This window comes from Agromyces atrinae (assembly GCF_013407835.1).
Taxonomy (GTDB): Bacteria; Actinomycetota; Actinomycetes; order Actinomycetales; family Microbacteriaceae; genus Agromyces; species Agromyces atrinae.
Genome location: NZ_JACCBI010000001.1, coordinates 2288569 through 2346239, shown reverse-complemented (window position 1 = coordinate 2346239; position 57671 = coordinate 2288569). Strand labels below are relative to the sequence as shown.

Below are 57671 nucleotides of genomic sequence, written 5' to 3'. Positions count from 1 at the left end.
CGACGAAGTCGAGTGCGAGGCGAAGCTTCGTCGAGTGACGGGGTGAGACCAATCGGCTGAGTACGGCACGGAGCGATTCGCCAGCCGCGTCGCCGGCTCGGCGAGTCACTTCATCGCCGACGGCGACGAGTTCGTGAAACGTCAGCCGAGTGGCGAGATCGCACCACGTGCGGGCGGGAGTCGTCAGCACGAGCGAACCGTGAGTCATGACGTCGATGTCGGCGATGGCGAGCCGCCGCCCGGTGACTCCGGGCCGGCGTACAGCGCGCGCCGGAGGGCGCACGGCGACCTCGAACCCGACGTCGTCACACCGGCGGGGCAGTGGGAGACCGTGCAGCCTCGCCGCACTGACTCCACTGAGAATCGCCGGTCGATCGAGTGCCGCAATGAGGTCGCTGCATCGAGCGGCGTAATCGAGATCGGGCGCCGCCTCACGCCGTACGCCCCAGAACGGGCTCGCGAGGTCACTGGCCTGGAGTCTCTTGCGAGAGAGACCGAGCGCGCGGGCTTCTTCGACGCGGAACGGTCGGGCGGTGAGCTCTTCAGGCAGGTCGTTGCGTCGAGTCATCCGCTCATGCTCGCGGGCGCCCCGCGAAAGCTCACCGCATCGGCCGGCGCTGGGGAAAGCTGCCGCGCCGCTCCACCCTGTGGAGGCCGCGCGAGTTGCCGCGAATGCCCCCTTGAGCGCCTCTCGGACGGGGCATTTGTGGCAACTCGCAGAATTGCGCGGGGGCGGCGCCGAGTAGGCTGATCGGACGCCACGAGCATCGAAGGGGAACGCATGAGCGAGCAGGAGATCTACAAGGGGCTCGCGGGCGTGCCCGTCGACTACACCGCGATTTCGAAGGTCAATCCCGAGACGAACTCGCTGCTCTACCGGGGTTACCCCGTGCAGCAGCTCGCTGCGAACTCGACGTTCGAAGAGGTCGCGTTCCTGCTGTGGAACGGCGAACTGCCGACGGATGCCGAGCTCGCCGCCTTCGAGGAGAAGGAGCGCTCCTACCGGGGCCTCGAGCACCACATCAAGCGCATCATCGACGAGCTGCCGCTCACGGCGCACCCCATGGACGTCGTGCGCACGGCGGTGAGCGTCATCGGCGCCTCCGACCCGACGACGGCGGATGACTCGCGCGAGGCCGATCTCGACAAGTCCCTGCGCCTCCTCGCGCAGCTGCCCTCGATCGTCTCGTACGATCAGCGTCGCCGCCGCGGCCTGCACTTCGTCGAGCCGCGCGACGACCTCGGCTACTCGGCGAACTTCCTCTTCCAGACCTTCGACGAGGTGCCCGAGCTTCCCGTCGTCTCGGCCTTCGACGTGTCGATGATCCTCTACGCGGAGCACTCGTTCAACGCGTCGACGTTCACCGCCCGCGTCATCACCTCGACGCTCGCCGACCTCTACTCGGCGGTCACGGGAGCGATCGGCGCACTGAAGGGCGCGCTGCACGGCGGTGCCAACGAGGCCGTCATGCACGTCTTCGACGAGATCGGCACGGCCGACCGCGTCGGCCCCTGGCTCGACGAGGCGTTGTCGACGAAGCGCAAGATCATGGGCTTCGGTCACCGCGTCTACAAGAACGGCGACTCGCGCGTGCCGACGATGAAGGCCGCGCTCGACACGCTCGTCGACTACTACGAGCGTCCCGATCTCGCCGAACTCTACGACGCGCTCGAGGCCGACTTCGTGGGTCGCAAGGGCATCTACCCGAACCTCGACTACCCGTCGGGCCCCGCGTACCACCTCATGGGTTTCGACACCGAGATGTTCACGCCGCTCTTCGTGGCGAGCCGCGTCACGGGCTGGACGGCGCACATCCTCGAGCAGCGCGCGGCGAACGCCCTCATCCGCCCGCTCTCGGTCTACAACGGCGTCGATGAGCGCGACGTACCCGTCAAGGACTGAGCCGCGAGAAACAGAAGAACGGCCGCCGGCAGGATGACTGCCCGGCGGCCGTTCTGTGTGTCAGAGGCTCTGCGCGTCAGCGGCTCACAGTTCGGACGAGATCGCCCACAGGTTGACGCCCGCGTCGCCGGCGAACTCGTCGATCGCGGCGAGCTCCTCGTCGGTGAAGGGGGCGGCGTCGAGCGCGCCGAGGTTCTCGTCGAGCTGGGCGACCGACGAGACGCCGATGAGGGCGGATGTCACGCCGCCGGGTCGCAGCACCCACGACAGGGCGAGCTGCGCGAGCGACTGGCCGCGGCCCTTCGCGATCGCGTCGAGTCCGCGGAGGCGTCGCAGGTTGTCCTCGGAGAGTGTTCCGTCGCGGAACGACGGGCGCGGCGTCGCGTGCTCGGCGTTCGGGTCGACGAGGAACTTGTCGGTGAGGAGCCCCTGCGCGAGCGGCGTGAACGCGATCGAGCCGAGGCCGTTCGCGTCGAGGGTCTCGAGCAGCTCCTCTTCGACCCAGCGGTTCACGAGCGAGTACGCGGGCTGGTGGATGACGAGCGGAGTGCCGAGCGCCTTCGCGATCTCGACAGCCTTCGCGGTGCGCTCCGCCGAGTACGACGAGATGCCGGCGTAGAGGGCCTTGCCCTGGCGGACGGCCGTGTCGAGGGCGCCGATCGTCTCCTCGAGGGGCGTCGACGCGTCGACGCGGTGCGAGTAGAAGATGTCGACGTAATCGGTCGACAGGCGTTCGAGCGATTCGTCGAGGCTGTTGAGCAGGTACTTCCGCGAACCGAAGTCGCCGTAGGGGCCCGGCCAGTGCGGCCAGCCGGCCTTCGTCGAGACGATGAGTTCGGAGCGGTACGGCTTGAAGTCGGTGCGCAGGATGCGCCCGAAGTTCTCCTCCGCGCTGCCGTGGGGCGGGCCGTAGTTGTTCGCGAGGTCGAAGTGGGTGATGCCGCGGTCGAACGCGTGGCGCAGGATGTCGCGCTGGCCCTGGAACGGCTTGTTGTCGCCGAAGTTGTACCAGAGGCCGAGCGAGATCGGGGGCAGCAGGAGGCCCGACGTGCCGACCCGGCGGTAGCCGAAGTGCGTGTATCGGTCGGCTGCGGCGACGTACGGCGCGTGGATGTCGGGTACGCCGGCGGCGACGTGGACGGTCTCGGTCATGACTTCTCCTCGGTATCAGCGGTGATGCCTGTCGACTCGGCGGTACCGATGCTCCAGATGAAGGGAGGCGGTGTGCCGTTGATCGACCAATCGCCGACGATACGCGACTTGTAGATGACGGGGTTGTGCGACGCGACGGTCCGGGCATTCCGCCAGTGTCGGTCGAGGGCCTTCGTCGTGGATGTCGCGGAGGCCCCGAGCGTGTTGAAGAGCAGCGTCGCGGCGCGCGGGACGAACTCGCTCAGCACGACCTGAGCCTGCGCGGCGCGGATCTCGGCCTCGACATTGGCCGCGACATCCGCCGCCGAATCGCGCTCGAGAGCGGTCGCCGCCGCAGCGTCGAGGGCGGACGCGACGCCGCGCACGAGCTGCTTCGCGGTGTACGCGATCGACGAGATCTCGCCCACGACGGACTGGATCTGCGCGTCGTCCTGCACGCGAGCCGCGAGACCGTGGCTGTACACGCGGGTTCGGGATCGGATCTCGTGACCCGCGTCGCGCTCGACCGCGGTCGCGATGCCCGCGAGGACCGCGAGCAGGACGAGCTGGTAGTGGGCCGTCTGGTAGCGGAAGCGTTCGCCGAACAGGGCGACGTGCTCGCTCGGCGCACCGTCGAAGACGATGGTGCCGGTGCCCGTGAGCGGCTGGCCGAAGCCGTCCCAGTCGTCGTGGATCGTCACGCCGGGTGCGTCGGTGCGCACGAGCGCCGTGACGTCGCCGTCGTCGCTCGCCGCGGTGACGTCGGTCCAGTCGGCGAAGATCGAGCCCGTCGTGTAGAACTTCCGTCCGTCGACGCGCCAGGCGTCGCCGTCACGCGTCGCGCGCGTCGTGGGCGAGCCGAGACCGCCCGCACCGACCTCGCTCCACGCGTTGCCGACGATCTCGCCCGAGCCGAGCCGCGTGAGCCACGCGTCGCGCTCGGCGCTCGGCTCGGCCACGAGTCGGTCTTCGAGGTAGGCGAGGTGCCCGCGGAAGATCTGCGGCAGGTTCGAGTCGGCCGTCGCGAGCTCGACGAGCAGTTCGGCGACCTCGGCGATGCTGAGGCCGTCTCCACCGAACTCGACGGGCACGCGGAGTGCGCCGAAACCGGCATCCTTCAGGGCTCGCACCTCGTCGAACGGCAGCCGGTGCTCGCGCTCACGCTCGACGGTGCCGGTCGCGATCTGGGCGAAGACGGGTCGCAGGCGTGCCGCGGCCGTGTCGAAACGCGCGCTCATGTGTAGAGCGACAGGGGCTGAAGCTCCCCGTTGAGCTCCCAGGCGCCGACCTCGAGCTTCTTGTAGTCGACGGGGTCGTGCAGGGTGTGCGTGCGCACGTTCCGCCAGAACAGGTCGAGGCCGACCGAGGCCTTCGCCGAGCTCGATCCGGTGATCTCGAAGATGCGGTTGGCGACCTCGACGCCGAGATCGGTCGAGACGACCTTGAGCTTCGCGATCTCGATCTCGATGTGCCCGCGCTGCTCGGCCGTGACGGCGTCGCCGAGCGAGACGGTCTCGTCGAAACGCCGTGCGGCGCGGTCGGCGAGGGCCTCGACGGCGGCGATGCCCGACGAGAACTCGCCGACGACGCGCTGCACGAACGGGTCGTTGCGGTACAGGTCGGCGCCGCTCAGGAACCACGAGTTCTTCCGAGCCCGAGCGATCTCGAGTCCCTGCTCGAGCGCACCCTCGGCGATGCCGAGGTAGATGTTGCCGAACGCGAGCTGGATGCCGGGGGTGATGAGGTTCTGGAAGGGCCCGTCCCCGAGCGACCCGAGGATGTCGGCGGGGTCGACCGCGACGTCGACGAAGTCGACCGATCCGCTCGCCGAGAGGCGCTGACCGAGGGCATCCCAATCGCCGAGGTAGTGGATGCCGGCGCGGTCGTGATCGAGGACGACGAAGACGGTCTCGCCGTCGCGGTCACCGCCCTCGATGCGCGCTGCGGCGAGCACGACGTCGCCCGAGGAGGCTCCGGTCGAGAAGCGCTTGCGACCGTTCAGGCGGAATCCGCCGTCGGCCGGCGTGAGGAGGAGGTCGGGGTCGACGGGGTTGACCGAGTCGCCCCACAGCCAGTGGTCCGCGGTCGTGCGCCGGTACCAGTCGGCGCGATCGGCCTCGGGGGCGGCGAAGCCGATGTTCGACGAGTTGATGTAGTGGTACGCGAGCACCTGCGCGACCGAGGCGTCGGTGCGCGAGAGGATGCGCACGGCGAGGAGCGCCGACTGCCAGTGTCCGCCGCCTCCGCCGAACTCGGCCGGGTGCAGCAGGTCGACGAGGCCCGACTCGCGCAGCAGGTCGAGTTCGACCGTGGGGTCGTCGCCGCGGCGGTCGCGCTCGAGGGCGTCTTCGCCGAGGGTCGCGGCGACGCGCTCGGCGACGGTGCGCCAGTGATCGAGTTCGGCGTCGCTCGCGACGGCGGGGCGGGTCGTGGTCATCGTGTTCCTTCTGAGGTGTCGGCGGGGCGTTCGGCGAGTCGGGGAGCGGTGCCGTCGGCGGCACTCGGCCCGCCGACGAAGGCGCCGCGATAGGCGTGGGCGGGGTGCCAGTCGGGGATGACGGGGGAGCCGGTGCCGTTCAGGCGACCACGCAGCGTGCCCTCGGGGTAGTCGTCCCACACGCGGCCGCGGCGGCGCAGCTCGGGCACGGCGAGGTCGACGAAGTCCTCGAAGGTGCCGGGCGTCACGACGTAGGCGAGGTTGAAGCCGTCGATGCCGCCGACCTCGACCCAGCGTTCTATCTCGTCGGCGACGGTCGACGGGCTGCCGACGATGACCGGCCCGATGCCGCCGATGCCGACGTATTCGGCGATGTCGCGCGGGGTCCACGCCCGCTCGGGGTCGGCGATCGTGAAGATCGAGAGCGCCGAGCGCGCGGCATCCGTATCGACGTACTTGAGGGGGGTGTCGGGGTCGAAGGTCGACAGGTCGAGGCCCGACCAGCCGCCGTAGAGCGCGAGGGCTCCCTCGAGGTCGACGTACTCGCGGTACTCGGCGAGCTTCGCCTGGGCGGCCTCGTCGGTCTCGGCGACGATGACGGTCGCGAGCGAGAGGATCTTGACGCTGTCGCGCGAGCGGCCGAGGCGCTCGGCACGGTCGCGGATGTCGTCGGTGATGGGGCGCGTGAGCTCGGGCACGAGGCCGTTGATGAAGACCGCTTCACCGTGCTTCGCCGCGAACTCACGGCCGCGCGGCGACGCCCCGGCCTGGAAGATCGCGGGGGTGCGCTGAGGGCTCGGCTCGGAGAGGTGGATGCCGGGAACGCGGAAGTGCGTGCCCTCGTGGGCGATCGAGTGCACGCGCGACGGGTCGGTGAAGACGCCGCGCTCGCGATCCTTCACGACCGCGCCGTCCTCCCACGAGCCCTCCCAGAGCTTGTACGTGACGTCGAGGAACTCGTCGGCGATGTCGTAGCGCACGTCGTGGGGGATCTGCGTGTCGAGGCCGAGGTTCTGCGCGGCGCTGTTGAGGTACGACGTGACGACGTTCCAGCCGACCCGGCCCTGCGTGAAGTGGTCGAGGGTGCTGAAGCGGCGTGCCAACTGGTACGGCAGTTCGTAGGTGAGCGCGACGGTCACGCCGAAACCGAGGTGCTCGGTCGCGTGCGCCATCGCCGAGACCTGGGCGATCGGGTCTCCGACCGGGATCTGCGCGGCACCCTCGAGGGCCGCGGCAGCCGAGCCGCGGTAGACGTCGTAGACGCCGACGACATCGGCGATGAAGAGGGCGTCGAAGGTACCGCGTTCGAGCAGTTCGGCGAGACCCACCCAGTAGTCGAGGGTGTTGTAGTCGGCGGCCCGATTGTCGGGATGACGCCAGAGGCCGGGTGCCTGGTGGGTGACGCAGGACATGTCGAAGGCGTTGAGAATGATGCGCGAGGTCACGGCTCTCCGGGGCGGCAGGGGCGGGGGGTCTGCCGAAATTACCAGCGCCCGAGGCGCGACTCGAACCCGGATGACACGGGGAGTCATGCAGCCGACGGGGGCGAAATCGCTTCATTGCGGAAACTTACGTTCCGCGTGGACGGCCACCCCGCGACTGCCTAACGTTAGGCCCACTCGACGCCTTCTGCACCGGTTGTCGTGCCTGCTTCCTCCCCCCACCACAGGAGTTCTTCCATGCCTCAGAACAGTCGATCCCTCGCGAGACGCGTCGGAATCCTCGCCGGTGGCCTCGTCGCCGCCCTCGCCCTCGCGTCGTGCGCCTCGACCGCGACCGGGTCCGACACGGCGGCCGCCGATGGCGACTTCTCCGGTCAGGAGCTCAACGCCCTGCTCATCACGTCTCACGAGGGCGCGGCGAACTGGCTCAAGGAGCGCTTCGAGAAGGAGACCGGCGCGACCGTCAACCTCCAGATCGTTCCCTACGACGAGATCGGCTCGACGCTCGCCCTCGACCAGCAGTCGGGCGCGAACGCCGTCGACGTGGCGGCGCCCTGGTACGTCTCGATCGGCGACCTCGCCGCGAGCGGTTCCATCCAGGACCTCACCGACTGGGTCGCCGAGACCCCGTCGCTCGACACCGACGACTTCATCCCCGCGATCAACGAGCCGTACACGGTCGTCGACGGCCGCACCTACGGACTGCCGTTCGACGGCGACACCCACGTGCTCTTCTACAACACCGAGATCCTCGAGCGGAACGGCATCACCGAGCCCCCCGCCACGTGGGACGAGTACCTCGAAGACGTGAAGATCATCACCGAGAACGAGGGCGCGAACGGCGTCTACGGCTCGGCCGTCTTCGGTCAGAAGTCGCCGCTCATCCTCGGTGCCGCCTTCGCCAACCGCCTCGCGGGCTTCGGCGGAGAGTTCGTCGACGCGTCGGGCAAGCCGACGATCAACTCGCCCGAGGCCGTCGAAGCCGCGCAAGCGCTCGTCGACGTCATCCCCTACGCCTTCCCGACCCCGGCCGAGACCGACTTCGGTGTCGGCAACGGCGCCTGGTACGACGGCAAGGTCGGCTTCATCGAGAACTGGACCGACCTCGGCGTCGGCTCGGAGACGAACCCCGACTCGACCGTCGCCGGCAAGTGGGGCGTCGTGACGCTTCCCGTCGGTGGCGAGCAGACCACGCCGCGCGCCTCACTCGTCGCGGGCTTCACGTGGGTGATCGCGGCCAACACCGAGAAGACCGACCTCGCGAAGGCCTTCATCGAGTTCGCGTCGTCGAGCGACGTCAACTCCGAGCTCCTCGTCGCCGACCCGCAGACCGGCATCGACCCGAACCGTGTGTCGTCGCTCGAGAGCGCGGCCTACGGCGAGACCTACCCCGAGCTGCAGCAGGTCAACCGTGCGACGCTCGACGGCGCACTCGCCTGGCCGACCGGTGAGAACGCCTCGCAGGCCGCCCAGATCCTGACCGACGAGCTCGCGAAGCTCATCGCCGGTGACGGCGGCACCGCCCAGGAGACGCTCGACCGCGTGCAGGCCGAGTGGGAGAAGATTCTTGGCTCTTAGCCGCACCGCGGCGCGCCCACCCCACCTCCTCGTCTCGAGGAGGGAGCGGTGGGCGCGCCGTTCTCTCGTGAGCCCGAGCGTGCTCGCGCTCCTCGTGCTGGGGGCGTATCCGCTCCTCTTCATCATCGCCGCGTCGGTCTCTGACTCGTCGCTCGGCAAGCCCTTCCGCGCGTGGACGGGAACCGAGAACTTCGAGACGGTGCTCGCCGACGGAGACGTCGTCGCGTCGCTCTGGCGCACCGTCGCCTACGCGCTCGCCGTGAGCCTCGCGAGCGTCGCGCTCGGTGTCGTCGCGGCCGTCGCCCTCGAGCGCGCGACGCGCGGCGGGTCGATCGTGAAGACGATCCTGCTGCTCCCGCTCATCATCCCGCCCGTCGTCGTGGGCACGCTCTGGAAGCTCATCTTCAACCCCGGCGGCGGACTGCTCTCGACGATCGTCGAGTTCTTCGGCGGCGACGGCGCGGCTCTCGCGCCGCTCTCGTCGACCGCGTGGGCACTGCCCGCGATCGCGCTGACGGATGTCTGGGAGTGGACGCCGCTCGTCATCCTGCTCGTCTACACGTCGCTGCTCGGCCAGGACGAGGCGACGCGCGAGGCCGCCGCCCTCGACGGTGCACACGGGTGGCGGCTCTTCCGTTCGATCACGCTCCCCGCGATCGCCGGTGCCGTCGCAGCCGCGTTCTTCATCCGGCTCGTCATCGCCTTCAAGGTCTTCGACCTCGTGTTCGTGATGACGTCGGGCGGGCCGGGTCAGGCCACGACGACGACGTCGTACCTGATCTACCAGGTCGCCCTCAAGGAGTTCGACGTCGGCCGTGCGTCGGCGATCACGCTCCTCCTCGCCGTCGTCGTCACCCTCGTGACCCTGCCGATCGTGGCACTGACCCGGAAGGTGCACCGCGATGCGTAGCCGCCGCGCCTCACGCTCGCCGATCGCCTCCGCGGTCGTCGGTCTCTTCCTCATCGGCACGCTCGTGCCGATCCTCTACCTGTTCTCGGTGTCGCTCATGGGCCGCGGTGAGACGGTCTCCGGCATCCTCTGGAGCCCCGATCCCTCGTGGTCGAACTGGGGCGATGTGCTCACCGCCTCGAACATCCCGGGCGGCGTCGCGCGCTCCCTCGCCGCGGCGATCGGCGGGGCACTGCTCTCGCTCGCCCTCGCGGTTCCGGGAGCCTGGGCCATCGTGCGGTTCCGCACCGGAGGCGCGACCCTCGGCGCGACGCTCATGAGCCCGTGGCTGCTGCCGCCCATCGTCGCCGTGGTGCCGCTGCTCACGCTCCTCCGCATCCTCGGCCTCAACAACACCCTCATCGGGTTGACGCTCGTGTACGCGCTCGTCAACATCCCCGTCGCGATCTGGCTGCTCGAGGGCTTCATCCGCGCGATCCCGGGCGAGATCGAAGAGGCCGCGACGATCGACGGAGCGGGCACGTTCCGCACGCTCGTGAGCATCGTCGTGCCGCTCGTGTTGCCCGCGCTCGTCGCCGTCGGCATCATCGTCGCGATCCTCAACTACAACGAGTTCCTGCTCGCGACGTTCCTCACCCAGAGCGTCGACGCGCAGACGTTCCCCGTCGCGCTCTCGATGTTCTACGGCGACCGCACGCCGCACTTCGGCAAGATCGCCGCCGCGTCGCTCATCGGCGTCATCCCCGTCTTCGCCGTCGCCGTGTTCCTGCAGCGCTGGCTCATCGGCGGCCTCACGACAGGGGCCGTGCGCGGCTGAGGGTTCGCACAGCGGCGCCGGGTGCGTCGCCGTCGCCTTTGTGGGCCGACGCCAACGGATGACGGTCGTCGCGCGCTCCTGCCTAGGCTCGACGCGTGCACATGTTCTTCCGTACGGCCCTGCATCTGATCCTCGCGCGCTTCGGCCGGCGGATCGGCCACTACGACGTCGCGCGGACGCGTTTCATCACGCTGCCGACCGACCAGGACATCCTCGGCCACATGAACAACGGCGTGTACCTGTCGATCATGGACGTCGCGCGCTTCGACATGCTCGTGCGGAACGGCGTCTGGCGCATCTTCCAGGAGCGCGGCTGGTACCCCGTCGTCGTGTCGGAGACGATCTCGTTCCGGAAGTCCCTCACGCTCTGGCAGCGGTTCACGATCGAGTCGCGCATCCTCGGCTTCGACGAGAAGTCGGTGTTCGTCGAGCAGCGCTTCGTGCGCCCGGGCAAGGACGGCCGCCCCGAGATCTACGCGCTCGGCGTCATCCGCGGTCGCTTCCTCAAGAAGTCGGGCGGTGTCGTGCCGATCGACGAGCTGATCGAGGCCGTCGGGGCGATGCCGCGCGAGCTGCCCGAGTGGATTCGCGGTTGGGCCGATGAGGTCGCGCTGCCGTCGACGCGCGGCGAGGCGCCGTCGATCTGGGACTGACGCTCAGCTCCGCGCGCGGCGCGGGATCACGACCTCGCGGATGATCATGAGGATGCCGGCCGAGATCGGGATCGCGACGAGGGCGCCGAGCAGACCGAGCAGCGTGCCTCCGGCGAGGGCCGAGATGAGCACGATCGTGCCCGGCACCTGGACGGCCTTGCCCATGACGCGCGGCGTCAGCACGTACGCCTCGAGCTGCATGTACGCGAGCATCACGACGAGCACGATGACGCCGGCCGTCGGCGAGACGAAGAACGACACGATCGTCATGAGCGTCGTGGTGAGCACGGTACCGATGAGCGGGATGAGCGTCACGAACAGCGCGATGACACCGAGGATGAGCGCGTAGGGCACACCGACGAGGGAGAGCAGGATCGTCGAGAACACCGCGTTGATGAACGCGAGCACGACCATGCCGCTCAGGTACTTGCCGACCGAGGCCATGATGCGTTCGGCGTAGTCGACGACCGTCGGGCGCTTCGACGCGGGGATGAGGAGGTAGCAGGCCTGCTTCGACTGGTCGAGCGTCGCGATGAAGTAGATGCTCAGCACGACGACGAAGAAGCTCGTCGAGACGCCGTCGATGACGGCCGCGCCGAACTGCAGGGCACCGCCGCCGACGGTCGCCCACACGTTCGGGTCGGAGAGGAATGCGCCGATGTTCTGCGCGACGGTCGCGGCGACGCCGTTCGACTGTTCGTTGACGGTCTCGAACCAGCCGGAGTCGCGGAGGTTCGTGATGAACGTGGGGATGTTGGCGACGAGCGAGACGGCCTGGCCGACGACGGGCGGCACGAGGATGAGCACGATGCCCGCGACGACGAGGATGAAGAGCACGATGACCGTGACGATCGCCCAGGCGCGCTTGAGGCCGCGGCGCTGGAACCAGCGGATGAGCGGGTCGAGCCCGAGGGCGACGAAGACGGCGATGAACACCGAGAGCAGCACGCTCTTGAGTCCGACCGCGGCGAGAGCGAGGAGCGCCGCCGAGAGCACGCCGAGGGTGACGACGAATCCCCAGCGATAGGGCCGCGAACTGATGCTGTTCGACGCCTCAGGCGCGGGGAAGCGGCGCAGGCGCCCTCTCGTATCCATGGGCGAAGTCTAGGGCTCAGGTGGGCGCTGGCGTCGGACGGAGTTCCGGTGCCGCTAGTGTGATCGCCATGAGCCAGAAGCGTGTGTCATCGGAAACCGAGCATCTCGGAATGTTCTCGCCCGGAGGATGGGGTGCCTTCGCCGGCATCATCGTCGCGGCCCTCATCGCCGTGCCCCTGTCGGCGTCGTTCGCGTTCGCGACGCACCCCGACACGCAGAACCTCTTCGCCGGTCGACTCGAGGAAGCGACGCGCGGCGGTTACATGGCGTTCTGGTGGGTCGTCACGCTCCTCCTCGCCGCGCTGCCGTTCGGCGTCGGATTCGGCATCGCGTCGATCCACAACAAGCGCGTGCTCACCGTCATCGGTGCCATCGCGATCCTGCTGATCATCGCCGTCGTGGTGCTCGGCCAGCTTTTCGTCTTCTAGTTCCCACCCGCGGGAGTGCCGTTCGCGCGGCGGAGTTCGCGTGCTGCGGCACTCGCGCGCGCGAACGGCACTCGTGCGCGAGGTATGGGGTGTGAGGGTCGCGAGGGTGCGGCGTCGCCGGCTAGAGAGACTCGAGCACGGCCATCGCGGCGTTGTGCCCGCCGATGCCGCTCACGGCACCGCCGCGCACGGCGCCCGAGCCGCACACGAGGATACGCGGGTGCGCCGTCGCGACGCCCCACCGCTCGGCGGGCGTCGTGAGCGGGGCGTCGTCGTCGACGAACGGCCACGACAGCGGCCCGTGGAAGATGTTGCCGCCGGGCATCGCGAGGGCGAGCTCGATGTCGCGCGTCGTCTTCGTCTCGATCGTCGGCGACCCTGCGGCGTCGGTCAGGAGAAGCGACTCGATCGGTTCGGCGAGTACGGCGTCGAGCGAGGCGATGACGGCGGCCTGCAGGGCGGCGCGCAACTCGTCGGGGTCGTGCGTGTCGAGAAGACGGTCGGGCGTGTGGAGTCCGAAGACCGTGAGGGTCTGCGCGCTCGTCTCGGCGAGCTCGGGCCCGAGGATCGACCGGTCGCTCAGCGTGTGGCAGTAGATCTCGAGCGGCAGCGGAGTGGGGATCGTGCCGGCGCTCGCCGCGGCGTGCGCGGCCGCGAGCTGCGAGTACGTCTCGTTGACGTGGAAGGTGCCGCCGAACGCCGCCGCAGGGTCGACCGACGTGTCGCGCAGCCTCGGCAGCCGCGAGAGCAGCAGGTTGACCTTCACCTGGGCGCCCTCGGGCTTCGGCTGCTCCGGTGCGCCGACGAGGCGATCGAGAACATGGGGGGCGACTCCGGAGAGGATGACGGTGCCGGTCGCCACACGATCGACCCCGCCCTGGCGGTAGGAGACGTTGCCGTCGGGGGAGACCGACGTCACCTCGGCGCCCGTCTCGAGGCGTGCACCGGCGAGCTTCGCGGCCCGGGCGAGCTCTCCGCTCACGGCGCCCATGCCGCCGACGGGCACGTCCCAGTCGCCCGTTCCGCCGCCGATCACGTGGTACAGGAAGCAGCGGTTCGCGTCGAGTGCGCCGTCGTTCGGGTCGGTGAACGTTCCGATCAGCGCGTCGGTCGCGACGACGCCGCGCACGAGGTCGTTCGAGAAGCGCGACTCGATGGCCTCGCCGATCGGCCGCTCGATGAACTCGTTCCAGATGCGGTCGTCGCCGACGAGACGCCGCGCCTCCGACCGTGTCGGCAGCGGCTCGGTGAGGGTCGGGAAGAGCGATTCGGCGAGACGTGCCGTGTCGTCACCGAACGCCGACCAGGCGCCGGCCTCGTCGGCGGCGTCGATGCGGGCGAAGGCGGCTCCGCCCGCGGCATCCCGCTCGATGAGGAGTCCGCGCGCGGGGTCTTCCGGGTCGGGCGTGTAGGAGGAGTGCGCGCGGCGCACGAGGTCGATGCGGAGCCCGAGGTCGTCGATGATGCGCTTCGGCAGCAGGCTCACGAGGTACGAGTAGCGCGAGAGCCGCGCGTCGACGCCGGCGAACGCCTCCGCCGAGATCGCCGCCCCGCCGACGTGATCGTCGCGCTCGAGCAGCAGCACGTCGCGTCCCGCGAGGGCCAGATAGGCGGCGGCGGTGAGGGCGTTGTGGCCGCCCCCGACGATGACGACGTCGTGGTGGGTCATGCGTTCGAGGGTAGCGGGCGCGTGTGACGCGAAACGGGGACTCCCCCCGGACGGGGCGGCTGTGGCACAGTGGAGCCGGTGTCCATCGGGGGACGCCAGGGGGAGAAACATGGTGTCTCGCGCATCCGTTGTCCGCCGCTTCGCGGCATTCGCACTCGTGCCCATCGCGCTCGCGGCATCCGTTCTCGTCACCGCGCCCGCCGCAGCCGCCCCGCCCGCCGACCCCGTGCCGTTCCCCACCGACCCCGGTCCGTCGACCGAAGCGACCATCGTCGACATGCTCTACACGAGCGCGCTCTTCGGCGGCGAGGTTCCGTCGGCGACCGCGACGACGCCCTACCCGTCGAGCGGACTGCAGAACCAGCGCGACGTGACGACGGCGCAGATCGTGCTCGATGCCCCCGAGCTCGGCCCGGGCGAACAGATGGTGACCTACTGCATCGACCTCGAGACCGACACGACGATCGGTGTGCACTACGAGCTCGGCGAGTGGAGCGAGGCGAACGTGCCGAACCTCCCGTACGTGCAGTGGATCCTCGACAACTACTACCCCGACAACCCCGCGCAGCCGTCGACGGGTTCGACCGCCGAGAAGGTACGGGCCGTGCAGGGCGCGATCTGGTACTTCACCGATCAGTTCGTCGTATCGCGCTTCTACCCCGCCGAGCGCACCGCCGTGCGCACGATCGTCGAAGCCGCGCAGGCCGCCGTGCAGAACCCGACGCCGACCCCGCCGCCTCTGCCGACCCTCACCGTCGAGCTCGATGCCGACGTGCCGCTCGTGCCCGGTGAGCTCTACGGCGCCTATGCGGTCGGCGGCAGCGTCACGTCGTCGACGATCGCCCTGAACCCCGGCACCGAGGCCTACGCCGACGAGGCGGGAACCCTCCCGGTCGCCGACGGCGACGCCGTGCCGAACGGCGCGCGGCTCTATCTGCGGTACGACCCGGGCGTCGCCGATCAGGGCTTCACCCTGACGGCGTTCGGCACCGTTCCCGCGGGCAACGTCTTCCTTTACGACGGCGGCAACCCGCCCCTCCAGACCGCGCAGAAGCTCATCCTCGCGAGTGACGCGCCCGTTCCCGTGCGGGCGTCGGCGGCGATCGTGCCGCCCGAGTCGGGCACGCTGCGCGTGAACGCGGTGCTCGCCGGCGACGCGGCCGGCGACCAGTCGCGCATCGATCTCGACGTCACGTGCGTCGACGGTACGTGGGAGCTGCAGCGCACCTTCTCGATCCCCGCGCGCACGCCGGCGGGCGAGTTCGTGCTCGCCGAGCTGCCGAACCTCGTCGTCGGCGCCGAGTGCACGATCGAGCAGACGGATGACGGTGCGAACGCCTACGCGACCCTGACGTCATCGACGATCGAGCCCGCATCGGTCGTCATCGCATCCGACGAGGTCGCCGAGATGACGCTCACCAACGTCTACGCGATCCCGACGCCGCCGACCGGTTCGCTCGCGGTCGACGTCACGATCGCCGGTGACGCCGCCGGCGCCCAGTCGGCGCTCGACCTCACCGCGTCGTGCACGATCGAGGGAGAGACGATCGCCCGCGACATCCCCGTCGCCGCAGGCCTCACGGGAACGACGACCGTCGCGACCGTCACCGACCTTCCCGTCGGTGCCGAGTGCGACGTCGTGCAGACGAACGACGGGCGGAACGCCGACGCGCTCATCACGGGGACGACGATCCTGCCGGCATCCGTGTCGATCGTCGACGCCGAGACGTCGACGATCACCGTGACGAACACCTACGCCGCGCCCGTACCCGTCGTCGGCACCCTGCAGGTCGACGTGACGATCGCCGGGACGCGCGCCGGAGCCCAGTCGGCCCTCGCGCTCACCGCGACGTGCGTCGTGGGCGAGGCCGTCGTCACGCGCGACATCACCGTGCCGGCAGCCGTCACGGGAACGAGCACAGTCGCGACGATCCCCGACCTCGTCCCCGGAACCGAGTGCTCGGTCACGCAGAGCGAGAACGGCGCGAACGCCACGACCGTCGTCACGTCGACGAGCATCGAGCCGCCGGTCGCGACGATCGCGGCCGGTCAGACGTCGACCATCGTCGTGACGAACACCTACGCGGCGCCGGCCCCGCGGCCGACACCGCCGCCGAGCCCGACGCCCGCGCCCACCCCCGGTGGTCTCGCCGGCACGGGCCCCGAGGTCGCCGGTGCGTGGGTGCTCGCCCTCGGGCTACTCGCACTGGGAGGCGCGGCTGTACTGCTCGAGGTGCGTCGCCGCCGCTCGGTCACGACGCGGCGGTGAGGCCCGGCGCGGCCTGAGCGGCGACCGCGAGAGCGGCACGGCAGGCGACGACGGCCGGCCGGCCGGCCGCAGCGCGCCGCGTCGACGTGAAGATCTCGCGGCGCGGTGAACCGGGCAGGTCGAGCACGCGCACGCTCGGCAGCTCGCCCGTCCACAGCAGGTCGGGCACGAGACCGACGGCGTTGCCCGATCGGATGAGTCGCACGTGGGCCGTGAGGTCGGCGGTCTCGAACTGCACATCGGGTTCGAAGCCCGCGGCCCGGCAGAGCTGAACGGCCCACTGGCGCGAGGCCGTTCCCACCGGCTCGAGCACCCAGGGCAGCTGCGCGGCATCGGCGAGGGACTGAACGGCATCGACCTCGGTGCGCACGCCGAGCGGCGGCAACGCGAGGCGCATCGCGTCGGTCGCGAGTCCGACCCGGTCGAGGTCGGGTCGGAGCTCTCGCACGTGACCCGGGTACTGCTCCGCGATCACGAGATCGAAGTCGCGCGCCGAGAGTTCGACGAGGCCTTCGTCGGGCTCGCGCTCGACCATCTCCACGCGGAGCGCGGGATGAGCGGCGCGCAGGTCGCTGAGGGCGCGCGGCAGGATCGCGTGCGCTGCCGACTGGAAGACGGCGACACGGATGACGCCGCTCACCGCGGTGAGTGTGCGAGCGACATCCGCTTCGGCCTGTTCGAGCAGATCGAGCACCGCCGTCGCGTGCTCGACGAGCACGTGCGCCTGCGGTGTGAGCTGCACGCGACGGCCGGTCTTCTCGAGCAGAGGCACCCCGGCCTCGCGCTCGAGGAGCGCGAGCTGTTGCGAGACGGATGACGGGCTGTAGGCGAGCGCATCGGCGACGGCCGCGAGGGTTCCGCGTCGGTCCAGTTCGACGAGAAGGCGCAAGCGGCGGACGTCGAGCATCGTGCGCCTCCGATCGTTCGGAAAAACTGATGGGTACACGTAAGAACCCATCGCTTTACGTGAACCTTAGCGCGAGCGACACTGGCCACGTGCCGCACGGTCCCGCGGCGAATCGACCGAGGGAAACTACGCTCGTGAGCATGCAGAACGTCGACACCGATCTCACCGGCGAATCCGTCGCGCTCGTGAAGCGGTGGCTCCAGGCGAGCGCCGAATTCCCGAGCGAAGTCAGCGCCGAGCGGCTGGCCGGTGTGCTGAAGGATCCGAACGGGCTCGCCTTCACCGTCGGGTTCGTCGACGGCGTCATGCGCCCCGAAGACCTGCACGTCGCCGGGCGCGCTCTCGCGCACGTCGCGCGTCGTACCCCGAAGTTCCTGCCGTGGTACCTGCGGGCCGCCATCCGTCTCGGAGGAGCGCTCGGCCCCGTCATCCCCTGGATCGTCGTGCCCATCGCGCGCCGCGTGCTGCGCGAGATGGTCGGCCACCTCGTGCTCGACGCGAGCCCCGCGAAGCTCGGCCCCGCGATCGCGCACCTGCGCGAAGGCGGCGACCGCCTGAACCTCAACCTGCTCGGCGAGGCCGTGCTCGGCGAGAAGGAAGCCGCACGACGCCTCGCCGGAACGCGCGCGTTCCTCGCTCGTGACGACGTCGACTACGTCTCGATCAAGGTCTCGAGCGTCGTCAGCCAGCTCTCGATGTGGGCGTTCGACGAGGCCGTCGAGCGCATCGCCGAGACCCTCACCCCGCTGTACGAACTCGCCGCCGCGAGCCCCACGCCGAAGTTCATCAACCTCGACATGGAGGAGTACCGCGACCTCGACCTGACGATCGCGGTCTTCCGGCGTCTGCTCGACCAGCCGAAACTGCAGAAGCTCGAGGCGGGCATCGTGCTGCAGGCGTACCTGCCCGACGCGCTCGGAGCGCTCAACGAGCTCACCGAGTGGGCGACCGCTCGCCGCGCGGCCGGCGGCTCCTCGATCAAGGTGCGACTCGTCAAGGGCGCGAACCTCGCCATGGAGCACGTCGACGCCGCGATCCACGGATGGCCCGTCGCGACGTACGGCACGAAGCAGGACAGCGACACCAACTACAAGCGCGTGCTGCACGCGGCCCTGCGCCCCGAGCGCATCGACGCCGTGACGATCGGCGTCGCCGGCCACAACCTCTTCGACGTCGCCTACGCGTGGCTGCTCGCGAAGCGGAACGGCGTCGAGAAGGGCATCGACTTCGAGATGCTGCTCGGCATGGCGACCGGTCAGGCCGAAGCCGTCAAGCGCGACGTCGGGCAGCTCCTCCTCTACACGCCCGTCGTGAATCCTGCCGAGTTCGACGTCGCGATCGCGTACCTCATCCGCCGCCTCGAAGAGAACGCGTCGAGCGAGAACTTCATGTCGGCCGTCTTCGAACTCGCCGACGACCGCGGGCTCTTCGAGCGCGAGAAGGCACGCTTCCTCTCATCGGTGCAGGCGCTCGACGAGACCGTGCCCAGCCCGAACCGCACGCAGAACCGACTCGACCCCGAGCAGCTCACGGCGGCACCCCGCGGTCTCGACGACCTCGCGCCCGGCGCCGACCCCGAGCTCACCGCTGCCGTGCTCGGCCTCACGCGCGGCTCGGCGGGCGTGCTGCGCCCCTCCTTCGTCAACGAGCCCGACACCGACCCCGCACTCCCCGCGAACCGCGAGTGGGGGCGGAACATCCTCGCCCGGGTCGCCGACTCGACGCTCGGCACCGACACGATCGACGCTGCGCGTATCGACTCGGCCGACAAGCTCGACTCGCTCGTGGCATCCGTCGCCGACCGCGGTCGGCAGTGGGGCGAGCTGCCCGGAGCCGAGCGCGCCGCCGTGCTGCACCGCGCGGGCCTCGCTCTCGCCGCCAACCGCGACCGCCTCATCGAGGTCATGGCCTCCGAGACGGGCAAGACGATCGGCGAGGCCGACCCCGAGGTGAGTGAGGCGATCGACTTCGCCCACTACTACGCCGAGCGCGCCCGCGAACTCGACCGCGTGCAAGGCGCCGTCTTCGTGCCCGCGGCACTGACCGTCGTCACGCCGCCGTGGAACTTCCCCGTCGCGATCCCGGCGGGCTCCGTGCTCTCGGCGCTCGCCGCGGGCTCGGGCGTCATCATCAAGCCCGCGCCGCAGGCCCGTCGCTCGGGTGCCGTCATGGTCGAGGCGCTCTGGGAGGCCGGCGTTCCGCGTGAACTGCTCGCCCTCGTCGACGTCGACGAGTCCGACCTCGGGAAGCGCCTCATCGCCCACCCGCGCGTCGACCGCGTCATCCTCACCGGCGCCTACGAGACGGCCAAGCTCTTCCGTTCGTTCCGGCCCGACCTGCCGCTCCTCGCCGAGACGAGCGGCAAGAACGCGATCATCGTCACGCCGTCGGCCGACCTCGACCTCGCCGCGGCGGATGTCGCACGAAGCGCCTTCGGTCACGCCGGGCAGAAGTGCTCGGCGGCCTCCCTCGTCATCCTCGTCGGTTCGGTCGCGCGCTCGAAGCGCTTCCTCGGGCAGCTCGCCGACGCGACGCGTTCGATGCGCGTCGGCTACCCCGAGGATGCCGCGAGCCAGGTGGGCCCCGTCATCGAACCGGCCTCAGGCAAGCTGCTCTCGGCGCTCACCGAACTCGGCATCGGCGAGAAGTGGCTCGTCGAACCGCGTCGCCTCGATGACACCGGGCGGCTGTGGTCGCCGGGCATCAAGACGGGCGTCGCGCCGGGCTCGTACTTCCACCTCACCGAGTTCTTCGGGCCCGTGCTCGGCATCATGCACGCGGCGACGCTCGAGGAGGCGATCCGGTTCCAGAACGCCGTCGACTACGGGCTCACCGCGGGGCTGCACTCGCTCGACTCCGATGAGCTCGACGAGTGGCTCGGCACGGTGCAGGCCGGAAACCTCTACGTCAACCGCGGCATCACGGGCGCCATCGTCGAGCGTCAGCCCTTCGGCGGCTGGAAGCGGTCGTCGGTCGGCGCGGGCGCCAAGGCCGGCGGCCCCAACTACCTCTTCGGCCTCGGCTCGTGGGTGCCCGAGTCGGGTCGCTCGTCGTCGACGCTGCACCTGCGCGGGCTCGACCGCCGCGTCTCCGAGCTCATCGAGTTCGCCCAGCCCGCGCTCGGGTACGAGGAGTTCGACACGCTGCGCCGGGCCGCCCTCTCGGACGCCCTCGCGTGGCGCGAGGAGTTCGGTCAGGTGAAGGATGCCGCGGGCCTCGGAGTCGAGCGGAACCTCTTCCGTTACCGGCCGGCCGAGCTGACGCTGCGCTTCAGCGACGACGCGACGCTCGTCGATGCGCTGCGCCTCATCGCGGCGGGGCTGCTGTCGCGCGCCGACTTCTCGGTGTCGACGGCGATCGAGCTGCCGCGCGGCGTTCAGACCGTGCTCGACGCGCGCGAGGTGCCGATCCGCCGCGAGAGCGACGCCCAGTGGCTCTCGCGCGCGGCCCGTGGAGCGCTCGACGCGACGCGCGTGCGCCTCGTCGGCGGTTCGGAACGCGCCCTGTACGACGCCCTCGGCGGCTCGCCGGATGTCGCCGTCTGGTCGCACCCCGTGACCGCGTCGGGCCGCGTCGAGATGCTCCCGTTCGTGCGCGAGCAGGCGATCTCGATCACGAACCACCGCTTCGGTAACCCGACGGATCTCTCCGACGACGTCATCTGACGCGCGGGGCGGGCGCGCGTCATCCGCTCGCCGCGCTCCGACCCCCCCCTCGTCTCGGCGTCACGACACGCTGGTTCTGCGCCGCATAGCCAGCGTGTCGTGACGCCGAGACGGGTGTAGGGGTGAGGGGTGCGGGCCGCGCGGGTCAGGCGGTCAGCGAGAGGGCGAGCACGGCGGCGACGACCGTCAGCGGGGCGGCGACGAGGCCGAGCAGCATGAACTTCACCCACGAGATCTCGACGCCCATCGCGACGAGGCGTTCGTGCCAGAGCAGCGTCGCGAGCGAGCCCCACGGTGTGATGATGGCGCCGGCATTGACTCCGATGAGCAGCGCGACGAGTCGCACGGGGTCGCCCGCGAACGGCTCGAGCGCGAGGTAGGCGGGCAGGTTGTTGATGAGGTTCGCGCTCGTCGCCCCGGCTCCCGCAAGCTGCAGCAGGTCGAGCGGTGAGCGCCCCGTGCCCGCGACGGCCGCGAGCACATCGGTCGCCCCGATGGAGTGCGCGGCCTCCATCACGAGGAAGAGGCCGCCCGCGAAGACGACGAGCTGCCACGGCACGAGCCGGAACTCGAGCACCGAGCGCTTCCGCACGGCGAACACTCCGATGAGGATGACGGCGGCGATGCTCGCCGGGATCCAGACCTCGACCCCGCTGACGAATGCCGGGATGAGCAACGCGACGACGATCGCCGAGATCAGGAACAGGGTGCGGTCGGCCACGGGCGTCGCATGCTCCGGCGTGTATCGCGCGACGATCTGACGGGGACGCGTCGCGAAGATCACCGCCGCCGGCACGACGACCGCGACGAGTGCGGGCGCCCACGTGATCGCCGCAAACGCGAGCGGGGTCATGCCGCCGAGTTCGTGCGCCGCGAGCAGGTTGGTGAGGTTCGACACGGGCAGGAGCAACGACCCCGTGTTCGCGAGCCACACGGTCGTCAGGGCGAGGGGGATCGGCGAGATGCGCGCGTGCTGGGCGAGAGCGATGACGATGGGCGTGAGGAGCACCGCCGTCGTGTCGAGCGAGAGGAACACCGTCGAGAGCGTCGCGAGCACCACGACGAGTACCCACAGCAGCCAGCCTCGCCCGCGCGCGACATCCGCCAGCCATTCGGCGAGGGCGCGGAACACGCCCGCCTCGGCCGCCAACTCGGCGACGATCGTGATCGCGACGACGAAGACGAGGATCGGCACGACGCGCTCGGCGAGCTCGCCGACCGCGGGAAGGGGAAGGGCGCCCGTCGCGATCGCGACGAGCCCGACCAGGAAGAGGACGCCGCCGATGAGGGCGATGCGCACGAGGAGACTGTAGTCCTCGAAGGGCTAGTGGGCGCGCATCGCCGCTTCGACGATCGCGAGAGCCTCATCGGCGTCGACCCCGAGGCGGGCTGCCGTGGCCGCGTAGTCGGTCGCGGCGCGCTGCAGGGTCTGGTGCGCGGCATCGCCCGTCTCGGCGATGACCGTGCCGTTCCGGCCGCGCGTGACGACGACGCCGTCGGCCTCGAGTTCGCGGTAGGCGCGCGCGACCGTGTTGGCTGCGAGGCCGAGATCCTCGGCGAGACGACGCACCGGCGGCAGCTTCGCACCCGGGGCGAGTGTGCCCTCGCGCACCGCGGCGATGACCGCCGACCGCAGCTGTTCGAACGGCGGTTTCGGCGACGAGGGGTCGATCTCAATGATCACGAGCGCGCGTGCTCCTCGACCGACTGCGTGCGGAACGACGCGTCGACGCGTGTGGCCTGTTCGGGCCAGAGACGCTTCAGGTAGTAGAGCTCGGGGCTGTTCGCGGCGGCGATGATCGCGAGCGTCAGCACGATTCCGGGGAAGACCAGGAACGCGACCATCACCACGACGATGCCGGCGGGCTCGAGCAGCGAGCTGAGCTGTGAGGCGACGAAGAGGCCGACGAGCATCGCGAGCACGGTCGGCAGGTTGACGAGGCCGCGGATCGTCGAGGAACGCAGGGCATCGTCCCACTGCAGCGCGTGCTCGGTCGACGCCCGACGCGGGTTCGACACGATGAGGCGCACCACGCTCTCGACGACGACGAACAGCGCGGCGAGCGTGATCGCGGCGCTCGCCGCCGACCAGATGCCGGTCGCGCGATCGGCGACGTCGGGCAGGGCGACCAGGAGCACGACGAGGGTGACGGATGCCACCAGGGCGAGCCCCGCGGTGATGCGCATCGACACGAGTTCGATCGGCGGAACGTAGTCGGTGAGCGACGGGCTGTCGAGGCGCGCGACGCGCGGGCCGGCCGCGTGCCGCTCGCGCACGGCGCTCAGGGTGCTCGAGGTCGCCGAAGCGACGACGATCGAGAGGTAGAGCACGGCGATGAGCGGGAGCGTCCAGTACGGAGCGGCGAAGAGGTCGGGCACCAGGAGGCAGATGAGGGCGATGGCGGCCACGCCGAGTGCGCCGATCCCGGCGGTCCAGCGTGCTCGCGTGATGATGGCCCGGCGCAGCGTCGCATCGATGCTCTGCTGTTCGGCGTCGCTCGCGTCATCCGCCCCGCTGATGCGGTCGAGGCCGTGCATCCGGGCGAAGCGCTGCATGCCCCGCTCGCCGGCGGATCGCACGAGCGCGATGACCAACACCGCCACGACGGCTGCTGCCACCACCACCGAGATGGTCGTCAGGATCGGTTCGTTCATGTCATCCCCTTCCGATCGATGTACCGATTGTATCAGTACAAAGTGGGGATGCGGTCTCGAGTGTCGCTGTTGGTGTCGAGAATCGCCGCTCTACCGGCGATTCTCGACACGAACGGCGATTCTCGGCGGTGGGGGATGTCTCGGGTGTGGGTCAGTCGTGCTCGCGGTGCACGAGGCGCGAGAGCACGATCGCGCTGCGGGTGTGATCGACGTTCGGCGCGATGCGCACGCGCTCGAGGGCGTCTTCGAGGCTCGCGATGTCGCGCGCCCGCATGTGCACGATTGCGTCGGCCGAGCCCGTCACGGTGCCGGCGTAGATGACCTCGGGCACGCCCTGGAGGATGCGCTGCAGTTCGTCGGGGGCGACCGTTCCGCGGCAGAAGAGCTCGACGTACGCCTCGGTACTCATGCCGTCGACCGTGGGGTCGACCTGGATCGTGAACGAACGGATGACGCCGTCGGCGACCAAGCGGTCGACCCGACGTTTCACGGCCGATGCCGAGAGGCCGACCGACGACCCGATGTCGCCGTATCCGGCGCGGGCATTCTGCCGAAGGAGATCGAGAATCGACCGATCGAGGTTGTCCATTCCGGGATTGTAGGCCGATTCGTTGCGCACCGGGCCCCTCGGGCGCACGAATCGTGCGAAGCGTTGCGGCTCTGTTATCTCTGAGATCGGCTCGAGTGGGAATGCGATGGAGACGGTGCCCGTTGTCGTTGTCATGCCTCTTCTCGATACTCCGGTGCGCCTCGGCGTCCAGATCCAGCCGCAGCACGCCAACTACACCCAGATCCGCGACGCAGTGCTGCGCGCGGAAGACCTCGGCGTCGACATCGCCTTCAACTGGGACCACTTCTACCCCCTCTACGGCGACCCCGAGGGCGAGCACTTCGAGTCGTGGACCCTCCTCGCCGCGTGGGCCGAGCAGACCGAGCGCATCGAGTTCGGTGCCCTCGTGAACTGCAACAGCTACCGCAACGCCGACCTCCAGGCCGACATGGCCCGCACGATCGACCACATCAGCGCCAAGGGCGGCGAGGGCCGCTTCATCTTCGGAACCGGTTCGGGCTGGTTCGAGCGCGACTACGAGGAGTACGGCTACGAGTTCGGCACCGCCGGCTCGCGCCTCAACGACCTCGCCGACGCGATGCCGCGCATCGAGGCCCGCTGGGCGAAGCTCAACCCCGCTCCCACGCGGCACATTCCCGTGCTCATCGGCGGCGGCGGCGAGAGGAAGACGCTCAAGATCGTCGCGCGTCACGCCGACATCTGGCACAGCTTCACGCCCGTCGAGAACCTCGCCCACAAGCTCGGGGTCATCGAGAAGTGGGCCGACGAGGTCGGTCGCGACACGTCGAACCTCATCATCTCGAACGAGCTCGGCAAGAAGGAGACCGCCGAGGCCGACGCCCTCTTCGACGGCGGCGTGCGTCTCTTCACGATCGGCGTCGGCGGCCCCGACTACGACTTCACCGAGCTCGAGCGCTGGATCGCCTGGCGCGACGCCAAGAACAGCTGAGCTCACGCTCGCTCCCGCTGAGGGGTCAGTAACTCCGGCTTTCGGGCCTGTATTCATGGAGTTTCTGACCCCTCAGCGTTTGTGTTCGGGGAGTGAGGTGAGGGGGTGGGATGACGCGTGTGGGGCGCTCAGCGTGGCGATTCGTTGCATGTGAATGAGTGTTTGCGCTCGAATCGTGCGCACGGTCGCGGGAAGCAGCGCGACGCGTGTGTGACACTGGAGGTGGCGTCTCGAGACCGTGTCAGCACGGGATCGGGCTCACGGGGTTCGATCCCGACGGGCGACCTGGTCCGCCGACCGACATCTGCACATCGGCAACGGATTCGGCTCGATCGCCGCGCGCGCTCCACCGTCATCCGTCGCCTCTCTCGGAGGACACCGTCATGACGCTCATCGACCCGCACACCCTTCCCGCTCGGCCCACACGCACCGCGACGACACGTTCGGTGCTCATGTGCCGGCCCGAGCACTTCACCGTCGTCTACCGGATCAACCCGTGGATGGACCCGGCGCTGCCGACCGACACGAGCCTCGCCGTGCGCCAGTGGCAGACGCTCTACGACGCGTACATCGCGCTCGGCTACGACGTGCAGCTCATCGACCCGGTCGAGGGCCTGCCCGACATGGTCTACGCCGCGAACGGCGGGTTCGTCATCGACGGCATCGCCTACGGCGCGAGCTTCACCTACCCCGAGCGTCAGCCCGAGGGCCCCGCGTACATGGACTGGTTCCGAAGCGCCGGTTTCGACGTGCGCGTGCCCGTCGAGATCAACGAGGGCGAAGGCGACTTCCTGCTCGTCGGCGACACGATCCTCGCGGGCACGGGCTTCCGCAGCGACTCGCGCTCGCACCAGGAGATCGCCGGCATCTTCGGCCGCGAGGTCGTCACCCTGAACCTCGTGAACCCGAGCTTCTACCACCTCGACACCGCGGTCGCCGTGCTCGACGGAACCCCCGGTCAGGAGCACATCGCCTACCTGCCGAGCGCGTTCGACGAGCCCTCGCTCGCGATCCTGCGCGAGCGTTACCCCGACGCGATCATCGTGACCGAGACGGATGCCGCCGTGCTCGGACTCAACTCGTTCAGCGACGGGTACAACATCGTCATCGCCTCGCGCGCCGTCGACTTCGAACGGCAACTCCGCGAACACGGGTACAACCCGATCGGGGTCGACCTCTCCGAGCTGCTGCTCGGCGGCGGCGGAGTGAAGTGCTGCACGCTGGAGCTCCGCCGATGAGCGCGCAGACGACCGGGGCTCTCACGGCGGGCTCGCTCACGGCGGGCTCGCTCACGGCGGGCTCGATCACGACCGAGGCGATCGAGCTCGAAGAGGCGCACACCGCCCACAACTACCACCCGCTTCCGATCGTCGTCGCGACGGGTGCGGGCGCGTGGGTGACGGATGTCGAAGGGCGACGCTACCTCGATTGCCTCGCCGCCTACTCGGCGGTGAACTTCGGACACGGTCATCCCGCCCTCATCGAAGCCGCGCGCTCCCAGCTCGAGCGCATCACGCTCACGAGCCGCGCGTTCCACAACGACCGTCTCGGTCAGTTCGTCACCGAGCTCGCCGAGCTGTGCGGCAAAGACATGGTGCTGCCGATGAACACGGGCGCCGAGGCCGTCGAGTCGGGCATCAAGGTCGCCCGCGCGTGGGGGTACCGCGTGAAGGGCGTCGCACCCGATGCGGCGAACATCGTCGTCATGGCCGGCAACTTCCACGGCCGCACGATCTCGATCGTGTCGTTCAGCGACGACCCCGACGCGCGCGACGGCTTCGGGCCGTTCACGCCGGGGTTCCGCACGGTTCCCTACGGCGATGCCGCGGCCGTCGCCGACGCGATCGACGAGAACACCGTCGCCGTGCTCGTCGAGCCGATCCAGGGCGAGGCCGGCATCATCGTGCCGCCCGCGTCGTTCCTGCCCGACGTGCGCGCGCTCTGCACCGAGAAGAACGTGCTGCTCATCGCCGACGAGATCCAGTCGGGGCTCGGCCGGGTCGGCGCGACGTTCGCGTGCGACCTCGTCGACGTCGTGCCCGACCTCTACCTGCTCGGCAAGGCGCTCGGCGGGGGAGTCGTGCCCGTGTCGGCCGTCGTCGGCAACCACGACGTGCTCGGCGTGCTCACTCCCGGGCAGCACGGATCGACGTTCGGCGGAAACCCGCTCGCCGCGGCCGTCGGCCTCGAGGTCGTGCGTCTGCTCGCGACGGGGGAGTACCAGGAGCGCGGGCGCGTGCTCGGAGATCACCTCCGCGGACGGCTCGACTCCCTCATCGGCCGCGGTGTCGTCGCCGTGCGCGGTGCCGGCCTCTGGGCGGGCATCGACATCGACCCCGAGCTCGCGACCGGCCGCGAGGTGTGCGAACGCCTCATGCAGCGCGGCGTGCTCGCGAAGGACACGCACGGTTCGACGATCCGACTCGCACCGCCCCTCGTCGTGTCGGAGGCCGACCTCGACGGCGCCGTCGACGCGCTTGAGAACGTGCTCGCCGACCTCGCGGGTTAGCTCCGCCCGCGTCATCCGGCCGCTCGTCGGGTCGACCCCGTGCACCGATGCTGCGGATCGGGGCGACACGCCGCCGCGAAGCGGGCGACACGCGGGGAAGCGTTCGATCGGCAGCATCCGTGATCGGCTCTCGCCTCACCCCCCCCTGTCTTTCTCGTGCAGCTCGCCCGCGGCATCCCCTCATCCCTTTCCTCACTGCTTCTCCCTCCCGGTTGCTCCCGCGGCGGATAGGGAGAATCGGTGGGGCGCGCCGGGTGGGGGATGCCGCGTTGCGGCGTGTCGGGTCAGATCTCCTTATCCGCTGAGGAGGGCCGGGCTGAGACAGGGTCTTCCCCGTGCGCGGATGCTGCGAATCGGGGTGACACGCCGCCGAGCGGGGTGCGACACGCGGGGAAGCGTTCGATCGGCAGCATCCGTGATCGGTGGTGGGGGGTGGGAGCTGGCGGATGACCGATGCTGCGGCATCCTCTCGTCTTCTCCCCGCTCTCACTCTTGTACTTCTCTCCATCCCGTACTTCCTGTGCGGCTCGCCCGCGGCGGATAAGGAGATTCGGCGGGGCGCGCCGGGTGGGGGATGCCGCGTTGCGGCGTGTCGGGTCAGATCTCCTTATCTGCTGGTTGGGCCGGGCTGAGACAGGGTCGTCCCCGTGCGCGGATGCTGCGGATCGGGGTGACACGCCGCCGCGAAGCGTGTGACATGCGGGGAAGCGTTCGATCTGCAGCATCCGTGACCGGGGTGGGGTCGGGGGCCGGGCCGTGGCCGAAGCTGAGTGGGGTCGGCGCCGGCGACGCGCCACGGGGCGACACGCGGCGCGGGATGTGGCGCGGTGTGCGCGTATCGTTCACCGAAAGTCCATCTGCCGTTTCCCGACCGGGGCGACAGTGGATCGACTCTCGCGCCGCGACCCGCGGGGCGCTCGATCAGGAGGACGCCTCGTGATTTCGACGGACGCCGATCAGCTCCGCCTCGCGAGCCGGGCACCCGAGCCGCGCACGCTCCTCGACATCCTGCGTGAGACGGCGGCGCGTCATCCCGAGTCGTCGGCGATCGACGACGGTGCCGGTGCGCTCAGCTATCGCGAACTCATGGCGCGCGTCATCCGCACCGCTGCGCGCCTCCACGAAGCGGGCGTGCGACGCGGCGACCGGGTCGGCGTGCGCATGCCGTCGGGGTCGCGCGAGCTGTACATCGCGATCCTCGGCGTGATCGCCGCGGGTGCCGCCTACGTGCCGGTCGACGTCGACGACCCCGAGGAGCGTGCCGAGCTCGTGTTCGGCGCGGCCGGGGTCGCGGGCGTCATCGCGGGCGGCGGCCAGTTCACGCCCTCGGGTGAACTGTCGGCCGAGCTCTTCGACGGCGAGCCTCCGCACGCGAGCACCGCCACGATCCCCGTCGCGACGCCGCCGCAGCCGAGCGACGATGCGTGGATCATCTTCACCTCGGGCTCGACGGGCGTGCCGAAGGGCGTCGCCGTCACCCACCGCTCGGCCGCCGCGTTCGTCGACGCCGAAGCCCGCATGTTCCTGCAGGGCGAACCGCTCGGCCCCGGCGATCGCGTACTCGCGGGCCTCTCGGTCGCGTTCGACGCGTCGTGCGAAGAGATGTGGCTCGCGTGGCGGCACGGCGCGTGCCTCGTGCCCGCGCCGCGTTCGCTCGTGAAGAGCGGCATGGACCTCGGTCCCTGGCTGCTGAGCCACGGCATCACCGTCGTCTCGACCGTGCCGACCCTCGCAGCGCTCTGGCCCGCCGAGTCGATCGAGAATGTGCGTCTGCTCATCTTCGGCGGCGAGGCCTGCCCGCCCGAACTCGTCGCGCGTCTCGCCGCCGACGGGCGTGAGGTCTGGAACACGTACGGCCCCACCGAGGCGACCGTCGTCTCGTGCGGCGCGCTGCTCGACGGCAGCGGCCCGATCTACATCGGCCTGCCCCTCGACGGCTGGGACCTCGCGATCGTGGATGGCTCGGGCGAGCCGGTCGCGCCGGGCGAGGTCGGTGAGCTCATCATCGGCGGCGTCGGGCTCGCGCGTTACCTCGACCCCGAGAAGGACGCCGAGAAGTACGCGCCGATGCCGACCCTCGGCTGGGAGCGCGCCTACCGCTCGGGCGACCTCGTGAGTTTCGACGGCACCGGCATCCTCTTCCAGGGCCGCGCCGACGACCAGGTCAAGGTCGGCGGGCGTCGCATCGAGCTCGGCGAGATCGAGTCGGCCCTGCAGAACCTGCCCGGCGTCTCGGGCGCCGCGGCCGCCGTGCGGAAGACCGACGCCGGCAACAGCGTGCTCGTCGGCTACCTCGCCGTCACCCCCGCCTTCGATCGGGATGCCGCGCGCCGACGCCTCGCCGAAGAGCTGCCCGCCGCACTCGTGCCGCTGCTCGCGATCGTCGACGACCTGCCGACGCGTGTGTCGGGCAAGGTCGACCGCGCCGCGCTTCCGTGGCCGCTGCCCGGAGTGGATGCCGACGCCGACGGTTTCACCGACACCGAGGCGTGGCTCGCGGGCGAGTGGCAGGCCGTGCTCGGGGTTCCCGTGCCCGATGCCGAATCGAACTTCTTCGACCTCGGCGGAGGATCGCTCTCGGCCGCGCAACTCGTCGGGCGCCTGCGGGCGCGTGACCCCGAGTTCACGGTCGCCCACATCTACGACCACCCGCGTCTCGCACAGCAGGCCGCGGAGCTCGCGGCGCGCGACACGGGCGACGACGCCGTGACCTTCCACCGGCCGGGCCCCACCCCGCGTCGGACGCAGTGGTTCCAGACGCTCATCGGCATCCCGTTGTTCATCCTCAGCGGCATCCGGTGGCTGTTCTATCTGCTCACCGCGGGCAGCATCCTGCACGAGGTGGGCGGGTTCGAGTTCCTCCCCGCCGTCGATCTGTGGGTGCTCATCGTCGGGCTCGGCATCTTCGCGACGCCGTGGGGGCGCATGCTCATCGCGGTCGTCGCGGCGCGGGCGCTGCTCGCGGGCGTCGAGCCGGGTGATCATCCGCGCGGAGGTTCGGTGCACCTGCGGCTGTGGCTCGCCGAGCAGATCGCGCAGCAGATCGGGGCCGTCGGCCTCGCGGGCGCCCCCTGGATCCTTCTCTACGCGCGGGCGCTCGGCGCGAAGATCGGCGAGGGCGTCGACCTGCACACGTTGCCGCCGGTCACGGGCATGCTCACCGTCGGCGCGGGAGCCTCGATCGAGCCCGAGGTCGACCTCGCGGGCTACTGGATCGACGGCGACGTGCTGCGGCTCGGCCGGGTGCGCATCGGTGCCCACGCGACGGTCGGCGCGCGATCGACGCTCCTGCCGGGTGCGCGCATCGGCAAGCACGCCGAGATCGCGCCGGGGTCGGCCGTCTTCGGTCGCGTGCCGTCGGGCCAGAAGTGGGCCGGTTCGCCCGCCGAACGCATCGGCCCCGCGGCGAAGGCCGAAGCGACGGCTCCCAAGCCGCGCCGGTGGCTCGTGGCGTACGCGCTCGCCTCGACGGCGATCTCGCTCCTGCCCGTCGTCGCGTTCGTCGCGGGCGCGGCGGTGTTCGCCGCCGGCATCCGTGGGTCGGCTTCGCTCGCCGAGGCATCCCTCGCCGCTCTCGTCTGGGTCGTTCCCGCGACGCTCGTCGCGGGCGTCGTGCTCGCGGGCGCCGTCGTCGTGCTCGTGCGCGTGCTTGCGATCGGCCTCACCGAGGGCCTGCACCCGGTGCGCAGCCGCGTCGCGTGGCAGGCGTGGACGACCGAGCGACTGCTCGACCTCAGCCGCACGCTCCTCTTCCCGCTCTACTCGAGCCTCTTCACGCCTGTGTGGTTGCGCATGCTCGGCGCCGAGGTGGGGCGCGGCGTCGAGGCGTCGACCGTGCTGCTCATTCCGTCGATGACGTCGATCGGCGATCACGCGTTCCTCGCCGACGACACGATGGTCGCGTCGTACGAACTGCGTGGCGGGTGGATGAACCTCGGCCGCGTCTCGATCGGCAAGCGCGCGTTCCTCGGCAATTCGGGCCTCGCGACGCCGGGCATGCGCGTCGCGCGCGATTCGCTCGTCGCCGTACTCTCGGTCGCGCCGCAGAAGTCGAAGCCCGGAACGTCGTGGCTCGGTTCGCCGCCCGTGCGACTGCGGCGGACGGCGGTCGACTCGGATGACGCCCGCACCTACCGACCCGGTGCGGGCCTGCGCGTCGCGCGCACACTGTGGGAACTCTGCCGCTTCGTGCCCGTCGTCGTGTCGGTGCTCATCGGCATCGCCGTGATGTTCGCGTTCGCCGGCCTCGTGACGATGTTCGGCGTGCTCGTCACGATCCTGCTGAGCGGTGTCGTCATGCTCGCCGCCGGTGCCGTCGCCGCCGGTGTCTCGACCGTCGCGAAGTGGGTCATCGTCGGGCGCATCCCCGCCGACGAGCAGCCGCTCTGGTCGAGCTTCGTGTGGCGCACCGAAGTCGCCGACACGTTCGTCGAGATGGTCGCTGCGCCGTGGTTCGCGAAGTCGGCGTCGGGAACGCCCGCGTTGAACGTCTGGCTGCGTTCGCTCGGCGCACGCATCGGGCGCGGCGTGTGGTGCGAGAGCTACTGGTTGCCCGAGGCGGATCTCGTCACTCTCGGCGACGGATCGACCGTCAACCGGGGCTGCGTCGTGCAGACGCACCTGTTCCATGATCGAATCATGAGCATGGATGCCGTCACCCTCGAGAACGGTGCGACGCTCGGGCCGCACAGCGTGATCCTGCCCGCCGCGTCGATCGGCGCGCACGCGACCGTCGGCCCCGCGTCGCTCGTCATGCGCGGTGAGAGCGTTCCCGTCGGAAGCCGCTGGAGCGGCAACCCCATCGGTCCGTGGCGGGCTGTGCGCGTCTCGGACTATCACCCGAAGGTGCGCTGATGCCGGCCGTCGCCGGTGCCGAGACCGCCGGTGACCCGTACATCCCCCGCAGCGGCAACGGCGGATACCGCGTCGCGTCGTACGACCTCGACCTGACGTACCGGGTGCCGACCAACCGGCTCGAGGGCACCGCGACCCTCACGATCGTGACCGACCAGAAGCTCTCGCGGTTCAGCCTCGACCTCGTCGGACTCGGCGTGAAGCGCGTGCGCGTCGACGGGCGGAAGACCCCGTTCCGTCACGCCGACGGCAAGGTGCGCATCACCCCCGAGAAGGCGCTCGCCGCAGGGGCGACCGTGACGGTCGTCGTCGAGTACGCGGGGGCGCCGCGTCCCCGTCGCTCGCGCTGGGGAACCATCGGCTGGGAAGAGCTCGACGACGGCGTGCTCGTCGCCTCGCAGCCCTCGGGTGCGCCGAGCTGGTACCCCTGCAACGATCATCCGTCGGACAAGGCGACCTATCGGGTGACGTTCGCAACGGATGCCGCGTACACGGTCATCGCGAGCGGCGCGCTCGTCTCACGCCGGATCGTGGGAGGCCGCGGCGTGTGGCGCTTCGAGCAGGCGGCGCCCACCCCGACGTACCTCGTCGCCGTGCAGGTCGGGCGGCTCGCGAGCGTGCCCGTCGACCTCGCGGGAGTCGCCGGCACGCTGCACCGGCCCGCGGCGATCGCTCCCGTCGTCGACCGCGAGCTCGAGCGTCTTCCCGAGATGATGACGCTCTTCGAGCGCACCTTCGGGCCGTACCCGTTCGACGGCTACGGCGTCGTCGTCACCGAGGACGAGATCGAGATCCCCCTCGAAGCGCAGGGCATCGCGACGTTCGGCTCGAACCATCTCGACGGATCGGGCCGTGAGGAACGCCTCGTCGCCCACGAACTCGCCCACCAGTGGTTCGGCAACAGTGTGGGGCTGCGCCGCTGGAGCGACATCTGGCTCAACGAGGGCTTCTGCTGCTACGCCGAATGGCTGTGGTCGGAGGCGTCGGGGTCGGAGCGCGTCGAGACCCTCGCGCGGCGTCACCACCGGGCCCTCGCCTCGGCCCCGCAGGATCTGCTGCTCGTCGACCCGGGCGTCGACGACATGTTCGACGACCGCGTCTACAAGCGGGGCGCCCTCGCCGTCCACGCGCTGCGCGTCTTCGCGGGTGATGCGGTCTTCACCGACATCCTCCACGCGTGGACGACGCGGTACCGTCACGGCCTCGCGACCACCGACGACCTGCTCGCGCTCGCCGAGGAGCTCGCCCCGGGCGCGACCGCCGTGCTCGCCCCCTGGCTCGCCGAGCGCGCGCTGCCGGCGTTCCCGCGCTAGCGCGGGACTCGTGCCCTCTCGCGCTCGCCCCCGCACGTCCTCGCGCCTCGCGCTCGCCCCCGCACGTCCTCGCGCCTCGCGCTCGCCCCCTCTCGCGCCATTCTCGCGCTCGAGGGGTCAATCGAACGGGGTCGCACGCCCCGCGCACCCCGAGAGATCGACCTTTCGGCGGGCTGATCGCCCCTGCTACCCTGGTCAGGTGCACTATTTGTTCTTCCTGTGACGGCTGAGTAGGCCCACCGCGCTCGTTGAGTTCCTCCGAGCCGGCGGCCGATCGATCCGACCCCGCGGGGGTCACCGTCATTCCGCACGCGTTCGCGAGCGCGGCGCCGTGCGTCGATTCGAAGGATTCGTATGCCCACCTCAGCCCACCGTCATCCGGCGCGCCATCGCGCCCAACTCCTCGCCTCCTCCGTCTCGGTGATGCGCGGCGCCTCGCCCGTGCTCACCGACGTCGATCTCGTCGTCGCGCCCGGCTCCCGCATCGGGATCGTCGGCGAGAACGGCCGCGGAAAGTCCACGCTGCTCCACGTGCTCGCGGGAACCCTGCCGCCTGATCACGGTTCGGTGAACCTCGTCGGCACGGTCGGCGTCGCCGAACAGGAGATGATCGCCGACGACCGCACCGTAGGCCAAGCCGTCGCCGAGGCGATCGCCGCGTCGCTCGACGCCCTGGCCCGGCTCGATGCGACAGCCGCGCGGCTCGCCGACGGGCATCCCGATGCGGCCGACAGCTACGCCGTCGCACTCGAGCACGCCGAGGCGCTCGACGCGTGGGACGCCGAGCGTCGCGTGCAGGTCGCCCTCGAGTCGCTCGATGCCGAGACCGAGGTGCGCCGCCCGCTCGCCGACCTCTCGGTCGGGCAGCGCTACCGCGTGCGCCTCGCCTGTCTGCTCGGCGCCGACGACGACTTCCTGCTGCTCGACGAACCGACCAATCACCTCGATCGGAGCGGGCTCGACTTCCTCACCGCCGAGCTCCGCGCGCGGCGCGGCGGCGTGGTCGTCGTCAGTCACGACCGCGCGCTATTGACGGATGTCGCCGAGACGATCGTCGACCTCGACCCGACACCGGATGACCGCCCGCGCGTCTTCGGCGGAGGCTTCGCCGGCTACCGGGCGGGGCGTTCGGCCGAACGGGAGCGCTGGGAACGCGACTACGAGAAGCAGCAGGCCGAGTACGCGCGCCTCAGCGACGATCTGAGTTCTGCGCAGAACCGTCTCGTGTCGGGGTGGCGACCCGACAAGGGCACCAACAAGCACGGGCGGGCGACGCGTGCGGGCGGGCTCGTGCAGAGCGTGCACCGTCGGCAGGAGGCTCTCGATGCCCACGCGCTCGCGGTGCCCGAGCCGCCGCAGCGATTCCGCTTTCCCGAGTTGCAGACGCGCACGGGGGCGACCCTGCTCGACGTCGACGGTGTGCGCGTCGAGGGGCGGCTCGGCGAGACGACGTTCGCGCTCACGCATCGCGGTCGACTCGTCGTGACCGGCCCGAACGGTGCGGGAAAGTCGACGCTCCTCGCGGTCGCCGCTGGCGAGCTGACGCCCGACTCGGGGGTGGTGCGCTCGCCGCGCGACATCCGTCTCGGCCATCTCCGGCAGGAGAGCGCGCTGGCACTCGACCGGCGGGCGAGCGAGGTATTCGCGACGCACGTTGAGGCGCTCGTCGCGTCGGGGGTGCTGTCGTCCGCGGAGGCCGGCGGGCTCGCGCAGCTCGGCCTGCTGCGGGCGCGCGAGTCGGGCAAGCGCGTGGGCGAGCTCTCGATGGGGCAGCAGCGCCGGCTCGACCTCGCGCTCGTGCTCGCGGCGCGTCCGCACGTGCTGCTGCTCGACGAGCCGACGAATCACCTGTCGATCGCGCTCGTCGACGAGCTCACCGAGGCGCTCGGGGCGACCGATGCCGCGGTCGTGCTCTCGACGCACGACCGGCAGCTGCTCCGTGACGTTCGCGAGTGGCCGCGCATCGAGCTGATGGCGGCGAGGGTCTGAGGCGAGTGCGGCGGATGAGGAGATCCGCGGCGACGCGCGGGGTGAGGGATGCCGCGCAGCGGCGTGTCGTGCCCGATCTCCTTATCCGTCGTGTCGCCGCCTCACCCGGGGCGCCGGCCCCGTGCGACGGCGAGACGGATGCCGGGCGAGAGCTCACGGTCGACGACCCGGTAGCGGTGGCCGTCGAGGCGCGTGCCGCCGAGGACGTGCCGCACGCCCGTGGGGTCACGGTCGAGGCCGCGGCCGTCGGCCTTAAGTGTTGCCTCGGCGGCGCGCCACGCTCGGGCGGGGTCACGGAGGGGTCCTCCGAGCACGGCCTCGACGCCCGCGGCCTGGTCGTGCGTGAGCGTCGCGGCCGAGACGTCGATGCCGAGGGGGCGATCGCCCACGTCGACCGCCGCGACGGCGAGGCCTCCGTGGAATGACAGGCTCGCCGTCATCCGTCGCCCGTTCGCCAGCTCGACTCGCGGTCGCCCGTGCTCGCGGCCGCAGTGCGGGCAGGCCGCGCGCACGATGATGCTCTCGAGGGGCGCGCCCGTGACATCCAGCGCGAGCGCGCGCAGGGTGAAGCGGCCGAGCAGGAAGCGCGCGGCACGGGCGGGCGTCTCGTCGTCGAAGCGTGTGCGCTCGGCGGGGGTGAGCAGGTCGAGGGCGCGGTCACCGGGGCTGTCGCGCGCGGAGACGTGCACCCCGCGCGGCAGTCGCAGCGGCATCCGGCTCATGCCTCGACCCTATGGGCGCGGGGCTCCGTGTGCCGGGCCGACCGCGTCGAGGGCGGCGGCGGATAAGGAGAATCGCGGCGACGCGCCGAGCCGGGGATGCCGCGCGGCGGCGTGTCGGGCGCGATCTCCTTATCCGGCGGCAGGAGCCCGGGCGATGAGGTCCATCAGCACTTCATCGAGACCGTCGAGACCCGCCGACGCGCGGATCGCGGCACCCACTCGCTCGCTCGCGGCACGATACGACGGGTCGGCGAGTGCTGTGCGAACGGCGCGTCGAACGGCATCCGTCGTCGGGCGCTCGGTGCGCAGGTCGATGCCGACGCCCGACCACGCGACGCGCGCCGAGACCTCGATCTTGTCCTCGGTCGTGCCCGCGACGACGAGCGGCACTCCGTGCTCCATCGCGTAGTGCACGCCGCCGTAGCCGCCGTTCGTGACGACGACGTCGGTGAGCGGCAGCAGGGCGTCGTAGGGCAGGTACTCGGCGGCGCGCACGTTCGAGGGCAGCGCGGGCAGGTCGGTGAGGGGGCGCCCGCCCGTGCTCACGACGACGAGCACGTCATCGCTCGCGAGGGCCTCGACCGTCGGCACGATGAGGGCGCCGAGATCGGCGTTCGCGACGGTGCCCTGCGTCACGTGCACGACCGGACGCGAGCCGTCGAGGTCGCCCCACCACTCGGGAAGGGCGGCGGATGACGGTCGCGATCGTGCGACGGGGCCGACGAAGTGCACGTGCTCGGGAAGGTCGCTGCGCGGATACTCGAACTCGGGCACCGTGAACTGCACGACGGCGTCGGCGAGGGCGGCAGAACCGAGGAAGAACCCCTCGAGCTCGTGTCCCGTGGTCTCTCGCACCATGCGCTGGGCCGAGCGCTGCAGCGCGCCGAAGATGACGTGCTCGGCTACGAAGCGCAGCGCGCGATTGCGGATGCGGCCGCGGAGGCCGGGCATCGGCGCGATGCCGAGTCCGAACGGTGCCGTGTCGACGCTCGAGAGCCCGAGCGGGATGATGCCGAGGTTGACGACGGGCGGGCGCTCGCCGCGGGGCCGGCTCACGAGAGCGACAGCACCGACGAACATGCTCTCGACGAGGACGGCATCGGTCTGCTCGGCGGCGATCGCCTCATCGAGCGCGGCGAGCTGCAGAGGTGCGGGCGCGAGGAAGATGTTCTCGACATCCCACCGGATGCCCGCGACCCCCGTGCGGCCGACGCGATCAGGGAATGCGGCGTCGACGTCGGAGTCGTCGTAGTCGATGTCGCGGGGGAGGGCGAGGTACTCGGCGCCGGTCGCCTCCACTGCCGAGCGGTAGCGCTCGCCCGTGAGGAACCGCACGCGATGGCCGTGGCCGATCAGATGCCGCGCGACGGCGAGCAGCGGCTGCACGTGGCCGTGGACAGGGGTGCACGCGATGAGGAGGGAGGGCACGGTTTCACTGTCCCATTGCGCGGAAGCTGCCGAATCGGCCGACACGCCGCCGAGCGGCGAGCGACACGCGGGTCTCGGCAGGATCGGCAGCATCCGCGAACGAGCGTTCGGCGCGTCATCCGCACCCCGGGCCGGCCGGGAACACCCCCGAAGAACCCGCCCGCAGCGAGGCTCACGGCGACTCCGACCGCGGATTCTTCGGCCAGCCGCGTTCGCTCGCGACCGTCTTCGGCGTCGAGATGTGGGAGCGGTTCAGCTTCTACGGCATGCAGGGCATCCTGCTCATCTACCTGTACTACTCGGCGAGCGAGGGCGGGCTCGGACTGCCGCAGGCGACGGCCGCGGGCATCGTCGGCGCGTACGGCGGCTCGGTCTACCTCGCGACGATCATCGGCGCGTGGCTCGCCGACCGGCTGCTCGGCTCGGAGCGCGTGCTGTTCTACAGCGCCGTCGTCATCATGCTCGGGCACATCGGTCTCGCGCTCATCCCCGGCTTCGCCGGAGTGGGAGTCGGTCTCGTGCTCGTCGCGCTCGGCTCGGGAGGGCTCAAGGCCAACGCGACATCCGTCGTCGGCACGCTCTACACGCCCGACGACGTGCGACGGGATGCCGGCTTCTCGCTGTTCTACCTCGGCATCAACCTCGGTGCGTTCCTCGGCCCCATCCTCACGGGGCTGCTGCAGACGACGCTCGGGTTCCACTGGGGCTTCGGCCTCGCCGCCGTCGGCATGTTCATCGGACTCGTGCAGTACAGCTTCGGGCGGAAGCGCCTGCCGGTCGAGGCCCACGAGATCCCCAACCCGCTGCCGCGGGGCAAGCGCCCGATGTGGATCGGCATCGCGGTCGGCGCCGTCGTCGTCATCCTCATCGCCGTGCTCCTCGGCCTCATCACGGCCGACAACCTCGCCCTCATCGTCATCGGGCTGACCGTCGTCGCCGCGATCGCGTACTTCGCCGTCATCCTCTCGAGCTCGCGCCTCTCGTCGACCGAGCGGACGCGCGTCTTCGGCTTCATCCCGCTCTTCATCGTGAGCGTCGCGTTCTGGTCGCTCTACCAGCAGCAGTTCACGGTGCTCACGATCTACTCCGACAAGCGGCTGAACCGCGACCTCTTCGGCTGGGAGATGCCGGTGTCGTGGGTGCAGTCGATCAACCCGATCTTCATCATCATCCTCTCGGGCGTCTTCGCCGCGATCTGGACGAAGCTCGGCCGGCGCCAGCCCACGACGCCCGTGAAGTTCGCCCTCGGAGCGATCGTCATGGGCCTCGCGTTCTGGTTGTTCCTTCCGTTCGCGAACGGGGGCGAGAACACGACGCCCCTGCTCGCGATCGTCGGAATCCTCTTCACGTTCACCGTCGCCGAACTCTTCATCTCGCCGATCGGGCTCTCGGTCACGACGAAACTCGCCCCGGCGGTGTTCCACACGCAGATGGTCGCGCTCTTCTTCCTCTCCGTCGCGCTCGGCACGGCGATCGCGGGTCAGCTCGCCGAGCTGTACTCGCCCACGAACGAGGTGCCGTACTTCGGCGTGCTCGGCCTCGTCGCCGTCATCGTCGGCGTGCTGCTGTGGGTCGCGAGCCGCGGGGTGCTGCGCCTCATGAAGGGCGTGCGCTGAGGGTGGCGTCGGGTGTGGCATCCGGTCTCGGTTCGCCGGTCACGGATGCTGCGGATTCGGGTGACACGCCGCTTCGCGACGCCCGACGCGCGGGGCGTTGCCTGATCGGCAGCATCCGCGCACGGGGTGGGGTGGGCCGGGGGTCGGATAAGGAGATTGCGGGCGGCGCGCCGGTGAGCGGATGACGCGGGCGGGCGTGTCGGGTCAGATCTCCTTATCCGTCGGCGCGGGATGGGGACCAGCCGCGAGTACTCAGGCGCTCGCGCGCACGACGAGTTCGGTGGGGAGTGTGACCGTCGCGGCGGGCTGACCCTCGATGACCTGCAGCAGGAGGCGCACCATCTCGTGGCTGATGCGCTCGAAGGGCTGACGCATCGTCGTGAGCTGCGGGTCGGTCGTGACGGCGACGGGGGAGTCGTCGAACCCGATCACGGCGACATCCTCGGGCACGCGTCGACCGGCCGCAGCGAGCACCTCGAGTGCTCCCGCCGCCATGAGGTCGTTGCCGATGAAGACGGCGTCGAGGTCGGGCCGCCGGTCGAGAAGCTCGCGCATTGCAGCGGCCCCGCTCACCCGGCTGTAGTCGCCGTAGGCGATGAGTGAGTCGTCGGCACCGGCATCCATCTCGAGACGGTAGCCCTGCAGTCGCGTGAGTCCGCCCGACGTGTCTTGCGGGCCGGCGATCGTCGCGATGCGCGAGCGGCCGAGCGAGCGCAGGTGCTCGACGGCGACGCGTGCGCCCTCGGCGTCGTCGGCCGACACCGAGCCGATCTTGCGTTCGAAACCGAGGGGGATGCCGCACGAGATCGCGGGCACGCGAGACCCGACGAGTTCCGACATGAACGCCTGGCGGCCGCGGTGCGACGACACGAGCAGCACGCCGTCGACGTGTCCGGCAGTGATGAACTCGGTCGCGCGGCGCTGCTCGTCGTCGGAGCCTGCCATGAGCAGCACGAGCGACATGTCGCGCTCGGCGAGGGCCTCGGCGGCTCCGCGCATGAGCACCGAGAAGTTCGGGTCCTCGAAGAGGCGCTCGTGCGACTCGGTGAGGAGGAACGCGATCGAGTTCGCGCGGCTCGTCGCGAGGCTGCGTGCGTGCGGGTTGATGCGGTAGCCGGTCTTCTTGATCGCGCCGTTGACGGCCGTGAGGGCGTCGGGGCTGACCCAGTGACCACCGTTCAGAACTCGCGACACCGTGCCCCGTGAGACCCCCGCCTCACGGGCGACGTCGTCGATCGTCGGGCGACGGCGGCTGCTGGGATCGGTCACGGAGCCAGCATAGGGGGCAGCTCGACGCTCGCGCGGGGTCACGCCTTCACGGCGCCGGCGGCGAGGTCGACCCGCCAGAACCGCTGCAGCAGCAGGAAGAGCGCGATGAGCGGGATGATCGACAGCAGCGCACCCGTGATGACGAGCGTGTAGAGCGCCGGCGCCGTCGCACCCTGGTTCAGCAGTCCGTTGAGGCCGACCGTGATCGGGAACAGGTTGTCGCTGCCGAGCATGATGTACGGGAGCATGAAGTTGTTCCAGATCGCGACGAACTGGAAGAGGAAGATCGTCACGAGTCCCGGCAGCATCATCGGCATCGCGATGCGGCTGAAGATGCGCATCTCGCTCGCGCCCTCGGTGCGCGCGGCCTCGACGACCTCGGTCGGCACGGCGGCGGCCGAGTAGATGCGCGCGAGGTAGATGCCGTACGGGCTGATGATCTGCGGCAGCAGCACGGCCCAGTAGGTGTTCGTCAGGCCGACCTGCGCCATGAGGAAGTACTGCGGGATCGCGAGGATGACGCCCGGCACGAGCACGCCCATGAGCAGGATGCGGAAGACCATCGACTTGCCCGGGAAGGCGAACTTCGCGAGCACGTAGCCCGAGAGCGCCGAGACGTAGGTCGAGAGGATCGCGCCGACGCCGGCATAGAGGGCGGTGTTGAGCATCCAGCGCCAGTAGAGGCCGTCGCGGTACTGCGTGAGGGCGACGATGTTGTCCCACAGGTGAGTGCTCGGTGCGAGCGTGAACGTCGAGAAGAGTTCGGCGCCGCTCTTCGTCGAGGCCATGAGCACCCAGAAGACGGGGAACAGGCAGTAGAGCGCGCCGATGAGAAGGATGCTCGTCGACACGTAGCTCGGGCGCTCGCCGTCCTTCGATCGGCGTCGGCCGCTCGAGAGGGGCTGCCCGGGAAGAGGCGTGCGGAGGGTCGGGGACGTCGTGGCGGTCATGTCAGTCTTCCTGTCCGAAGGCGCGCTTCTGGACGACACGGAGGAAAAGGAACGAGACGACGAACGTCGCGACGGCGATGACGATCGAGGTCGCCGCGGCCGAGTAGATGTCATCGCGCGTGAAGGCGTCGCGGTAGACGAGCATGAGCGGCGACCAGCTCGTCGAGAGGCTGTTCGTAAGGGGGCGGAGCGTCGTCGGTTCGGCGAACACCTGCAGCGTCGCGATCATCGAGAACAGCGCCGTCATGACGAGGGCGGGCGCGATGATCGGCACCTTGATGCGGAGCGCGATCTGCACCTCGCTCGCGCCGTCGATCTTCGCGGCCTCGTAGATCTCGGTCGGCACGGCCTTGAGCGACGTGTACATCACGATCATGTTGAAGCCCACGCCGCCCCACAGGGCGATGTTCGCGATGCCGAAGAGCACGAGGGGGGATGACAGGAGCGACGGCACCTCCCATCCGAACTGGTCGAACACGTAGTAGAAGGGGCTCACGGCGGGCAGGTAGAGGAAGCCCCAGAGCAGTGAGCTGATGACGGCCGGCACGGCATACGGCAGGAAGATCGCGGTGCGCGAGAACGTCGTCGCGCGGGTGCGGCGCGAGTCGAGGAGGAGTGCGAAGAGCAGCGCGAGGCCGAGCATCGTCGGGATGAGCACGACGCCGTAGAGCAGCACGCGCCCGACGCTCGCGGCGAACTCGGGGTCGGTGAACGACGAGATGTAGTTCTCGAAGCCCGCGAACGCCGTCGTTGTCGAACCCGAGCCGAGTCCGAGGCCCACGACCTGCTTCTTCTGGAAGCTCAGGAAGAGCGTGTAGAAGATCGGCGCAGCCATGAAGACGACGAAGAGCACGATGCCGGGCGCGAGCATCGCGTAGGCCGTGCGGGTGAGCGCACGCTGGTTGCGATTCTGTGCGGGCCGCTTCTTCGACGGCCGGGGTGCGGCGTCGACACGGGGTCGATCGGCGACTGAGGTCACGACTGCCTCCGGGGGTAGGCGGATCGCTCCGCGGTGGAAGGGGAGAGGGGCGCGGCCGGTGGCCGCGCCCCTCGGGTGCTACTTGACGGTGAAGCCGCTCTTCGTGAGGTCGTCGATCGTGATCGACTGCATCTCGGCGACGGCCTTCGTGAAGGCGTCGGCGGTCTTCGCCTCGGCCGCCTTGGCGAACTCGTCGTTGTACGCGCTGTACGCGACGTTGACGTTCGGGCCGTAGGTGAAGGGCTGCACGGCGGACGCGGCTTCTGCGGCGATGTCGTAGAAGTCGGCCTGGCCGCTGAAGAACGCGGGCGGCTCGGTGAGCGCGGCGGCCGCGGCCTCGGAGTCGGCCGGGTAGATGCCCGACGTCTGGATGAGAGCGGCGATCGCCTCGGGGTCGGTGTTGAGCCACGTGATGAACTCGGCGGCCTGCTCGGGGTGCTTCGACTGCGTCGTGACAGCGGTCGAGGAACCGCCCCAGTTGCCGTTGGTCGGCTCCGAGGCATCCCACGCGGGGATCGTCGCCGCGGTCCAGAGGCCGGCGGTGTCTGCGGCGTTGCCGTTCAGCACTCCGGGGCCCCAGACCGACGAGACCCAACCGACCTGTGTGCCGTCGTTGAGGCCGGCGTTCCACTCGGGGGTGTACATCGGCTTGTTGTCGATGACGCCTTCCTCGACGAGCTCGCCCCAGTACTCGGCGACCTTCTGCGTGGGCTCCTCGTCGATGCCGACGCCCCAGGCGTCGCCGTCGATGGACCACCACGAGGCGCCGGCCTGCTGCGCGAGACCGGCGAACCAGCCGGCGTCGTTGGCCGAGAACGTGCCGAGGTACTTCGACGGGTCGGCGGCGTGGAGGGCACGCGCCGTCTCGGCGTACTCGTCCCACGTGGTGGGGATCGAGAGACCGTACTGGTCGAGGATGTCGGTGCGGTAGTAGGCCATCATGGGGCCGGTGTCCTGCGGGACGGCGTAGACGGCGTCGCCGCCGAGCGTGACCGAGTCCCACACGGCCGAGGGGAAGCCCTCGGCGACGTCGGAGCCGAGTGCGTCGGAGATGTCGGCGAGCGCGTCGGCCGACACGAGCGTCGGGAGCTTCTGGTACTCGGCCTGGATCATGTCGGGAGCGCCGCTGCCCGCCTTGATCGCCGTGAGCAGCTTGGTGATGGCGGGGTCGCCGCCGTCCTGCTTGTTCACGGTGACCTGGATGTCGGGGTTCTTCTCGTTCCAGATCTCGACGACCTGCTCGAGGTTCGGAGCCCATGCCCAGTATGTGAGCTCGACGGGGCCGGATTCACCGCCCCCGGCATCGGCCGAACAACCGGCGAGAAGCAAAGCCGCAGTAGCGGCGGTGGCGATGGCTCCCATGCGAAGAGATGAGCGCATTTCGTCCTCCTTGTCGAAAAGCTGACTGTGTGATGCGAGGGGGGGGTGGTCGCTCGCTGACACTCGGAGGAACGTCGGTGAGCCTGTGACCGGTATTAGTAATCCACACAAAAAGATCGCTGTCAACACAGCGATGACGTTTGACAGCGGCATCCATGGCTGTGATAGAACTGTGACCGCACACAGTCAAAGGAGATCGCGCCATGTCGACGCCCACTTCCGAAGTCCTCGATTCGCGACGAGTGGCGGCGACCGATTCGCCCGCTCTCGCCGAACCGACGCGCGAGTCATCCTCGGTGCACCGCATTCCCGGGCGGGAGGTCCGCTACGGCGGCGACTACAACCCCGAGCAGTGGAGCCGCGACGTCTGGATCGAGGACATCGAGCTCATGAGGCGCGCGGGCGTCAACCTCGTGAGCGTCGGCATCTTCTCGTGGGTCCTGCTCGAGCCGCGTGAGGGTGAGTACGATTTCACGTTCCTCGACGACCTCATCGGCCTGCTCGCCGAAGCCGGCATCGACGTCGACCTCGGCACGCCGACGGCCGCGCCCCCCGCGTGGTTCTGGAAGAAGTACCCCGAGGCGCACCCCGTCACGCGCGACGGCATCCGCCTCGGCTTCGGCTCGCGCGGCATGGTCAGCCCTAGCTCGCCCGAGTACCGCCGTGCCGCGACCGGCATCACCGAGCAGCTCGCCCGCCGGTACGCCTCGAACCCCGCCGTCGTCATGTGGCACATCCACAACGAGTACGGCGCCCCCATCAGCGACAGCTACGACGACTACTCGGTTGCGGCGTTCCGTGAGTGGGCGCGAGCCCGGTACACGACCCTCGACGCGCTCAACGCCGCGTGGGGAACGCTCTTCTGGGGGCAGCGCTACGGCGACTGGGACGAGATCGACGCCCCGCGTCTCTCGGCGAGCGTCTCGAACCAGGCCCAGCGCCTCGACTACCAGCGCTTCACGTCCGACGCGCTGCTCGCCTGCTACGTCGCCGAGCGCGACGTCATCCGTCGCTACACGCAGACGACCCCCATCACGACGAACTTCATGGCGACGAACTGCCCCTCGGTCGACTACTGGTCGTGGGCGCGCGAGGTCGACGTCGTCGCGAACGACCACTACCTCGTCGCCGAACGCCGCGACAACCACGTCATGCTCGCGATGGACGCCGACCTCACCCGGTCGCTCGCGGGCGGTCGCCCCTGGATCCTCATGGAGCACTCGACGTCGGCCGTCAACTGGCAGCCGCGCAACATCGCGAAGCGCCCCGGCGAGCTCGCCCGCAACAGCCTGAGCCACTTCGCTCGCGGCGCCGACGCCATCATGTTCTTCCAGTTCCGCGCAAGCCGCTTCGGCGCCGAGAAGTTCCACTCGGCGATGCTGCCGCACGCCGGCACCGGCACGCGGATCTGGCGCGAGGTCGAGGAGCTGGGCTCGGCGCTCGGCGCGCTCGGCCCCGTGCGCGGCAGCCGCGTCGAGGCATCCGTCGCCGTCGTCTGGAGCATCGAATCGTTCTGGGCCCTCGACCTCGAGTGGCGGCCCTCGGTCGAACTCGGCCACCGCGAGCGCGTCGAAGCCTTCTACACCGCGCTCTGGAACCGCGGCGTGACGATCGACTTCGTGCTGCCCGAGCACGACCTGAGCGGCTACGACGTCGTCTTCGCGCCGAGCCTCTACCTGCTCGGCGACGAGGGCGCCGCGTCGCTCGACCGCTACGTCGCGGGCGGCGGCACGCTCGTCGTCTCGTACTTCTCGGGCATCGTCGGAGCGAACGACGAGGTCGCCGCGGGTGCCTCGCCGGGAGCGCTGCGCGACGTGCTCGGCCTCGAGATCCACGAGTTCCTGCCGCTGCACGAGGGCGAGACGGTCGACCTCGGAGACGGTCGCCGCGGTGCGGCCTGGAGCGAGGAGATCGTGCTCACCGGTGCCGAGAGCGAAGCGCTCTACGCGACCGGCCCCGCCGCGGGCGGCCCCGCCATCACGCGCAACGCCCGCGGCGACGGCACCGCGTGGTACGTCTCGACGAAGCTCACGGGCGACGACCTGCAGTCCTTCGTCGACGGCGTGCTCGCCCGAGCCGGCGTCGCACACGCGGCACCGCCCGCGGGACTCGAGTCGGTCGAGCGCGTCGACGGCGAACGGCGCTTCGCCTTCCACATCAACCACGCCGACGAGCCCGCCGTCGTCGCGGCGCACGGCACCGATCTGCTGACCGGCGACCACGTCGACGGCGAGATCACCGTGCCGGGCGCCGGCTACCGCATCATCGCTTCGCCCCGCTGAGCGCACCCCGCGCCCGCGGTCACCACGTCAAGGAGGACGACATGACACGATCACGCACCCCGCGAGTTCTCGGGGCGGTGGTGACCGCGCTCGCGCTCATCGCCGCACCCGCGGCACCCGCCTTCGCCGCAGCGACGCCGGAGCTCGTCAACCCGGGCTTCGACGACGGGCTCACCGGCTGGACCACCGAGTCGACGAGCGGCGCCGCCGCGGTCGAGTCGGTCGGGATCGACGGCGGGCTCCGGCTGACGCACTGGCTCCCGACCGACGGACGCATCTCGACGACGCAGCAGCTCACCCTGCCCGAGGGCTGGCACACACTGCGCGCCCAGGTGAAGTCGGGCGGCTCGCTCGCGGCATCCCGGCTCGTGTTCTCGGGGTGCGGCACCGACGGCAGCGTCGTCGTGCCGTCGACCGAGACGGATGACGCGTGGCTGCACCTCGCGGTCTCCGGCTATGCGACGGGGGATGCCGCGTGCACGGTCGGCCTCGTGACCGACGGGCCCGCCGGCTCGTGGGCGAGCCTCGACGCGGTGTCGATCGAGCAGGGCACGGTCGACCGCGGCCTTCGCGGCGCCGACCTCTCGGGTGTGCCGAAGAACGAGGACTTCGGCGCCGTCTACTCGTCGGAGGACGGCACGGCGGGCGACCCCGTCGAGATCCTCGCCGACGCGGGCGCGAACATCGGCCGCCTGAAGGTGTGGGTCGACTCGGCCGACGGCTACAACATGACGCCGCAGGTCGTCGCGATGGCCGAGCGCATCGTGGATGCCGGCATGGAGCTCCTCGTCGACTTCCACTACTCCGACCGCTGGACCGACCCGGGAGCGCAGGGCGTTCCCGCCGCGTGGGTCGGACACACGCCCGCGCAGCTCGCCGCCGACGTCGCCGCGCACACCACCGACGTGCTGCAAGCGCTCAAGGACACGGGCATCACGGCCGACTACGTGCAGGTCGGCAACGAGATCAACCCGGGCATGCTGTGGCCGAGCGGCCAGACGTGGGACGTGATCCCCGACGACGGCGTCGACGGCGCCCAGTGGGACAACCTCGCGCTCTTCCTTACCGCCGGTGCGAACGCCGTGAAGGCCGTCGACCCGTCGACCGAGGTCATCCTGCACCTCACGAACATCAACAACGGCATCGGCGGACTCACGTGGTGGTTCGACGAGGTGACGGCACGCGCCGTGCCCTTCGACCTCATCGGACTCTCGTATTACGGCTACTGGCACGGCAGTCTCGCCGACCTGCAGGAGGCCGTCTCGGTGCTCTCCGATCGGTACGACCGCGACGTGCTCGTCGTCGAGACCGCCTACCCGTTCACCCTCGACGACAACCTGGTCGCACCGTGGGAGAACGTGATCGCCCGCGAGGAGCAGCTCGTCACGGGTTACCCCGCGACGGTCGAGGGTCAGCAGGCGAACTTCCGTGCCGTGCAGGACGTCGTCGCGGCAGCACCCGGCGGTCGCGGCCTCGGCGCCGTGTACTGGGAACCCGCGTGGACGGCCGTTGCCGGCAACGGCTGGGACCCGGCCGATCCGGCCTCGGGCAACGCGTGGGAGAACCAGGCCGTCTTCGACTTCGACGGTCGCGCGCTGCCGAGCATCGCGGCGTTCGCGGCGGATGACCGGTCGGAGCCCGCGGTGGAGCCGGAGCCTTCGCCCGAGCCAGAGCCGTCGCCGGAACCCGAACCGTCGCCCGAACCCGTTCCCTCGCCCGGCCCCGTGCCGTCGCCCGGTGGTTCCGGACCCGATTCGGGCTCGACGCCCGGCGGGTCGGGGTCCGACACGGCGGCGCCCGGCTCCGACCGCGCGGCACTCGCGACGGCCGGCACATCGGTGGCCCCGGCGCTCGGCCTCGCCGCACTCGTGGTGCTGGCCGGCCTCGCGCTGCTCGGCCTCCGTCGCCGGCGCGTCGCCCGATAAGGAGAATCTCTCCGACACGCCGGTGAGCGGATGACGCTCGCCGGCGTGGCGGCCCGGATCTCCTGATCCGTCGCGCGAGCGGGCGGTCGCCCCGGTCACGGATGCTGCGGATGAGGGCGACACGCCGCGGCGCGACAGGCGACACGCGTCATGCCGCCTGATCTGCAGCATCCGTGAACAACCCGCACGCGTCATCCGTCATCTGGTTCGATGGGGGGATGACGACCGCCTCCGAACTGTGGATCGCCGAGATCGAGCTCGTGCCGCTGTCGCCCCTCAAGGCCGTCGTGCGCACTGTCGCGACCGTCGGAGCGCTCGCGGCGAGTTTCGTCGGACTCGGCGGCGAGAGCTGGGGGCCCGGTACGGCCGACCTCGTCATCCGCCGCATCTCGGACGGGCACGTCATGTACCGCGCGAGCCAGAACGACGGTGACACGGCCGAAGCGTTGCTCGGCCTCGCGATCGAGGAGCTCGAGACGCTCAGCCCCGAACAGTTCGCCGATGAGTGGGGCTTCGAGCGCGATCAGCCGCACGTCCACTGACGCGGGGTGCGCAGCCCCCGATCACGGATGCTGCGGATCGGCCCGACACGCCGCCGTGCGTCATCCGACACGCGGTGAGCGGCCGATTCGGCAGCATCCGTGCACGCGGATAAGGAGATCGCGGGCGGCGCGCCGCCGGGGGGATGCCTCGGGCCGGCGTGTCGGGTCGGATCTCCTTATTCGCCGCCAGAGAGAGGCGTGACGCAGCCTCAGCCGAGCAGCGGCTCGACCGACGCGTACGCGTGCGGCGCCACGGTCGGCGGAACCTCCCACAGGCGGGTGGGTTCGCTCGCGGCATCCCACCGCTCCCAACCGGGGTCTCCGCCTGAGATGAACGCGACCGCCGAACCGTGCAGGGCATCGGCGAGCGACTGCGGGGGAGCGTCGCCCGCGAGGTGCGCGATGCGCTCGGCGCCGAGGCAGTCGAAGAAGAACGGCACGTCGAGGCAGTGCACGGCTCGTCCGGCGAACGCGGGCGACGGCCACGTGAAGCGCGCGAGCCACGTCGGGGCATCGCCGCGGGCGCGCGTGAACGCGAGCGCCGCCGAGCGGAACACCGCGTCGGAGACGTAGCGCCCGAGCATGGCCGCCGTGCCCTTCGCGTGCACGTCGACGTTGGCCGCGAGGTAGGGGCGGCGGATGTCGCGGGCGAGCCCCAGCAGCCCGAGTCCCGCACTCGCGGGGATGAGTCGCAGCGCGCCCTGCAGCCGGTCGGTCGCCATCGAGAACTCGTCGTCGACCGAGCTGACGATGAGCGGCACGTCGGCCGAGGCGCCGGCCGCGGCGGCATCGAGCGGCGCGTGGGGCACGAGGTCTCCGTCGATCACGGGCGACCACGGCACGCCGTCGCCGATCATCTGACGCACGGCCGCGAGCGGGTGGGCGGTGAGCTTCGGTTCGACGGCCTTCTGCGCGGCGAGCACGCGTTCCTCGGGCAGCGCGGCGAGAGCGGCGCGGGTCGGTTCGACGCCGAGCTCGGCGGCGAGACGTCGCCCCAGCTCTTCGGCGCGGCCGAGCGGGGTCGCGCTCAGCACGCCCGACATCGAGATCGCGCGGTGGAAGAGGCCACGCGCCCGCGGCACGCCGAGCAGCGTGAGCACGGCCCCGCCGCCCGCCGACTGGCCCGCGATCGTGACGCGCTCCGGGTCGCCGCCGAAGTCCGCGATGTTGCCCTGCACCCACTCGAGCGCGGCGATCCAGTCGAGCACGGCGCGGTTGTGCGGGGCGTCCTCGATCCAGCCGAAGCCGTCGAATCCGAGCCGGTACGAGACGCTCACGGTCACGATGCCGTCGCGGTTGAACGCGGCTCCGTCGTACCACGAGCTCGAGGGCGAGCCCGAGACGTAGCCCCCGCCGTGGATGTAGACGAGCACCGGAAGCCCCGCGGCATCCGGGTCGGGCGTGAAGACGTTGACGTTGAGGGTCGAGTCGCCGACGATGCCGGGCTCGGGGATGAGGGTCACGCCACCGGTTCCGTCGTCGCGGAACGGCGTCGCGCCGAACTCCGTCGCGTCGCGCTCGCCCTCCCACGCGGGGTGCGGTGCGGGCGCGGCGAAGCGCAGTTCGCCCACGGGGGCCGCCGCGAACGGGATGCCGAGGAATGCCGCCGAACGCCCGCCCGCGTCATCCCGCCACACCCCGCGCACCGCGCCGGATCGCGTCTGGGCGACCGGGGCGCTCATCGGGCGGCTCCGCTCGTGAGTGCGCGCCAGAGTTCGGAGAGGTGCGCGGCCATGTCGATCGAGGGGTCGAGCAGCCACTGCGTCTGCAGTCCGTCGGCGGCGGCGAGGATGACGGAGGCGAGGCGTTCGGGGTCGAGCCCGGCGTCGATGCGGCCGGCCTTCTGCTCGGCGGCGATGGCCGCGGTGATCTCGGTGCGATCGCCCGCGAAGCGTTCGACGAAGAAGTCGTGGGCGGCGTGATCGGGGTCGGTCGAATCGACGGCGAGGCGCGAGTAGAGCTGCACGAGGCCCGGCACGTCGGCGTTGTGGCGGATGACGCCGACGAACGCCTCGAGCGGATCTTCGGTGCCGTCGATGTAGGTCTCGCGGTCGACCTCGTCGCGCTTCCGCAGAACTTCGGTGAAGAGTTCTTCCTTCGAGGTGAAGTAGTGCAGGAGGCCCGCCTGGCTGAGGCCGACGGCGTCGGCGAGCTCGCGCACCGACGTGCGGCGGTAGCCGTTGCGGGCGATGACGCCGAGGGCCGTGGTCAGGATCTCTTCGCGCTTGGCGATGCCCTTCGCGTAGGGCCCCTTTGCAGTCATGGTCTCGATCGTATCGACCCCGCTCACACATACCTAGTGTCATTCGGTTTTGCATGTTAGTGTGACGCGACCGACCTCGACGAGGAGAACCTCTGTGACCACCACACCCCCCGACATCCGTACCGCCTCGGCCGACGAGGTCGTCGCGAGCCTCACCCTCGACGAGAAGGCGTCGCTCACGAGCGGCGCGAGCTTCTGGTACACGAAGCCCGTCGAGCGCGCGGGAATCCCCGCGATCATGCTCACCGACGGCCCGCACGGCGTGCGCAAGCAGCGCGAGGGCGGCGACCACCTCGGCATCGCCGACAGCGTTCCCGCGACGTGCTTCCCGCCCGCCGTCGCCCTCGGCTCGAGCTTCGACCCCGAGCTGCTCGAGCGCGTCGGCGCGGCCCTCGGCGACGAGTCGCTCGCCGAGAACGTCGCCGTGCTGCTCGGCCCCGGCATCAACATCAAGCGCTCGCCGTTCTGCGGCCGCAACTTCGAGTACCTCTCGGAGGACCCGCTCGTCTCGGGCGTGCTCGGCACCGCTCTCGTGCGCGGCCTGCAGTCGCGCGGCGTCGGCGCCTCGCTCAAGCACTTCGCCGCCAACAACCAGGAGGCCGACCGCCTGCGCGTGAGCGCCGACGTCGACCCGCGCCCGCTCCGTGAGATCTACCTGCGCGGCTTCCAGCGCGTCGTCGAGGACGCCCAGCCGTGGACGGTCATGTGCTCGTACAACCGCCTCAACGGCGTGTGGACCTCCGAGGACCCGTGGCTGCTCACGAGCGTGCTGCGCGACGAGTGGGGCTTCGAGGGTCTCGTCGTCTCCGACTGGGGCGCCGTCAACGACCGTGTCACGGGTGTCGTCGCGGGCCTCGACCTCGAGATGCCGTCGAGCGGCGGACGCACCGACGCCCAGCTCGTCGCCGCCGTGCAGGCCGGCACGATCGCCGAGGCCTCGATCGACACCGCCGCCCGCCGCGTCGTCGACCTCGTGCAGAAGTCGGTCGCCGGTGCTCGTGCCGGTCACTCGTTCGACGTCGACACCCACCACGCGCTCGCCCGCGAAGCCGCCGAGCGCAGCGTCGTGCTGCTGAAGAACGAGGGGCCCGTGCTGCCGCTCGCGCCCGAGGCATCCGTCGCCGTCATCGGCGAGTTCGCGCGCACCCCGCGCTTCCAGGGCGCCGGCTCCTCGCTCATCAACCCGACGCGCGTCGACGACGCGCTCGCCGCGATCACGGAGCTCGGCGGCGACGTCGCCTTCGCTCCCGGCTTCACGATCGACGGCTCGGATGACACGGGGCTCGCCACTGCTGCCGCCGAGGTCGCCGCGCAGCACGATGTCGCCGTCGTCTTCCTCGGCCTGCCCGCCGAGCTCGAGTCGGAGGGCTTCGACCGTGACGACATCGAACTGCCCGCGAACCAGATCGCGGCTCTCGAGGCGGTCGCCGCTGCGAACCCGAACACGGTCGTCGTGCTCTCGAACGGCGGCGTCGTGCGCCTCGGCGACGTCGACCGGCTCGCCCCCGCGATCGTCGAGGGCTGGCTGCTCGGCCAGGCCGGCGGCAGCGCGATCGCGAACGTGCTCTTCGGAGTCGTGAACCCCGCGGGCCGTCTCGCCGAGACGATCCCCGTGCGCATCGAGGACACCCCCGCGTTCCTCGACTTCCCCGGCGAGAACAGCCACGTGCGCTACGGCGAGGGTCTCTTCGTCGGCTACCGCTGGTACGACGCGCGCTCGATGGCCGTGCACTTCCCCTTCGGTCACGGCCTCTCGTACACCGAGTTCGCCTACTCCGACCTGTCGGTCGCGGCGACGGATGCCGGCCTGACCGCACGACTCACCGTGACGAACACGGGCGAGCGCGCGGGCCGCGAGGTCGTGCAGGCGTACGTCGGGCTTCCGGGCTCGTCGATCGTGCGTGCGCAGCGCGAGCTCACGGGCTTCCAGACCGTCGACCTCGACGCCGGTGAGAGCCGCGTCGTCGAGATCGCGATCCGCCGCGCCGACCTCGCCTACTGGGACGTACGGGTCGACGACTGGACCGTCGAGGGCGGCGAGTACCGCGTCGAGATCGGTGCGTCGAGCCGCGACATCCGGGCCACCGAGACGGTCGCCGTCGCCGGTGACGACGTGAAGCTCACGTTCGGCCGGAACTCGTCGATCGGCGAGATCCTCGCCGACCCGACCGCCGGTGCTGCGCTGAAGGCCGCGTTCAGCGGAGCCGACGGCCCCGCGAAAGCCCTCACCGAGTCGCCCGAGATGATCCGCATGATGGCGTCGTTCCCGATCGGGCGTCTCGCGACGTTCCCCGGCATGGGCATCGACGACGACAGCCTCGACGCGCTGCTCGCGGCGGCCAACGCTCGCTGACCGTCATCCACCGCTTCGGGCGGCATCTACTCCGGCGGATGCCGCCCGCGGCGTTTCCCCTGTTCGTCCCCTGTTCGCAATTCAGGTCGGCGCGCGGCGTGTCGCCCCGCCGTCGGGCGACAACAGGGCGCGACACGTGCGCAGACCTGAATTGCGAACAGAATCGAGGGGAAGGCGGGGAGAAGGGATGCCGGAAGGTCTGATGTATCCGACGGATGTCGGAGAAGTGGGACGAGTGTCCGGGCTCAGATCTCGAACGTGACGATGGTGCTGAGGAAGGCCGCGAGCTCGGCCGACATGTCGACGGAGTCGCGGTCGAGCAGCCACTGCACCTGCAGGCCGTCCATCATGGCGACGGTCTGGCTCGCGGCGCTCGAGGGTGTCACGCCGGGGCGCAGCTCGCCGAGCGCCTCGATGCGCGCGAAGTGCGACGCGATGTGCCCGTGGGTCCACTGGTAGCGGTTGACGAAGTAGTCGTGGGCGGGGTGGTCGGGCGACGTGGCCTCGGCCGAGAGCACGCAGTAGAGCTCGACGACGCCCGGGATCGTGGCGTTGTAGCGCGCGAGGGCGACGAGTCCGCGGAGCGCGCGGTGCGGGTCGGTCGAGTCGAGCGGCACGAACTCGTACGAACGCTGGTCGCGCAGGTCGAGCACGGCCGAGAGCAGGGCGCTCTTATTGGGGAAGTGGTGCAGCAGGCCCGCCTCGCTCATGCCGACGTTCTCGGCGACCTCGCGGATCGAGCCCGACCGATACCCCGACTTCGCGAACACCGCGAGCGCGGCGTCGAGGATCGCCGCCTTCTTGAGCCCTGTCTTCGCGTACGTGCCGCGGGCCTTCCCCCGGCCACGTACGGCTTCTGCCTGAGTCATCCGACCTTCTCCCGCCTCGGTGGCACCCACCCTAGCCGCTCGTCGTCGAGCGTCGCGCACCGTGTGACAACACCTTCGCATCACAGCAAACAAAAAGCTAGTGGTCACTCGGGTTTCGTGCTAGCGTCCACTTTCACCAGGCGATCCATCGGAGGATCGCCCCTCTGAAAAGGACCGAAGATGTTCCGATGGAAGGTCACAGCAGCCGTCGCGATCACCGCAGCGCTTGCACTCACAGGCTGCTCGGCTGACAGCAACTCGGGCGGAGACGGCGGTGGCAGCGGCGGAGGCACGCTGACGATCGGCGCGATCACTCCGCCCACGACGTTCGACCCCGCAGGTTCCGAGTGGGGCAACCGCTCGGCGTTCTACCAGGCCGTGTACGACACGCTCCTGCTCGCCACCCCCGAGGGAACGATCGAACCGTTCCTCGCGACCGAGTGGTCGTACAACGAGGACAACACGGTCCTCACCCTCACGCTCCGCGACGACGTGACCTTCACCGACGACTCGAAGCTCACCGCCTCGGTCGTGAAGCTCAACCTCGAGCGCTTCCGCGACGGCACCGGCCCCGACGCCGGCTACCTCGCCGGCACCTCGTTCGAGGCTCCGGATGACACGACCCTCGTCATCACGCTCGACGCGCCGAACCCCGCGCTCCTCAACTACCTCACGCGTGACGCCGGCATCGTCGGCAGCGAGGCCTCGCTCACGAGCCCCGACCTCGCCACGAACCCCGTCGGCAGCGGCCCGTACATCCTCGACACCGCGGCGACCGTCACGGGTACGAGCTACACGTACACGAAGAACCCCGACTACTGGAACCCCGACCTGCAGCACTACGACACGCTGACGATCAACGTCCTCCAGGACGCGACGGCCGGTCTCAACGCGGTCAAGGCCGGTGAGGTCAACGGCCTCAAGCTCGCCAACAACGACAACCTCGCCGAGGTCGAGGGCGCCGGCTGGACGATCAACGCTAACGAGCTCGACTTCCAGGGTCTCCTCCTCCTCGACCGTGCGGGAACGATGAACCCGGCCCTCGCGGATGTCCGTGTGCGCCAGGCGCTCAACTACGCGTTCGACCGTGAGGCGCTGCTGACCGCACTGCAGGGCGGCAACGGAACCGTGACCGGCCAGGTGTTTCCCGCGAGCTCGGCCGCGTACGACCCCGCGCTCGACGACCGCTACGGCTACGACCCCGAGAAGGCCAAGGAACTGCTCGCCGAAGCCGGCTACGCCGATGGCCTCACCATCTCGATGCCGAGCTCCACGGTCCTCGGTGCGACGACCTACACGCTCATCGCGCAGCAGCTCGCCGACATCGGCGTCACGGTCGAGAACACCGACCCGGGCAACAACTTCATCGCCGACCTGCTCGCACCGAAGTTCCCCGCCGCGTTCATGGCCCTCGAGCAGAACCCCGACTGGCAGCTCATCCAGTTCATGATCTCGCCGACGGCGATCTTCAACCCGTTCAAGTACGAGGACCCCACGGTCGACGCGCTCATCGCCGAGATCCAGAACGGTGACGAGGCCACCCAGGAGGCCAAGGCCAAGGAGCTCAACGAGTACATCGTCGAGCAGGCCTGGTTCGCACCGTTCTACCGCGTTCAGGGCAGCTTCGCGACCGACGCGAACACGACCGTCGAGGTCCTCCCGACGAACGCCTTCCCCGCCATCTACGACTTCAAGCCGAAGTCCTAGAACCCCGCTCCGGCCCGTCGCGGATGACCGCGGCGGGCCGGGCCCCATCTCTTTCCCCGCGCAACCCCTTCCTGGAGTTCCCATGCTCGGTTTCGTCGTGAGACGCCTGATCTCAGGCATCGTCCTCATCTTCGTGATCTCCGTGATCGCGTACACCCTCCTCTATCTCGGTGGCGGTGACATCGCCCGCCGCATCCTCGGCCAGGCCGCCACCGCCGAGACCGTCGCGGCCAAGTCGGCCGAGCTGGGCCTCGACCGCCCGCTTCCCGTGCAGTACGTCGACTGGATCACGTCGGCCTTCCAGGGCGACCTCGGCCGCTCGTGGTTCACGGGCCAGCTCGTCGCCGACGGCGTCACGAGCCGCCTCGCGGTCACCCTCTCGATCGTCATCGGCGCGACGCTCATCTCGGCGATCATCTCCGTCATCCTCGGTGTGCTCGCCGCCCGCCGCGGCGGCTGGATCGACGCGGTCGTCCAGTTCATCTCGGTCATCGGCTTCGCGATCCCGAGCTTCCTCATCGCCCTCGCGCTCGTGCTCGTCTTCGCGATCAACCTGCACCTCTTCAAGGCGACCGGGTACATCCCCATCACGACGTCGTTCTCCGGCTGGATCGCCTCGGTGACACTGCCGATCGCGGCCCTCTCGCTCGGCGCCATCGCGACCGTCGCCCAGCAGGTGCGCGGCTCGGTGCTCGACGCCCTCTCGCGCGACTACGTGCGCACCCTCCGCAGCCGCGGCCTCGGTATGAACCGCGTCGTCTACAAGCACGTGCTGCGGAACGCCGGAGGCCCCGCCCTCGCCGTCCTCGCCGTGCAGTTCATCGGCCTCCTCGGCGGCGCCGTCATCATCGAGCAGATCTTCGCGCTCCCCGGTATCGGACAGCTCGCCGTGCAGGCGACGTCCTCGGGCGACATCCCCATCGTCATGGGCGTCGTCATCGCGACGGCGATCATCGTCGTCATCGTCAACCTGCTCATCGACCTCGCGCAGGCTGCGCTCAACCCGAAGGTGAGACTGTCATGACCGCCATCACCCCGAAGCCGTTCGTCGGCGCGGCCCCGTCGGGTCGCACCCGCCTCATCCGTCGCATCATCAAGCGCCCCATCGGCGCCCTCTCGCTCGGGTTCCTCATCGTCGTCGCGCTCATCGCCGTCTTCGGTCCGCTCCTCGCTCCGCAGGACCCGAACCTCGCGTCGCTGCAGAAGATCCTCGCGCCGCCGAGCGCCGACAACCTGCTCGGCGCCGACAGCGCCGGCCGCGACGTGTTCTCCCGACTGCTCGCTGCGACGCAGATCAGCATCGCGGCCGCCCTCGTCGCCCTCGTCGTCGCCATCGTCATCGGCGTCATCGCGGGTCTCATCGCCGGCTACTACAAGGGCTGGTTCGACTCGGTCGCCTCGTGGTTCACGGCGCTCATCATGGCCCTGCCCGGCATCGTCATCCTGCTCGCCGCGCGCGCCGTCCTCGGCCCGTCGGTCTGGCTCGCCATGGCGATCTTCGGAATCCTGCTCTCGCCCGCCTACTTCCGGCTCGTCTACGCGGCGGTGAGCGCGGTGCGTTCCGAGCTCTACGTCGACGCGGCGCGGGTCTCGGGCCTCAGCGACATGCGCATCATCGGCCGCCACATCCTCTCGGTCGTGC

The 57671-nt window shown here is 70.2% G+C and carries 43 protein-coding genes (2 of these 43 only partly in view); 22 read left to right on the top strand and 21 right to left on the bottom strand.

From position 1 onward, the window contains the following. Positions 1–568, bottom strand: the 5' portion of a protein-coding gene (locus BJ972_RS10860) for a DUF559 domain-containing protein (protein WP_129172427.1). Its footprint begins 320 nt before the window's first position; 568 of the gene's 888 nt are visible here — the first part of the coding sequence; it begins with the start codon at positions 566–568; the stop codon falls past the left edge of the window. 213 nt (positions 569–781) lie between these two features. Here BJ972_RS10860 and BJ972_RS10855 point away from each other — a divergent pair, with 213 nt between their 5' ends. Continuing rightward, a complete protein-coding gene (locus BJ972_RS10855) occupies positions 782–1903 on the top strand; it encodes a bifunctional 2-methylcitrate synthase/citrate synthase (RefSeq protein ID WP_129172428.1) in 1122 nt (373 codons plus the stop codon). Between the two features lie 84 nt (positions 1904–1987). On the opposite strand, the gene BJ972_RS10850 is transcribed toward BJ972_RS10855, so the two are convergent. The 4 genes from BJ972_RS10850 to BJ972_RS10835 are packed head-to-tail and all read right to left on the bottom strand — an operon-like array spanning position 1988 to position 6916. Further along, entirely contained in the window at positions 1988–3055 is a 1068-nt protein-coding gene (locus BJ972_RS10850) for an aldo/keto reductase (protein WP_129172429.1), read from the bottom strand. Then, positions 3052–4272 carry an acyl-CoA dehydrogenase family protein gene (locus BJ972_RS10845; RefSeq protein ID WP_129172430.1) on the bottom strand — a complete coding sequence of 407 codons (1221 nt, stop codon included), beginning with the start codon at positions 4270–4272 and terminating at the stop codon, positions 3052–3054. The genes BJ972_RS10850 and BJ972_RS10845 overlap by 4 nt, the downstream gene beginning before the upstream one ends. Then, positions 4269–5471 carry an acyl-CoA dehydrogenase family protein gene (locus BJ972_RS10840; RefSeq protein WP_129172431.1) on the bottom strand — a complete coding sequence of 401 codons (1203 nt, stop codon included), beginning with the start codon at positions 5469–5471 and terminating at the stop codon, positions 4269–4271. The genes BJ972_RS10845 and BJ972_RS10840 overlap by 4 nt, the downstream gene beginning before the upstream one ends. Then, the gene (locus BJ972_RS10835; RefSeq protein ID WP_129172432.1) at positions 5468–6916 is read right to left on the bottom strand and encodes an LLM class flavin-dependent oxidoreductase; all 1449 of its coding nucleotides are present in this window, start codon (positions 6914–6916) and stop codon (positions 5468–5470) included. The genes BJ972_RS10840 and BJ972_RS10835 overlap by 4 nt, the downstream gene beginning before the upstream one ends. 234 nt (positions 6917–7150) lie before the next feature. Between BJ972_RS10835 and BJ972_RS10830 the strand changes: the two genes are divergently transcribed. The 4 genes from BJ972_RS10830 (at position 7151) to BJ972_RS10815 (ending at position 10871) form a co-directional block, all read left to right on the top strand. Then, on the top strand, positions 7151–8491 hold the full coding sequence (locus BJ972_RS10830) for an ABC transporter substrate-binding protein (protein ID WP_129172433.1): 1341 nt from the start codon (positions 7151–7153) through the stop codon (positions 8489–8491). Continuing rightward, positions 8481–9401 carry a carbohydrate ABC transporter permease gene (locus tag BJ972_RS10825; RefSeq protein ID WP_129172434.1) on the top strand — a complete coding sequence of 307 codons (921 nt, stop codon included), beginning with the start codon at positions 8481–8483 and terminating at the stop codon, positions 9399–9401. The genes BJ972_RS10830 and BJ972_RS10825 overlap by 11 nt, the downstream gene beginning before the upstream one ends. After that, positions 9394–10218 carry a carbohydrate ABC transporter permease gene (locus BJ972_RS10820; protein WP_129172435.1) on the top strand — a complete coding sequence of 275 codons (825 nt, stop codon included), beginning with the start codon at positions 9394–9396 and terminating at the stop codon, positions 10216–10218. The genes BJ972_RS10825 and BJ972_RS10820 overlap by 8 nt, the downstream gene beginning before the upstream one ends. A 95-nt stretch (positions 10219–10313) precedes the next feature. Next, complete coding sequence (locus BJ972_RS10815; protein WP_241830698.1) at positions 10314–10871, top strand: acyl-CoA thioesterase; 558 nt, start codon at positions 10314–10316, stop codon at positions 10869–10871. Positions 10872–10874: 3 nt separating this feature from the next. Here the strand turns inward: BJ972_RS10815 and BJ972_RS10810 are convergent, their stop codons facing one another. Next, complete coding sequence (locus BJ972_RS10810; protein WP_129172436.1) at positions 10875–11966, bottom strand: AI-2E family transporter; 1092 nt, start codon at positions 11964–11966, stop codon at positions 10875–10877. 68 nt (positions 11967–12034) lie between these two features. On the opposite strand from BJ972_RS10810, the gene BJ972_RS10805 reads away from it, so the two are divergent. Next, on the top strand, positions 12035–12394 hold the full coding sequence (locus BJ972_RS10805; protein WP_129172437.1) for a hypothetical protein: 360 nt from the start codon (positions 12035–12037) through the stop codon (positions 12392–12394). Positions 12395–12515: 121 nt separating this feature from the next. Here BJ972_RS10805 and BJ972_RS10800 read toward each other — a convergent pair whose 3' ends face one another. Continuing rightward, positions 12516–14063: a phytoene desaturase family protein gene (locus tag BJ972_RS10800; protein ID WP_129172438.1), complete on the bottom strand. Its 1548-nt coding sequence runs from the start codon at positions 14061–14063 to the stop codon at positions 12516–12518. Between the two features lie 109 nt (positions 14064–14172). On the opposite strand from BJ972_RS10800, the gene BJ972_RS10795 reads away from it, so the two are divergent. Beyond that, positions 14173–16332, top strand: coding sequence for a thioester domain-containing protein (locus BJ972_RS10795; protein WP_179419946.1), 2160 nt, complete (start codon positions 14173–14175; stop codon positions 16330–16332). On the opposite strand, the gene BJ972_RS10790 is transcribed toward BJ972_RS10795, so the two are convergent. Beyond that, the gene (locus BJ972_RS10790) at positions 16316–17239 is read right to left on the bottom strand and encodes a LysR family transcriptional regulator (protein ID WP_129172440.1); all 924 of its coding nucleotides are present in this window, start codon (positions 17237–17239) and stop codon (positions 16316–16318) included. The genes BJ972_RS10795 and BJ972_RS10790 overlap by 17 nt on opposite strands. 140 nt (positions 17240–17379) lie before the next feature. Here BJ972_RS10790 and BJ972_RS10785 point away from each other — a divergent pair, with 140 nt between their 5' ends. Next, positions 17380–20904: a proline dehydrogenase family protein gene (locus BJ972_RS10785; RefSeq protein ID WP_129172657.1), complete on the top strand. Its 3525-nt coding sequence runs from the start codon at positions 17380–17382 to the stop codon at positions 20902–20904. 145 nt (positions 20905–21049) lie between these two features. On the opposite strand, the gene BJ972_RS10780 is transcribed toward BJ972_RS10785, so the two are convergent. From BJ972_RS10780 to BJ972_RS10765, 4 genes are all read right to left on the bottom strand, one after another. Further along, positions 21050–22204 carry an SLC13 family permease gene (locus tag BJ972_RS10780; RefSeq protein WP_129172441.1) on the bottom strand — a complete coding sequence of 385 codons (1155 nt, stop codon included), beginning with the start codon at positions 22202–22204 and terminating at the stop codon, positions 21050–21052. A 24-nt stretch (positions 22205–22228) separates the two neighbouring features. Continuing rightward, on the bottom strand, positions 22229–22588 hold the full coding sequence (locus BJ972_RS10775) for a GntR family transcriptional regulator (RefSeq protein ID WP_308790471.1): 360 nt from the start codon (positions 22586–22588) through the stop codon (positions 22229–22231). Continuing rightward, positions 22585–23559 carry a hypothetical protein gene (locus BJ972_RS10770; RefSeq protein WP_129172442.1) on the bottom strand — a complete coding sequence of 325 codons (975 nt, stop codon included), beginning with the start codon at positions 23557–23559 and terminating at the stop codon, positions 22585–22587. Before BJ972_RS10770 ends, BJ972_RS10775 begins: the two co-directional genes overlap by 4 nt. Before the next feature lie 151 nt (positions 23560–23710). Next, positions 23711–24148, bottom strand: coding sequence for an Lrp/AsnC family transcriptional regulator (locus BJ972_RS10765; protein ID WP_129172443.1), 438 nt, complete (start codon positions 24146–24148; stop codon positions 23711–23713). 133 nt (positions 24149–24281) lie between these two features. Between BJ972_RS10765 and BJ972_RS10760 the strand changes: the two genes are divergently transcribed. The 6 genes from BJ972_RS10760 to BJ972_RS10735 all read left to right on the top strand — a co-directional run bounded on the left by BJ972_RS10760 (position 24282) and on the right by BJ972_RS10735 (position 35744). Further along, positions 24282–25079, top strand: a complete 798-nt coding sequence (locus tag BJ972_RS10760) for an LLM class F420-dependent oxidoreductase (protein ID WP_129172444.1) — start codon at positions 24282–24284, stop codon at positions 25077–25079. 383 nt (positions 25080–25462) lie between these two features. Further along, positions 25463–26317 (top strand): dimethylargininase, encoded by an 855-nt coding sequence (ddaH, locus tag BJ972_RS10755; RefSeq protein WP_129172445.1) that lies wholly within the window; start codon positions 25463–25465, stop codon positions 26315–26317. After that, positions 26314–27588 (top strand): ornithine--oxo-acid transaminase, encoded by a 1275-nt coding sequence (gene rocD, locus BJ972_RS10750; protein ID WP_129172446.1) that lies wholly within the window; start codon positions 26314–26316, stop codon positions 27586–27588. Before ddaH ends, rocD begins: the two co-directional genes overlap by 4 nt. A gap of 936 nt (positions 27589–28524) precedes the next feature. Then, positions 28525–32442 (top strand): Pls/PosA family non-ribosomal peptide synthetase, encoded by a 3918-nt coding sequence (locus BJ972_RS10745; RefSeq protein ID WP_129172447.1) that lies wholly within the window; start codon positions 28525–28527, stop codon positions 32440–32442. After that, complete coding sequence (locus BJ972_RS10740; RefSeq protein WP_129172448.1) at positions 32442–33755, top strand: M1 family metallopeptidase; 1314 nt, start codon at positions 32442–32444, stop codon at positions 33753–33755. Before BJ972_RS10745 ends, BJ972_RS10740 begins: the two co-directional genes overlap by 1 nt. Positions 33756–34109: 354 nt before the next feature. Continuing rightward, positions 34110–35744, top strand: coding sequence for an ABC-F family ATP-binding cassette domain-containing protein (locus tag BJ972_RS10735; RefSeq protein ID WP_129172449.1), 1635 nt, complete (start codon positions 34110–34112; stop codon positions 35742–35744). Between the two features lie 101 nt (positions 35745–35845). Here BJ972_RS10735 and BJ972_RS10730 read toward each other — a convergent pair whose 3' ends face one another. Continuing rightward, complete coding sequence (locus BJ972_RS10730; protein WP_129172450.1) at positions 35846–36466, bottom strand: 4'-phosphopantetheinyl transferase family protein; 621 nt, start codon at positions 36464–36466, stop codon at positions 35846–35848. 129 nt (positions 36467–36595) lie between these two features. Further along, positions 36596–37894, bottom strand: a complete 1299-nt coding sequence (locus BJ972_RS10725) for a glycosyltransferase (protein WP_129172451.1) — start codon at positions 37892–37894, stop codon at positions 36596–36598. A 26-nt stretch (positions 37895–37920) separates the two neighbouring features. Between BJ972_RS10725 and BJ972_RS10720 the strand changes: the two genes are divergently transcribed. Beyond that, positions 37921–39510 (top strand): peptide MFS transporter, encoded by a 1590-nt coding sequence (locus BJ972_RS10720; protein ID WP_129172452.1) that lies wholly within the window; start codon positions 37921–37923, stop codon positions 39508–39510. Between the two features lie 252 nt (positions 39511–39762). On the opposite strand, the gene BJ972_RS10715 is transcribed toward BJ972_RS10720, so the two are convergent. From BJ972_RS10715 to BJ972_RS10700, 4 genes are all read right to left on the bottom strand, one after another. Then, a complete protein-coding gene (locus tag BJ972_RS10715) occupies positions 39763–40779 on the bottom strand; it encodes a LacI family DNA-binding transcriptional regulator (protein WP_129172453.1) in 1017 nt (338 codons plus the stop codon). A 38-nt stretch (positions 40780–40817) separates the two neighbouring features. Further along, positions 40818–41729, bottom strand: a complete 912-nt coding sequence (locus BJ972_RS10710) for a carbohydrate ABC transporter permease (protein WP_129172454.1) — start codon at positions 41727–41729, stop codon at positions 40818–40820. Position 41730: 1 nt separating this feature from the next. Further along, a complete protein-coding gene (locus BJ972_RS10705; protein ID WP_129172659.1) occupies positions 41731–42600 on the bottom strand; it encodes a carbohydrate ABC transporter permease in 870 nt (289 codons plus the stop codon). Positions 42601–42786: 186 nt separating this feature from the next. Then, a complete protein-coding gene (locus tag BJ972_RS10700; protein ID WP_129172455.1) occupies positions 42787–44088 on the bottom strand; it encodes an ABC transporter substrate-binding protein in 1302 nt (433 codons plus the stop codon). Positions 44089–44291: 203 nt separating this feature from the next. On the opposite strand from BJ972_RS10700, the gene BJ972_RS10695 reads away from it, so the two are divergent. The 3 genes from BJ972_RS10695 to BJ972_RS10685 all read left to right on the top strand — a co-directional run bounded on the left by BJ972_RS10695 (position 44292) and on the right by BJ972_RS10685 (position 48837). Beyond that, complete coding sequence (locus BJ972_RS10695; RefSeq protein WP_129172456.1) at positions 44292–46370, top strand: beta-galactosidase; 2079 nt, start codon at positions 44292–44294, stop codon at positions 46368–46370. A 41-nt stretch (positions 46371–46411) separates the two neighbouring features. Further along, on the top strand, positions 46412–48295 hold the full coding sequence (locus BJ972_RS10690; protein ID WP_206736461.1) for a glycoside hydrolase family 53 protein: 1884 nt from the start codon (positions 46412–46414) through the stop codon (positions 48293–48295). 173 nt (positions 48296–48468) lie between these two features. Further along, complete coding sequence (locus BJ972_RS10685) at positions 48469–48837, top strand: hypothetical protein (RefSeq protein WP_129172457.1); 369 nt, start codon at positions 48469–48471, stop codon at positions 48835–48837. A gap of 209 nt (positions 48838–49046) precedes the next feature. On the opposite strand, the gene BJ972_RS10680 is transcribed toward BJ972_RS10685, so the two are convergent. Beyond that, positions 49047–50519: a carboxylesterase/lipase family protein gene (locus BJ972_RS10680; protein ID WP_129172458.1), complete on the bottom strand. Its 1473-nt coding sequence runs from the start codon at positions 50517–50519 to the stop codon at positions 49047–49049. After that, positions 50516–51100, bottom strand: a complete 585-nt coding sequence (locus BJ972_RS10675; protein ID WP_179419945.1) for a TetR/AcrR family transcriptional regulator — start codon at positions 51098–51100, stop codon at positions 50516–50518. The genes BJ972_RS10680 and BJ972_RS10675 overlap by 4 nt, the downstream gene beginning before the upstream one ends. 94 nt (positions 51101–51194) lie before the next feature. On the opposite strand from BJ972_RS10675, the gene BJ972_RS10670 reads away from it, so the two are divergent. Beyond that, on the top strand, positions 51195–53453 hold the full coding sequence (locus BJ972_RS10670; RefSeq protein ID WP_129172459.1) for a glycoside hydrolase family 3 C-terminal domain-containing protein: 2259 nt from the start codon (positions 51195–51197) through the stop codon (positions 53451–53453). 245 nt (positions 53454–53698) lie between these two features. Here BJ972_RS10670 and BJ972_RS10665 read toward each other — a convergent pair whose 3' ends face one another. Beyond that, positions 53699–54322, bottom strand: coding sequence for a TetR/AcrR family transcriptional regulator (locus BJ972_RS10665; RefSeq protein ID WP_129172460.1), 624 nt, complete (start codon positions 54320–54322; stop codon positions 53699–53701). A gap of 180 nt (positions 54323–54502) precedes the next feature. Here BJ972_RS10665 and BJ972_RS10660 point away from each other — a divergent pair, with 180 nt between their 5' ends. The 3 genes from BJ972_RS10660 to BJ972_RS10650 form a co-directional block, all read left to right on the top strand. Further along, entirely contained in the window at positions 54503–56029 is a 1527-nt protein-coding gene (locus BJ972_RS10660) for an ABC transporter substrate-binding protein (RefSeq protein ID WP_129172461.1), read from the top strand. Positions 56030–56111: 82 nt separating this feature from the next. After that, positions 56112–57053, top strand: coding sequence for an ABC transporter permease (locus BJ972_RS10655; RefSeq protein WP_129172462.1), 942 nt, complete (start codon positions 56112–56114; stop codon positions 57051–57053). After that, positions 57050–57671 carry the beginning of a dipeptide/oligopeptide/nickel ABC transporter permease/ATP-binding protein gene (locus tag BJ972_RS10650; protein ID WP_129172463.1) on the top strand. The gene runs 1238 nt beyond the window's last position, so 622 of the gene's 1860 nt are visible here — the first part of the coding sequence; the start codon lies at positions 57050–57052; the stop codon falls past the right edge of the window. The genes BJ972_RS10655 and BJ972_RS10650 overlap by 4 nt, the downstream gene beginning before the upstream one ends.

Excerpts from the sequence above, each read along its gene's own strand:
- BJ972_RS10845 (WP_129172430.1), bottom strand. The coding sequence starts at position 4,272 with ATGAGCGCGCGTTTCGACACGGCCGCGGCACGCCTGCGACCCGTCTTC.
- BJ972_RS10655 (WP_129172462.1), top strand. The coding sequence starts at position 56,112 with ATGCTCGGTTTCGTCGTGAGACGCCTGATCTCAGGCATCGTCCTCATC.
- BJ972_RS10690 (WP_206736461.1), top strand. The coding sequence starts at position 46,412 with ATGACACGATCACGCACCCCGCGAGTTCTCGGGGCGGTGGTGACCGCG.
- BJ972_RS10665 (WP_129172460.1), bottom strand. The coding sequence starts at position 54,322 with ATGACTCAGGCAGAAGCCGTACGTGGCCGGGGGAAGGCCCGCGGCACG.
- BJ972_RS10790 (WP_129172440.1), bottom strand. The coding sequence starts at position 17,239 with ATGCTCGACGTCCGCCGCTTGCGCCTTCTCGTCGAACTGGACCGACGC.
- BJ972_RS10785 (WP_129172657.1), top strand. The coding sequence starts at position 17,380 with ATGCAGAACGTCGACACCGATCTCACCGGCGAATCCGTCGCGCTCGTG.
- BJ972_RS10820 (WP_129172435.1), top strand. The coding sequence starts at position 9,394 with ATGCGTAGCCGCCGCGCCTCACGCTCGCCGATCGCCTCCGCGGTCGTC.
- BJ972_RS10770 (WP_129172442.1), bottom strand. The coding sequence starts at position 23,559 with ATGAACGAACCGATCCTGACGACCATCTCGGTGGTGGTGGCAGCAGCC.
- BJ972_RS10695 (WP_129172456.1), top strand. The coding sequence starts at position 44,292 with ATGTCGACGCCCACTTCCGAAGTCCTCGATTCGCGACGAGTGGCGGCG.
- BJ972_RS10710 (WP_129172454.1), bottom strand. The coding sequence starts at position 41,729 with ATGACCGCCACGACGTCCCCGACCCTCCGCACGCCTCTTCCCGGGCAG.
- BJ972_RS10705 (WP_129172659.1), bottom strand. The coding sequence starts at position 42,600 with ATGCTCGCGCCCGGCATCGTGCTCTTCGTCGTCTTCATGGCTGCGCCG.
- BJ972_RS10855 (WP_129172428.1), top strand. The coding sequence starts at position 782 with ATGAGCGAGCAGGAGATCTACAAGGGGCTCGCGGGCGTGCCCGTCGAC.
- BJ972_RS10675 (WP_179419945.1), bottom strand. The coding sequence starts at position 51,100 with ATGACTGCAAAGGGGCCCTACGCGAAGGGCATCGCCAAGCGCGAAGAG.
- BJ972_RS10740 (WP_129172448.1), top strand. The coding sequence starts at position 32,442 with ATGCCGGCCGTCGCCGGTGCCGAGACCGCCGGTGACCCGTACATCCCC.
- BJ972_RS10765 (WP_129172443.1), bottom strand. The coding sequence starts at position 24,148 with ATGGACAACCTCGATCGGTCGATTCTCGATCTCCTTCGGCAGAATGCC.
- rocD (WP_129172446.1), top strand. The coding sequence starts at position 26,314 with ATGAGCGCGCAGACGACCGGGGCTCTCACGGCGGGCTCGCTCACGGCG.
- BJ972_RS10680 (WP_129172458.1), bottom strand. The coding sequence starts at position 50,519 with ATGAGCGCCCCGGTCGCCCAGACGCGATCCGGCGCGGTGCGCGGGGTG.
- BJ972_RS10830 (WP_129172433.1), top strand. The coding sequence starts at position 7,151 with ATGCCTCAGAACAGTCGATCCCTCGCGAGACGCGTCGGAATCCTCGCC.
- BJ972_RS10660 (WP_129172461.1), top strand. The coding sequence starts at position 54,503 with ATGTTCCGATGGAAGGTCACAGCAGCCGTCGCGATCACCGCAGCGCTT.
- BJ972_RS10730 (WP_129172450.1), bottom strand. The coding sequence starts at position 36,466 with ATGAGCCGGATGCCGCTGCGACTGCCGCGCGGGGTGCACGTCTCCGCG.
- BJ972_RS10800 (WP_129172438.1), bottom strand. The coding sequence starts at position 14,063 with ATGACCCACCACGACGTCGTCATCGTCGGGGGCGGCCACAACGCCCTC.
- ddaH (WP_129172445.1), top strand. The coding sequence starts at position 25,463 with ATGACGCTCATCGACCCGCACACCCTTCCCGCTCGGCCCACACGCACC.
- BJ972_RS10760 (WP_129172444.1), top strand. The coding sequence starts at position 24,282 with ATGCCTCTTCTCGATACTCCGGTGCGCCTCGGCGTCCAGATCCAGCCG.
- BJ972_RS10810 (WP_129172436.1), bottom strand. The coding sequence starts at position 11,966 with ATGGATACGAGAGGGCGCCTGCGCCGCTTCCCCGCGCCTGAGGCGTCG.
- BJ972_RS10735 (WP_129172449.1), top strand. The coding sequence starts at position 34,110 with ATGCCCACCTCAGCCCACCGTCATCCGGCGCGCCATCGCGCCCAACTC.
- BJ972_RS10850 (WP_129172429.1), bottom strand. The coding sequence starts at position 3,055 with ATGACCGAGACCGTCCACGTCGCCGCCGGCGTACCCGACATCCACGCG.
- BJ972_RS10700 (WP_129172455.1), bottom strand. The coding sequence starts at position 44,088 with ATGCGCTCATCTCTTCGCATGGGAGCCATCGCCACCGCCGCTACTGCG.
- BJ972_RS10840 (WP_129172431.1), bottom strand. The coding sequence starts at position 5,471 with ATGACCACGACCCGCCCCGCCGTCGCGAGCGACGCCGAACTCGATCAC.
- BJ972_RS10795 (WP_179419946.1), top strand. The coding sequence starts at position 14,173 with ATGGTGTCTCGCGCATCCGTTGTCCGCCGCTTCGCGGCATTCGCACTC.
- BJ972_RS10805 (WP_129172437.1), top strand. The coding sequence starts at position 12,035 with ATGAGCCAGAAGCGTGTGTCATCGGAAACCGAGCATCTCGGAATGTTC.